This is a genomic window from Pedobacter sp. GR22-6, from assembly GCF_037402555.1.
GTDB lineage: Bacteria > Bacteroidota > Bacteroidia > Sphingobacteriales > Sphingobacteriaceae > Pedobacter.
The window spans coordinates 345444-403114 of the sequence record NZ_JBBEUC010000002.1 but is presented as its reverse complement, the minus strand read 5'-3'; the positions used below and the strand labels follow the sequence as shown (position 1 = coordinate 403114).

Here is a 57671-nt window from a genome sequence, read left to right as displayed (position 1 = left end):
AGAAAGTACCTTAGATTTAAAGGCCATCCAATTCCCAACATCCCTTAAAGCGCCTTTCAATTCATAGTGCTCATCGCGGCCCCAAGTGAAGGCCGGATAATATTTACTGCCCAACCCTGCACCAAAGACATTGCAACAGGTACCAATCACTGTCCCCGTATTGATGGCACTGTTGATCGCTATCCTCGAATGGTCGCCCATAATTAAGCCACATTTCAATCCGGCACTCACTTGTTCGCCCGTCGCCTCATCTCTCATCATTACAGCACTCGCAGTGTTCTTAATGTTGCTATTGGAAGCACCACCTCCAATATTACACCATTCACCAATTACTGAGTCGCCCAGGTAACCATCATGTGCCTTATTCGCATAGCCCTGTAGTATCACATTTTTAATCTCCCCCCCTGCGGTGCAGGAAGGGCCTATAGTGGTAGCTCCGTAAATCTTCGCTCCCATCTTGATCACAGCCTTTTCCGCAGCTGCAAATGGCCCACGGATAATTGCGCCATCCATAACCAAAGTTCCAGGACCGATATACACCGGCCCTTCTGAAGCGTTGATGATACAGTGCTCCAATACAGCCCCCTCTTCGATAAATACCTGTCCCGGATTGATCAACGTGCAGCCTTCGGGAGCTGGTTGAGATTGCTTTCCAGAAGTCACAAGCTCAAAATCAGACCTGATCAGCTCGGCATTCCATTGAAATAATTGCCATGGATACTTGATCACTTTCAATCCATCTGTAAAAGGTATGGCACTGAAAGCCGGCCAGTCAACTAAGTTACAAGTCAAAAAGCCATTCGCGGCAATGACTACACCTTCATACATCAATACCTCTTGCTGCTTTAAGCCTTTGATAGCTACAACCAAAGCAGGAGTCGGTATTACAGCCGCATTGATGCAAAGATGCTCGCCTTCTGTAAGTGGAGCATATAGGGGCTTCAAATAATCTACTGTGCTGACCAGCATTTCTTTGTCCAACAATAGTCCCCATCTCTCCTTGATCGTCAATAGACCCATGCGAAGATCCGCAATAGCTTTTAACTGATTTAAAGGATGTAAGCTTTCTCTGGAAGCTGGATCAAAAAGGATTGTAGACATCGGCTTGTTTTTCTGCAAAATAACAACATTGCCCATGATTTCAAATGAAGACCTTATAAATCTGAGAAAAAATCGCGTACTTTAATGAAACCATTTATCAATCAGGCATGCAAAAAACGCTTTCATTAGTCGGCATTCGCTTCATATTTCTGCTTTGCGTATTATTCATATTTTGCTTCAACAACGGCGGACTCCCCTTTCTTTACTACCTGACGAAATTTACCACCCCCTGGCTACAAAGCTTTGTGCCTTGGTTCGCAGATAAGTTCCTCAAACTCCCCTACACCATTACTGAATTTAGCAATGGCAGTGGAGATACCACTTATGATTATGTACTGCTTCTATTCGTTGTGCTTACATCCATAGCAGGCACGCTAATCTGGTCCATATTCGATAGAAAACGCAAAAGCCATGATCAACTTTTCTACTGGCTCACGGTAGTCATTCGCTTTTATGTGGGCTTTATGCTCATTCATTATGGCGTAGCCAAACTGAACGATGGGCAATTTCCAGCTCCGGGCATGGGACGCCTCACAGGAACTTATGGCGATTCATCACCTATGGGATTGGCATGGACATTCCTAGGATATTCCGAAGGTTATAAATGGTTTATGTTCTTTGCTGAGATGATGGGAGTACTGCTTTTATTTAGAAAGACAGCCACACTTGGAGCACTTTTGTGCCTCATGACCTCCGCGAACATTATGGCTGTCAATTATTGCTTTGATGTTCCCGTAAAGATTCTGAGCACGGCTTTGGTTACCCTGTGCATCATATTTTTGATCCCGAACTTTATCAGATTGTTTGATTTGTTCTTCAAAAACAAAGCGGTTTCATTTTACGAATGGAAAGCCCCTCATTTCCCAAAGAGATGGATGCGCATTACCAAGTTAGCTCTCAAATATGCCGCCATTGCACTTTATGCAGGTGTCCCCCTGGTAATGGCCCTCAATAAAGCATGGTTTCAAAAAAAAGAAAGCCCATCCCCTCTTTACGGCGCCTACGATATATCATGGCTCAGATGGGATCAGGAAATTGCGCCAACCGATGGAACATTCTATCATCAAAAATGGAAATTCATCGCCTTCGACGATTATGACTACGGTTTCATCAGTTACCACGACGGTGAAAAAGTCTGGTTCAGCTACAAAACCGATACAATAAAAAAAACCGTCAAGATCTCATTTGTGGAAGACAAGGAACGCCATTATCAACTAAGCTATCAGCTTTACTCAGATAAAGGTCTCAGACTAAAAGGTAAACTATTCGGTCGACCAGTGATGATCGAAACAGAGAAAAAAAGATTCGAACTGATGGATCGAGGCTTTAGATGGATCAATGAGCGACCGCATAATCAATAGTGCGGGTCAGCATGATTTTTACTACCTTTGATAGTATCATATGATACTATCATATGACCTACAACAAGCCTCCATACCAGCTAAATACTCAGATAATATCCTTACTAACAAATGTTTCCGAGCAAATTGGCGCAGTAAACACCCTGCATTTGAATGTTCCAAAAACAGAATTAAGAAAGGCCAATAGGATTAAAACGATACAATCTACGCTTTACCAGAAAAGATTATTTTCAACATTTCAAATCGTTATCTACCGCAACTGCAAGTAGAGATTTAAAAGTCGCGACGGATGTTGGAATACTTCAGAAATCTGGTAGTAAGAATGCCACAAAGTATTACTTTAGTACCTATAAATAACAAATCCTTAACTCCCTCCTAATAGGCTTGGGCTCCAAATGGCATTCTTTCGGACTGGAGCCTGAATTACGAAATACTTCAGCTATAATAGGCTTATATTTTCCTTATACTTGGATAAGCTAACAATAAGGCAACTATAACCCAGGTATAAACCAACTATAAGCCAACCCGGTCTGCAATCGTTAATATACGGGTTTCCAATGCGTCAATATTATAACGATGAGACAAACCTGTATACTATCGATACAGAAGCGTTTCTTTTAACATACAAATTTAAAATACAAGAAAATAAAAGCGGATCAAACAAACAAAGCTTACCATTGTTTTTTATTAAAAAAATTAAATAATGGGAAGAAGTAAAAACGGGCCTTTTGGCCCACACAACGGAAAAATAGGCAGGCTAGTCTATTATCAACTTAATGGTCAAGAGGTCAATCGCTCCATCGGTATTAACAACGCGGAACCGACAGTCCCGCAACTAAGGAACAGGCTCAGGATTAAATTGACCACTGCGCTGCTAAAAGATTTGCTGGAGTTTCTTCAAGTAGGCTTTAGTGTAGAATGTTTAGGGACGACCTCACATGCCTACAACATGGCCGTTAAAAACAATGGTAAGCAGGTCATAAGCGGTGATTTTCCAGATTTAAAGATCGACTACAAAAATGTATGTGTGAGCAAAGGCGAATCACTTCCCGCAGTAGAACCGAAAATCGAATTGCTGGAAACAGGTTTGAAGTTCAGCTGGAAGAGCGACCCAAAAATGGCATGGCCAGATGCGACAGATCAAGTGATGATGCTTGCTTATTTTCCGGAAACACAGGAAAGCATTTTTACACTGTATGGTCAATGTAGATCTGTTGGCTCAGACACTTTGGCAATCCCGGTAGAAATGCAATCGCAGTATATGGAAACATACATTAGCTTCATTGCCGCCGATCGCAAAAAAGTATCCAACAGCACTTACATGGGCAGTTTCAACCAATCAACTATCTAAATTATGGGAATTTTAAATTCAGGAATTAATGGGCCAATGCGCAACAAAGCAGGTGCAGTGGTCGGCAGAATGTCGCGAGGCCAAAATATTGTATCCGGCCTGCCAAGGACCAGTGACAAACCAGGTACGGAACCGCAGCTTCTTGCCCGTGAGCAACTTATACTATTATCGCAGTTTTTAAACAGCATTAGCAACTTGGTCAACCCCGGTTTCAAGCAATACCGCAAGAAAGGATCTGCCTTAAATGCAGCTTACGCTTACAATTTTGAACAAGCTTTTGTATTCGAAGAGGACAAGGTGATCCTAAATTACCCGGCAATTGTGTACAGTCGCGGACATGTAAAAGGGGCACTGGTGCCTTCGGTAACTTTGGAAGAGGGCATGGCGATATTTAAGTGGCAGGAGCAACAGGAGTCCAACTTTTGCAGGTTCAGTGACCAGGCTAGTTTTCTGTTAGTAGCGGCAGATACAGGCAAGGCAGCGATATTCCAGAATGTAACACGGCGTGATGCATGTGGTTTTACGGTAGCTTTGCCTGCTAAGCTAAAAAATACCGCCCTGCACGCGTACATGAACTTTTCCTCTGCAGATGGAAAACTAGTGGGCAACAGCAGATATGTAGGACCGTACTAAACGCTACAAAATGGTAAATCAGGAACATTTGCATCATGCATAGGAAAGAAAAAAAGGAAGCACCCAGGGATGCTTCCTTTAAATGCAATTCGCTGACTAGCTATTGGGGAATATACGCTCCAGTTCTTTCTCTACATCGGCATCCTGTCCGCTATAGACCAAAATCTTACCCTTTTTATCTAGCAATACATAGAACGGAATGAAACGGGTTTGATAGATCTCGCCTACTTTAGAAGGCTTGAATTTGTCAGGAAACTCATCACACACCTGTAGCCAGGGCATTTGCTCCTGGGCCATCGCTTTCTTCCAGGCTTCCTGATTCTGATCGCCAGACAAACTCAGGATCTCAAATCCTTTGTCTTTATACTTCGCATAAACTTCTTTCAAATGCGGAATGGCTTTGCGACACGGCACACACCAACTGGCCCAGAAGTCAATCAAAACATATTTACCTCGCAGATCTGAAAGCTTCAACGGCTTCCCATCAGGCTGCAATAAACTAAAGTCGGGGGCTACATTACCTGGCAATAGTTTTTTCTTACTGTCCAAATCTTTGGCCATTTGCAGGTACTCCTTTGTGGTTTTGGCTTTGCCGCTAAACTTTGTCATGATGGCATCTTGCTGAGCCATTGTGGTTTGATAATCAAATTTTAAGAATTCGCTCAAAAAATACGGTCCTGATGGCGAAGATGGATTTTTGGAAGCATATGTAGAGATCCATTCCAACCGATCTTTACGGTTCAATTTGCCTATGGAGTCGTTTAAAGCTTTGTCGGCGGGCTTGATCTGTGCGAAAGCCGAACCGCATAGGCTTAATAAGAAGATCATTACAAATAAATTATATTTCAGTTTCATAGCTGTTTAGTTTTTTGAATAACCTGGGTTTTGTTCGCCAAAAATAGGGTTGTATAAAAATTCGTCTTTAGGTATTGGCAGGATGTATTGCGCCTGGGTAGTGACATTAGGCTTTACAGATTTCACTGTATCAAACGGAAGCCTCAATAAAGCCAGCCACTCCATGCCGTCTTCAGCAATGAGACTTTTTACCGTTTCATTATAAATCTGGATCAATAAACTCGCAGGTGTAGCAGCAGCTTCTACTGCCAGGTAACTATTGTTATTTTGGGTTGCTGTAATGCCAGCTTTAGCCTGTATTTCATGTATCACCGCTTTTGCATCATTTAAACTGCCCCCGGAACGTACAATTGCTTCTGCTTTGAGCAGATACACCTCAGTAAGCCTTAAGGCATAATAGCTTTCGGTAAGCGCAGAAGAAGTGCCTCCCTCCTTCATATACTTTGTGAAATAGTAATAGCCTGCCTTAGGTCTGGCATTGCCAATGATCCATGCTTTGCGTGGGTCGTTGGCATACATCGTATTCAATGGTGCTTTTGCCACGTACAGGGAAGATGCTCCAGGAAAATATTGTGCACTTCTGCTGTAGGTTTCCTTTTCCTGATTGGCTTGAGGTTTTACACCCAAAATCACTTCCTTACTGGCCAATCCGTTTTTATGGAATACATCTTCTGCAACAGCTTCCAACTTATATGGGCTATTTTGGATCAATGCATTGGCCAATGAGATAATTTCAGGATAGTCGGTAGCTGCAGCTCTGCACATCAATACACGCATTTTCAAAGCCATTCCTGCCCACTTGGTTGCATAGTGTGCAGGTGCTGTGGCCGGGCCATTTGCAATCACTTCATCCAGCTCGGACAAAATATATGCATAGCTTTCCGCTACTGTACTTCTCTTCTTGGGAATATTACTCAGCGTAGAAAGTTCATCTCTTAATAAAACTCCCATCTCACTCTCTGGTTTGTACCACTCTGAGTAGTAGCTGAGCAATTTAAAATGTGCATAAGCGCGCAGAAATTTGGCCTCAGCTAGTATTTCATTTTTTCTATTGCCATTGAATTGAGCATTTGAGAGTGCATTTACTCCCCTAATCACACCATTTGTGGCATTTAGCAAAACATAGCCTTCCGTCCAGTAATTGATGTTGGCTCGGTCATTGCGATTTTCCTCTTCTGGCAGGATACTGGAATACATTCCAATATATCCGGCGAACATAGCAGGTTTCAGTTCATGCTCCTGCCAGGAGGTTTTGCTTACTGTAGCGTTGGCAAAACGATAATAAGCACCATTCAGTGCGATTTGTGCAGTACCTGCATCGAGTATGGTATTGGCATCTACTTTGGCATTTTTTGGTAATGCACCTAATTCTTCTTTGCAGGAATATAGTGTAGCTGCCAGCAGTACCAAGGCCACGTATTTATATACTGTTTTCATTTGTATCACAATTAAAATCCAAAACGGAAACCAAAACTAAACTGTCTGACGGTAGGGTAACCACCAGAATCACTGTAACCTCCAATCAGGCTATAAGGATCATTGCTCACCTCTGGATCTGCTCCAGGATAGTTCGTGATCGTAAATAGGTTGGTGGTAGATATGTATACTGAAGCGGTATTCATCTTCAGCTTCTTCATCATTGCAGGAGACAACTGATAGTTCAAGGTCAACGATTTCAATCTGATGAAAGATGCATCATAGACATTGTTGCTGGCAGCATATTGTTGATTGTTGCCCTCCCCCAAAATCAACCTTGGACGTTCTGTATTCTGATGTTCCGGTGTCCAGCGTTCCAAAATCCTTACACCTTTATTAGTCCTGGCCCCTGCATCGGCATTCTGGATATCGGCCAGGTAAAAGATATCGCCACCCGATGAGAAGGTAGCCAAGGCAGTCAAGCTGATGTTTTTGTAAGTGAAGGTATTCGTATAACCTCCATAATACTTCGGTTCTGCACGGCCTACGATATCCGCCTTATTGAATTGAGTGGCCGGATCTAAAACGTAGCGCGCATCACCTATACCGAGGTACGGATAAAAACCAAACTGCGCATATAGATTTTTGCTTTTGTAATCAGCTACTTCCTCAGCGGTACGCAAGAGACCGTCGAACTGATAGCCATAAAGTAAGCCTAGTGGCTGACCAACTTGCAATGCCGTATTGCCATAGCGGTAAACTTTCGGATTGGACGGATCGGAGAAGTCGTTGGACAGCGAAAGGACTTTCGACCTGTTGCCGGAGATATTTAAAGTACCTGACCACACGAATCCCTTGCCCCTTATAATATCCCCATGCAGCGAAAGCTCTAAACCCCGGTTCCTGATATCCGCTATGTTTGCCGTAACGCCTGTGAAACCCGAACTGCGTGCAACTGTAGCCGGGAACAGCACGCCTTTTGTCGATTTTTCATAGTAACCGAAACCTCCACTGAGCCTCGATTTAAAGAAGGCAAAGTCTATCCCTGCATCTTTTTGACGGGTAGATTCCCAGCGAATTTTATCATTGCCAAGCTGAGTAGGAGCCAATCCATTGAGGCCGGCATACGACACCGGCGAGTAAAGGGTATAAAATAGATTATCACCAATGTTCTGCGTTCCTGTAGAACCTGCACTTGCCCTTAGTTTAATTTCATCTATCCATTTCAGCTCTTTCAGAAAATTTTCCTGAGAGATGCGCCAGGCTACACCTCCCGACGGAAAAACGCCCACACGATTGTTTTCTGGAAATTTGGATGAGGCGTCTGAACGGCCGGTAAAGGTAAAGAGGTATTTATCGTACAAAGCATAATTGGCCCTCATATAAAAACTCAGGAGTGAGTTCTGCGCAGAGGTGCCGGTAGAAGGTAGGGTCAAGGCGGCAGAAGATAGGTTGTTCAGGTATACATCATCCGGAAAACCTTGTCCGGCCGCAGAAAACTGACTACTCCTCGTGAGCTGCCATGAAGTACCGGCCAGTACATTGATCCTGTGGTTTTCGTTAAATTCTTTGTCCCAAGTTAGTTGGTTCTCATAGAAAGTATTCACAGCTTGGGATTGTGCTTGTGTAGCTACACCATTTTTAGAACCTGTAGGATACCCTCCTGCACCGGAGACCTGTGCGGTACTGGGCACATAATTAGTTTGCCTATAGTTATTGAAGTTTACAGATACTGTAGACCTAAACTTCAAGCTTTTCAAGATGTCGTACTCGGCAGCCAAGGAGCCGATAAGACTCACGTTATTGGATTTATTCACTCCTTTGAGCAACATCAGGGGATTTTGAAATCCTTCAAATCCATAAGTACCATTGTTGCTTGGATCTATGATTTTTACACTGCCATCGGGGTTATATGCCTCTACTGTAGGTGGCGCAAAGATGGCCTGCGAATACATGCCATTGGTGATGTTATTGGTGCTGAAACCATAATCTAAATTCGTATTGATTCGAAATTTGCTATTGATCTCATTATCAAGGCTCACTTTACCGGCGATTCTATTGTAATCTGTTCCTCTTACCGTTCCATTGTTTTTATTGTAAGCCAATGAGGTATAGTATCTTGATCCGGTTCCCCCGCCCCTTACGGACAGGTCTGCATTCTGCGTAATACCTGTTCTCAGCACAAGGTCCAGCCAATCGGTATCTGCTGTTCCGAGGAAATTGGGATCATTCAAGATGCTCGTTGCCGTAGCATCCGGCGCTAATGCCGGACTAAGCGCTGCCCTGGCATTGTTGAGGTTCTGCGCAGCCTCTTTCATGATCATGATGTATTGATCCCTATCCAGCAATTTTTCTTTGATGGCCTTGCTGATGCCGCTGTAGTAATTGGCTTCAAAAACAGGCTTTTGATTACGTGTACCCTTTTTAGTGGTGATGATCACGACGCCATTTGCAGCTCTGGACCCATAGATCGCTGTTGCGGAGGCATCTTTCAGGATGTCTATGGTTTCGATATCATTGATGTTGAGTCCACCAAGACTATTCAAGCCCCTGGCAAATGACCCAGCGATGGTCTGACTGGCATTGTCGCCACCATAACTCTCTACCGGACTCACTATCTCCGCAGCGCTCTGCAGATACCTGTTTTGCACCTGCATCTGCACACCATCAATGATGTATAGGGGATCATTTCCGCCCAACAAAGAAGTTCCTCCCCTGATTCTGATCTTTGCCACGCCACCCGGTGAACCATCGGCCTGCACCACCTGCACACCGGCGGCTTTACCGCTCAGAGCCTGGTCTATAGTGGCAAAGGGCACGTCCTTCACTTCAGCGATATTGATGGAAGCTACGGAACCTGTCAGGTCTTTCCTCCGCGTACTTCCATAGCCCACCACCACAAGGTCATTGAGCTTGTTAACTTCAGGGTCCAACAAAATCACCATATTCTGACTCGCCATTATTTCCCTGCTCTGATAGCCCACATAAGTAATGATCAATACGGTTTTAAGCTCGGGTACTGAAATGTTGAACCGTCCGTCGACACCGGATTTTACGGTCGTATTCGTCCCTTTGATTTTGATATTAGCAGAACTGATTGGATTGCCCTGCTCGTCCAGCACACGACCATCGATCCGGATATCGGCAAAATAGTCCGTTACACGGTCCAGGAAGGAGCTCTCCTTCATAGATACCACTACAGATTTTTTTACGATGGTGTACTCCAGGGGCTGGCCTTCAAAGAGTTTTCCCAATACGTCATTCAGCTCCATTGCATTGACATTGATGGTCACTGGATTGGCGGTCTTCAGGATGCTGGTCGTGCATAGAAAATCATATCCGCTCTGCAGACGGATCTTGTCGAAGATCTTCTGGATCGGTGCATTTCTTTCCGCAAGTGTAATCTTCTGCGCAAAAGAACTGGCGGCAACGTGCAAGGTCGCGACAACCAATAGCAGGGTAGTCAACTTCATAATCAGCAGAAATTTAGCCATGCGGCCATAAAGCCGCATCACCTTGTTAAGGTAAAAATTGTACATTTGTTTAGCGTGGTTAATACGTCAGCCTTTACATTTTGCAGATGGGACAGGCTTTCGCGGTTCGTTGATAATTAATTGAAGATTATTGAGGCAATCCATGTCAGAGTTATCCCGGTTCCGAGGCCGGGGTAACTTCTTTTCAGGGATTACCGGATGGAGTAAAATTACTGCATAACGGTCACCCTCCTTCCTTCAACTTTAAAATGAACAGTCTTTGTTTTTTCGAGCATTTTCAGCACATCATTGATCGTGGTAAACCGGGAAATGGTTCCATTGAAACCCTCTGCCGTAAGCCCAGTTTCATAAATCACCTCTATATCATACCAGCGGGCCAGTCTTTGCATGACCTCTTTGATTTTCAAATCATTAAAACGGAAGTAGCCGTTTTTCCAGGCGATTGCTTCCTCTGTATCAGCGGGTGTAACGCGCATTCCTTTCGCATCTAAACTCGACTGCTGGCCCGGCCGAAGCAGCACCTCCTGCGCAGCAGCTGAAGTAATTTTTACTGAGCCTTCCAGCAGCGTAGTGGTCACGCCGGAATCTTCCGGGTAACCGCTCACGTTAAAATGTGTGCCCAATACGATCAGTTCCTGAGCTTCTGTCTTCAACAGGAAAGGATGCGCCTTATCTTTAGCCACTTCGAAATAAGCTTCTCCCTGTAGACTGACCCTCCGGGAGCTTCCTTTAAACACTGATGGAAAACTCAGAACTGTAGCAGCATTCATCCAGACCCGCGTTCCATCAGGCAAGGTAATGATATAGGTCTCTCCCTTGGCTGTAGTTGCGATAAGCTCGGTTCCTTCTGGCTTCGCTCCAATTTCGGAAACTGCAGTACCATCGTCGTAGCGCAGGGCCGCGGGGCCTACTACTACTCCGCTCTTTGCTCCGTTCAGCTCAATGACCTTTCCATTTGCCAGCTTTAATGTAGCGCCCTGATGCCCTGGCCTGACATCATTAACATACACCGAACGCGAAGCACCTTGATGTAAAAAGTAGGAAATTCCGATCCCCAGGATCAGAAAAAGCGCAATTGCAGCAGCATATTTCGGCCATAGGCTCCGGCGTACCGGCATGGCCTGCGCATGTACAGGCATCTGTTTCCAGGCTGCCGCCATCAGCATTTCCATACGTTCGGTATTTGCTTCCATGGCTTCCGGCTTCCACTGTAAATACCAGTTTTCAAGCCGGTTGAGTTCCTCCTCTGTACATGTACCCGCTTCGAACTTCTTTATTAAATCTTGTATATCTAATTCCTGCATTCCGATAAATTGCTATTGCCCTATACGATATAGACAAACAACCAAGGTGCAGGGGTGAGATGAAAATCAAATTAATTCATCAGACAGTATAAATAGATCAAAATACCCAGCTTGACCCGCAGGATCTTCAGGGCATTCTTGATTTGCGATTTTACGGTTTCCTCAGAAATCCCTAACCGTTCTGCGATTTCTTTATGGCTCAAACCTTCCTTCCTGCTGAGCTCAAACACCACGCGCATTTTTATCGGCAGCTCTGCAATCTCCTGTTCAATGATCTGTGCCAGCTGTCGTTCACGCGCAAGGTGGTCTGTCAGGCATTCTCCTTCATCCCAGAATTGTGGAAGAGAATCTATGTATTTGGAAGCCAGTTTCTGCCTTGCGATATAATTCAGGACACCGTTACGCGTAGCCGTGTAGAGATAATGCGAAAGATTGTTCCGGGGTTGCAGCGCATCTCTTCTGAGCCATAGACTAGCAAAGAGTTCCTGAACCACATCTCTGGCTTCATCTTCATCGCGTAGGCGGCGAAGCGCATGCAGGTACAATACCCTGAAAAAGCGGTTATAGATTTCCGTAAAGGCATTCCGGTCCCCGGACTGTAAAAAAGTCATGAGTTCCTGATCTGTATAGCCGCTGTAAGCAGTCATGATGCACTAATTAACTACACCCTGTTGTGATCCGGCAACCAGTTCTGTATGGCTTTCTTGATTTCATCCGGACTTAAGCCTTCTTTCAAAGCCCTTTGCAATAAAGCTGGGAGCTCCTCATCAGGCGCAAAACGCAATGCGGCAATCTGGCTAAAACTCAACCGCTCTTCCAACAGTTCCAGCCGCTCAGCAGTCAGCACATGGTACCTCAAACGCATCTCCAACACCACAATCCGGTTTTGCAGTGTCAGTGCATAGTGCTGGCGCAGCATATAAGACAACCATCCGACCAGGAAAAGGATCACTGCCATAAAAATCCAGAGGAAATGATTGGCCCGATCTACAAAAGACCAATACACCGCAAACGCGATCAGAATCAGCAATATCGGATAAAATATGAAATGATGTGGGGTGTAAAATCTGAGGTGGTTTTTATAGTTCTGCATGTGAAAGACTCTCCAGCGGTAAGATTACGGCAAATTTCTGAATATTGCCAATTTAAAGTAATCCAGATCAACAGGAAAATATTTTTCAAATAATTCTTGACAATACCAGATGTTGCCGTATATTTGTCCTCGAGAGCGTTAATTTAGAACGGGAGCAGCCAGCCTTGGTTGTTCCCGTTTTTCTTTTAACAGCCATTTCAAATCAGACAGGGCTAGCGCCTCTTCCAAATAAATCCATCCAAAACATAATGTGTACTTTGTGGCAAGGCAAGTAAAGGGATCAGCATCGTAAGTATATTTACATCATGCACTTGTGGCAGAGATGAAAAAAAGGAAAACACGCTGGCATGTTCTTTCCATACCAAACCATCCCAAAGTCCCTCTTCAAGATAGGCTAACAGCAGAATCACCAATATAAAAAACACAAGGCCATACTTTCCAAACGCAAGTCTGGACATCAGATTCCGGTGGCGGATCAGCTGCTGATGCTCGTTCCTCTCAAAAAACCAGATCAGTGCCATATATGGAATACCATGCGAAATCACGTTCAGCGTGGTAAAAGCCATATCACCATTGAAATAGATGATCCCAAAATACCAAGACAAAAAAGTACCAATGATCAGGAGGTTTCTGGGAATATTGATCTGCCGATTTTGGATTGCCAAATTCAATTCCTTCAGAACATACACAAAAATCACGATAAGATATAGATAGAGGGAAATTGTAGCCAAAGCTTTAGAAGGAAAATAAACAAAATCATCTGCCATAAACCAATTAAAGTTTCTGACCTCACCAAAATGCCAGTACAGCATTGGATATAATGTCGCGGTATAAATAGTGACAGCATCGATTAAACGGGATAGTTTTCCATTATTTTCCGTTCTCGAGTACAGACGCATAAAACCATACTGCTGTCTGATAAAATGGAAGACGGCAAGATAGGCAAGTACCCTCCAGAACAGAAAGCTGTCCAGATGATACAACAGAACTCCAAAAAAATAGCAGAATAATGGTACAGAGACCAACAAAGCATGTTGTTTTTGCAGTGTTTCCGCTTTGAAATATGTTCGGTAGAGTGTGGAATAGACATGTGCAACGTCAATAAAGACAACCAGCACTACCCAGTATTCAACCGGCATTGCCGAACTGACTTTAAACTGATCGGGAAAAAAGGAAACAAGCACCAACGAGAGAAAAGGCATCGATAAAATGAGCAGACCATCTGATAGTGCAGAGTTTAGCCAGGGCTGACCAGACCTTATCGTATGTGTTTTCATCGCTCAGCCTCCAATAAAGATTTTGCCGCACTTAGCCCCTGATGAAACCCTTCCTCGAACAAAGAGATCCCAGCCAGATCTGTGTGGGCGAAAAAGACCTTGCCTTCCGCCGCTGCCTGCGCTTTTTTCCTATCCGCGCCCCAGATATAACCTACAGAAGGTGTGATCATCCCGTGGCCCCAAACCCAAATGTCGATTTCGAGGATCGATGGGGTAATTCCCGGATGCATATACTCCAATTCCGGTATGATGATCTCCAACCATTGCGCATCATTTCTGGCATAAGCGGCCAGTCTGGAAATTCTGGGCTGCGCATCGCAGAGCGGCAGGTAAAATGTAATGACCTTGGATTGCTGATTGCCGCCAACATTCTGGTGGCCAGCGTAAACATATCCGACAGATGGTCTCCCATAAGGCACATTGTCCCAGGACAAAGTTTGTAAGCCGGGGATAGAGCTACCGTTTAAAGTAATATTTGCTACCAACCAGGGCGCATAACTGAGCCGGTCATAGTCCAATGAATTCCTTTTGATATTTTTCAGGATCTTCTTATTTACAAACTGCGGACAGGCCATAATTACTTTCTGCGCAACAATGGTATACGTTTCATTCCTGAGCAGATCCACAACGGTCACCTCGACGTTCTGCTTGTTGGCGACGACAGCGCTGACCATTGTTGAGGTCTTGATGTGCATTTTCAAATCGCTTTTCAGCTTTTTGACCAGGAAGCCGTTCCCTTCGGGCCAGGTCAGTACCGCGCCGGATTCTGCATTGGCCGCTTTGCCTTTATGACCAGCAAAATAATTTAAGCCCGCCCAGGCGGAAACACCTGAGAGTTCCTGTCCGTAATCATCCTTACAGCAATAGTTCAGATACCAAAGCAGATAAGCCGAACTGAAACCTTCCTTTGTCAGGTAATCTTTAAACGAAATGCTGTCGAGCCGCCTATAGCGTTCATCTTCAGAGGAAGAATCGAGAGGTATGTTAAAAGCATATTTGCCATCTCCACCTTTTGCATACTTGAGTTCATTACTGAGTTTAAAGAAACGTTCAATCTGTTCTTCGTCACTTTTTGAAATCCCGAACTTAGGGATTAAACCCTCCTGCCACTGACCACTGATCAAAAGGCGTTCTTCAGGATCAAAGCACAGGTAAAACTCATTATAAAAAGGAAGTCCATTTTCAAAATGTGTGATGACCCCACTTTCCTGCAGAAAATCAATCAACAACTGGTCTTCATTATTGGCTATGGTGATGTAGTGGGCCCCTAAAGGATAGGACGAAACCTGGTTTGTCTTGCTATGGGAGTTTCCTCCGGCATGCCCCTCAAGCTCCAGGATCTCAAAATCTTCTTTTCCGTGTTTCTTCAACCACCTGCCGGCGGAAAGCCCGGAGATTCCCGCACCAATAATCAGCGTATCCAGCGTTCTGACGTAGGCCGGTGCAGCAACCGGTATTTGATCCCTGAGCATGTGTCCCGCCTTTTCATCTGGACCGTTGAGGGAAACTTTAATGTGTTTGTATTTTTCACTTTTGCCTACCATTTTTCTGACACAGCCATTCAGAAAGATACCCCCCATTACCAGGACAGAACGCAGCAGAAAACTTTTTCTATTCAATTCCATATTACTGATAGGACACTGCTCCCCACTCCTCTTCGAAATACTTCACCAGGGCCTGATTGTTTAGCTTATTGATTTCGGTTTCTACCGTTTGCATGTCTTTAGGGAAATGGCGCATCTGCACCAGGCCTTCCCTGGTCAGGAACCTCAGATTTCCCGGAAAAGCCGCGGGTAGTTTATATCCTGGTTTTGCAGCTGCCATAATGTATCCCCAATCTCCGAACGAGGGTACGTAATTGTGGTAGGGAATGGTAAAAAAACCTACAGATTCCAATGTCTTGTTGACGCACCAGAAAGACTTCGGGGCCACATACGGGGAAGTAGACTGTACGACAATCAATCCGCCATCAGACAGGATCGACCTGACCAGCCTGTAAAAGGAATTGCTGTACAATTTACCAACTGAATAATTAGAAGGATCTGGAAAATCAATGACAATAAAATCATATTTCTCTTTCTGCTCCCTTATCCAGGTGAAAGCATCGGCATTGATGACTTTAACTTTTGGCGACAGTAAAGAAGATTTATTTAATTCCAGCAGCATCGGGTTAGACTTGAACAGATTGGTCATACCGGGATCAAGGTCAACGAGGCTGATTTGCGCTACACTTGGGTATTTTAATATTTCCCTTACCGCTAGCCCGTCGCCACCACCCATAACCAATACCTTTTTCGCCCCGGGTATAGCGGAAAGTCCCGGATGCACCAATGCTTCATGATACCGATACTCATCATCTGAGCTGAACTGAAGGTTGCCATTTAAGTAAAGGCGCAGCATTTTGCCTTTCTTCGTGAGTACAATACGCTGGTAATTGGTGCTCTTTGAATAGATAATGGTATCATTATAGCCCAAACTCTCCGAATAACTGGTGATTGCATTCGCGAAAACAAATCCGGTCAACAGCGCCATGAGGCAAACGATAGCCGCAACTTTGAGATAGGCCACACTTTTGATCTCCTTCTGGAAGTTCAAACAAACAACAAGTGCAATCCCGACGTTCAGGATGCCAAAAAGATAGGAAGTTTTGATCAGGCCCAAATATGGGATGAGTAAGAGGGGAAAAATAATTGAGGCCAGTAGTGCTCCAATATAATCAAAGGTAAACACCCTAGACACCAAATCTTTAAACTCATACCGGTCTTTCAATATCCGCATTAACAAGGGAATCTCGAGTCCGACGAGTGTACCTGTAATACCAACGAGGCCATATAAAATGATGCGAAAAGAAGCTGCACTTTCAAAAACCAGGTAAAGAATACTGGAGCTGGTGCCACCAACTAAACCAACCAGGATCTCAATCTGAATGAACCAGAACAGGATGTCTTTTTCAAAGTATTTCGATATCCATGAGCCGATACCCATAGAAAAAAGGTATAGACCAATGATCGTAGAGAATTGGGTGACGGAATCACCCAACAGGTAACTTGCAAGTGTTCCTGCAATCAGTTCGTAAATTAGTCCGCAGGTAGCTACAACAAATACAGAAGTTAATAACAGTACAGGTAGTTTTTTATGCATCACTACCCATGTATTGAGGAACTCACAATGATCGCTATAGCAATAATAAATGCGGCAAAAACTACTGCCAACGCCATATTTTGTTTCTCCAGTATCTCTTTCCAAAGATTCTCGGGCGTAATCTTTTCGATAATCCAAAAGGCCAAAAGAAGGATTAAAATGCCCAGTACAGAGTAGAGCACAGAGGCTACTACGTATTTTAAATTAATCAGTTCGCTTAAGTTCATATGTTTCAAATTATTTATGATTCAACCTGTTGCCGTAACCGCCATAAAATCGTTTACCGGTGTATTCCGTATTTTTTTGTACAGTAGTACTTTCCCAGAAGGCCTTACCGTGGTAAATCGAATAGCCAAAATAACCGGTAATTCCCAGGCTCAATGCCAGATAAAAAGTTTTAAAAATCGTATTCATAGCCACTAAAAAGGGGAATAATCACTGTTTGACCAGCGTTTTTTTTCAAAATTGCGCATCCACAAATAGCTGAAGATCGGATATATACTCAACATAAGGATACAGATCAGCAGGTTCCTCCATAAGGTCACATTGCTGACCACCTTGACGGCCAAAACATTCCTTGCCGAATCCCCCGATGCGGGATAAATATTCAGGTGGTATTTACCTCGCGGGATCTCGGAAAGCAATACTTCAGCACTTTGCTCACCTTCAGACCAGCTTTCTCCGCCTTCCACACCCTGATAATATTCGAATCCTTTAGTTACTTCCCATGTTTGATTGCTTGCTTCATTGACCAAAACAATGGTCGTCTCCAACCAATTGTTGACGACACCAGAACTGATGTCAATTTGCAGGGCGGAAGATTCATCTTCGAGCTTAAAGCCAGAGCTGACAAAGGGTTTAAACTCATTGACGCCCTTTTCCGGATCATAGGTTAAATTGTACACACTGTCTACCAGGGTATTCTCGGGCTTTACATACACCACAAATAGTTCAATCAGCAGTAAGGCTAAAATGAGATACAAGGTAGTATACAGTGACCACTTCCAATTTGCATAGGCTTTTGAAGGCTGATTGGAGATGGTTCCAATTTTGGTGGGGAACAAATTGATCTCGAGTTTAAAAGCTTCAGCAATGACCTCCGGCTCCTGGTATTCCCCAAGATAGTAGTCAACCGTCTTTTTTTTTGTTCCAATACTTGCTTCTCTGGATACAATATATGGAGCAGCGACAAATTCAGAGACCTTAACACGCTCTTTGACGATATCCCAGTCAAACTCACCAATTAAGGAACGTACCCGCGGCGAATAATGGTGAAACAACTTATAGGCATAACCTTCATATACCACCTGACTTGAAGTATATACGACCTTTTCCAGGTCCGGCAAATGCTTTTTATCAAAGATCAGGTTCCAGTGTCCATCGTATTCGCTTAATATCGCATAGCCTATTTCATAGTTATACAGTACATATTCTCTCCAACCCGGATATGTAGTATTCCCCTCATCCTTTTCTATATAAGCGATCAATTTAAAAGATATACCCTGTAAGATCCCCACTGTCCCCAATGGAATAAGGGGTTTTAAAGCTGCTGGGCCAAGTGTCTTTATTCTGACTGGAGTATCATCTACAAATTGAAAATAATCGTGGCAAAACCCACAGGCAAAGAATTCACTTCCTTCCGGATCGTATAACGTTATTTCTGAATTACATTTTGGACAGTTGATTTGTTCTGGTGACGGAAAGGAAGTTGCAGCAGTTGTAGCCATATCTTTATCTGACCAGTTCAGTTTTTTGACGCTCCTCACCTTCAAAGAAGGCCAGCACGTCAGCATAAATACCTTTCACTTTATCCTCATTTTTTCGCTGATAATTAGATAGAAATACATCAAATGTCGCCAGGCCAAATTCCGGCCAGGTATGGATCGACAAATGGGATTCAGTAAGGCAGATCACAGCGGTAAAACCACCGCCTTCAAAATCATGGTATACCTCACCAACTTTCGCCAGTTCATACTTGTCGATCAATTCATTAAACAAAACATTGCAGGCTTTACAGGAAAAAAGATAATCGCTCTTAACCGAATTAAATTCAGAGAGGATGTGAAGGCCAGGCTTATAGTGCATTGAAAACGAGCATTAAATAATTGTTCCTCCAAAAATAATAAAGTATTTTAATTTCCCGGCAAATCAGGCGGTATGATTTTATTTACCTGCGTACTGATGGATTTCAGAAATGCTTCCAAAGCTTGTTTTTCTTCTTCAGTAAGGTTCAGTTTCCTTAAAATCGCCGATCTTCCATATTTTTTAAGCGAATCCGGCACTACTGCAGCCCGCTGGATCGGACTTGGGTTGCCTAAGTTATAGTACTCGACAACATCTCTCAGTGTCGGAAAATTGCCATGGTGCATCCAGGGACCGGTGATGGTCACCTCCCGCAGGGAAGGTGTCCTGAACTGACCAACATCGCTCAGCTTTTTGGTATGATTGTACCTGCCCAGATCCTGCATTTTGGAACCCAGCAGTGTTTGTCCGTCATTGTGGAATTTATTGTCGCTGAACAGTGGTGTATTGTGACAGTTGATGCAGCGGGCTTTTGTACGGAACAGATGCAAACCCAATATCTCCTGATCCTTTAGTGCTTTTTTATTGCCCCGCATAAAGGCATCAAAACGGCTATTCCGGCTCAAAACACTCCGCTCAAAGGTCGCAATGGCATACTGGATGCGTTCCTGCGTGACCCTATCGCTTCCAAAGGCTTCTTTGAAAAGTGGCGCATAACCTTTGATCCGGGAAATATTCCTGACCATAGCCTTTAAGGCGGTGTTCATTTCCACCTGATCCTGTACCGGGAATACGGCTTGTTCTTCCAGACTTCCGGCGCGACCGTCCCAAAACAGGTGTTCATAATAAGCAGTATTCAGAATGGGCATCGCATTGCGTTTACCGGTTTGCCGGCTGTGTCCGTAGGAAACACGCTTGCCATCTCCCCAGGCTAGTTCGGGGTCATGACAAGAAGCACAGGCAATCTGTTTGCTCACAGACATCCTTGGATCAAAAAATAGCAGCTTACCCAGCTTTTGCTTCTCTTCCGAAAAAGGATTGTAGGCTGGGTAAGCCGGTTTATCGAGCTGACCAATATCCCTGAAACCTGTTTTAACTTCCTCGTCCAGCTCAGGAACAGGCCAGCCTTTTTGCGCTCCGCTATAAAGCTCCCGCAATTGGTCGATCGTATATTCCTTTTGGTACAGGAAAGCTGTAGACACCACAAAGGCCGACAGGAAAGCAAGAATGATCAGCAATCTTTTCATGTACTTTAGTTTAATGTAAGTGCCACGGTACTCATTTTGTAATCGATCGTTTTCTTACCGCCACCGATCTTGGCATCATCGAAAGTGACTTTTAAGTCGATCAGACCAGAGGTTTCATTATAAGTACCCTCACCGCTGATTCCGATCAGAAAAGTGGTACCGGCACTTCTTGTGATCACTACGTCCTGGGTTTTTACTTTCACAACTCCGGTTTTTGAACCTTCATAATCGGGAAAAAATTGTAGTGCCTGGTCTATATTGATGCTGGCAGTTTTGATATTCGTGCTACCGATTTCAGCAGTGTACAAACGCACCATGTCGAAAGCTGCCACACCACTATTTGCTACCGTGGTATTGGTAAAGCCAAGGAAACTGGGATCCGCAGCAGAGATACTGGAGAAATGGCTCCCGATACGTGTACCCCAACGCTGTGTTGCAGGATCATAACGGTAAACAAACAATTGAAAATTCGCTGTTGGCTGATGGAAAATAGCCAGGGCAGTAGATGATGGCCTATCCAGTGGCACTGTCGGGTACAAATCTTCCTTTACAGCTGGCTCCTCTTTTTTACAGGAAAGGCAAAAAGAGGTACTGCAAAAAATCAGGACCATTAAAAAATTAAAATATCGTTTCATATGTATTAGTATCCTAAGTTCTGAATCATGTGAATGTTTACGTCCGTTGTTGCTTTAGGAATTGGCATGATCATGCGGTGATCGTCTGCATCAAGGCTCATGGTAGTTGCTGTTCCATCCGTCCGGCTGATTCCTTTTTTTCTGCGCACAAGGTCGAAGAGCAGATTGCCTTCAAAAGCCAGTTCCTTTCTGCGCTCCAGCAGGATGGCATCTATCAGTTGCGCTTTATCAGTGATGTTACTCAACGCAAGCGCGGGGTTAGCCCTTCGCGCGATGGCACTCAGGTCTGCATTGGCCTGAACAAAATCAGGAATTGCTTTTTCCAGCGCTGCTTCTGCACGTATCAGGTACAATTCAGACAGGCGCAGGACTTTAATTGGCATTTGTAGTGTACCACCATCTGCGTATTTCTTTGTGAACCTGTAAGTACTGGTTGTCAATAAATTAAACATGGTCGCAGAGCCCCTCACATCAGTACTGGAATATAAGCCTAGAAGATCATTGCTCACCGCATACATGCGGTAAGTATTGTCATTCAGACTATAGTACGAGGACAATGTTGTGCCACTGACAATCTGTTCAAAAGGCAATTCGAAAATAGATTCCGTAGCTGGTGTTTTCGTTGCCCAACTTGCTACATAATTCGCATTGGCGGTTAGCGAATAACCGCCGTTTTTGATGAGTTCATCAGCTGTACTGAACGCAGCATCCCAATTTTGTTGATACAGATAAACCTTGGCCAATAAGGCCTTGGCTGAGCTTTTCGTAAAATAGTTCTGTTTGTTTCCTGAAGGCAGGATGCCTGCATTGGCATCGTCAAATACGGATATCGCCTCTGTAAGGTCTTTTACAATGGCAGAATAGCTCTCTCCGAGCGTGGCACGCACCGGAGAAGGGTCTGCGTACAATTGGGGTTTCAGGTTTAGCGCAATGCCCATCCCCTGGTTCAATACATCTGTCGCATTTGTTCTGGTAAATATGCGAAGCAGATCAAAATGCAGCAAGGCACGGATGCATTTGGCTTCCGCAATGAGTTTGGTCCGTTCAGCATCTGTACCTGAAGCCGAAGGCACATAATAAATGATGTTGTTCACATTATTGAGCTGACTGTACAGGTCCCGGTAAGTATCGTTCATAGCCGATTCATCAGGTATACAGTTAAACTGGTAGACATCGTCCAGGCGCGTATTGGTAGTTTTGCTAAACTTCAGATTTCCAGCCATCAGATCAGGGTAAATCATCATCTTCATTCCGTAATATTCGGACGACATCAATCCTTTATAAGCACCTGCCAGCGCGCTTTTGGAACCCGGCATGTCACTAAACAGCTCCTCAATAGACAACTGGTCAGTAGGTTCTTTATTCAGTAGCTTTTCGCAAGCACTTAAAACCAATAAAACCGGAAACAGTATATATAGATAATTTTTCATTTCGTTCTTTTTTTTAAAATCCTATTCTCACACCTGCGGTCAGGCTCATCGTCTCGGGATAAACAAAACGATTTTCTGCCACACCGTTCCTGCCCTTGGTTCCTGCATCCTTGTATACATAAAAGAGATTAGTGGCATTTGCAAAAACACTGGTATTGGATAAGCGCAGGGCTTTTGTCAACTGCACCGGCAGGCGGTAATTCAGGGAAACATTCGACAGCTTCAGATAACTGAGGTCGTAAAGGTACCTTGTAGAATTGCGCACTGCAGAAGTGTTGGTGATCAGGAGCCTTGGGATATTTGTCACATCATTTGGACGCTGCCAGCGGTCCAGTAAATTCACACTTTGGTTCCGGTGCTGCAGGTTCAGTCCATCCGACTCATTGGCATAACCAAGCAGCTGACTCGCACCATAACTGTACAGGATATTGAAAGAGAAATCAAATCCATAAATCCGGAACTGGTTGATCAAACCTCCCTGAAAATCAGGAAGACGGTCGCCAATGACCGTAGTATTTACCAATGGCATTCTGTTGATCTCTGCACCACTCAGCAGATTACCACCATAACTGTACTGTGACGCACCGCTCTCCGGATTCACACCTGCCCAGTGATAACCATAGATAGCAGATGCACTCTCCCCGATCACAATTCCCGAAGCCAGCGTATTCACAGAATACAAACCAGCATAGCCATTATTAAATTCGATCATTCTGTTTTTGTTCCAGCCCAGGTTATAAGACAAATTCCATCCGAAATTTCTTTTGTCCATCAATGGCGCGTTGATGCTCAATTCAAATCCTGTATTCCGCATTTTTCCCGTGTTGGCCGAGATGGTGTTAAATCCACTTTCCAGTGGTACATATACCGAGGAAATCAGGTCATGGATCGTATTGCGGTAATACTCTGCCGTAAGGTTCACTTTATTGAAAAGGCTTATATCCACCGCAAAATTGAGTTTGTTGTTTCGCTCCCAACCCAGTTCAGGGTTAGGCGCAGCAGAAGATTCCGGTGTAGAGATCACATTGCCATTATAGGTGCTCCCGCTGGCAGTCCCAAAGGTATACAGTCCCCTGGCAGCATAACTTCCGATCCTGGAATTGCCTGTAGAGCCATAGGTTGCACGCAGTTTCAGCATATTGATCACCTTACTGTCTTTCAGAAAATCCTCTTTACTAAGCAGCCAGGCCAATCCGGCAGAGCCGTTAGATGCCAATTGCTTATCGCCACCAAACATAGACGACTTATCTATCCTCGCATTAAAATTCGCGAAGTACTTTTTGTTCAGGTCATAGCTCAACTGACTATAATAAGAAACGGTGGCATCGGAACTCTTGGCCGAAGCACTTCCCATGTTGCTTGCAGCACTCAATGTACGTAATCGCTCAAACGTGAAACCTGTACCATTTCCCCTCAACAATTCCGTATCCTTGTCTTCTACCTGTGTACCAATCAGGAAATTTATAGTATGTGAACCAAAAGTTTTATCGTACGCTCCCTGCAAAAATCCAATGTATCCGATGTAGTTCCTGTCGTAAATGGCCAGACTTCCGTTCAGATTCCTGCCAGTGGCGTTTTGGGCCGACAGGTATTTGGTTTGCTTGTTCTGGTAAGCATCTGCACCTAGAGTCCCGGAGATGGTGATCTCGTTGTTGACTCGGTAACTGGCATTTGCGTTGGCCATCACCTGAAGCCCCTTATTGCTATTTTCATTTTGATTGAGCACAGCCAATGGATTGGGTACCCCCTGAAGATCAGCATAAGTGCCATCAGCATTATAGGGGGATAAATTTGGCGGAAGGGTTACGCTACCGAACACGGACAAAGCATTGCTCCGGCTCAAAGTTGGGGAAATATTGAACCCTACTTTAAATTTATCGGAGAATTCATGGTTCAGATTCAAACGCATATAAACCTTGCTCAGGTCATTTCCAAGGGAGCTCGACTGTTGATTCCGGTAGCCGGCGGAGAACCTAAAATTGGTAGGTCCGCTTCCACCAGATACATTCATACCTGCATTGTGGTATACTGCATTTCTGTTAGTCAGGTCAAACCAATCGGTATTGATCGTGGGGCTTCCAGCCGCCAATGAAGCTGCCGCTACAGACATGCCCCCGTTCACATAAGTTTCCCGGAGCAAACTATAATACTGGGGGCCGCTCAACCATTTGAATTCATTGATGAAACTGGAAACGCCAGTGTCGTAGTTTACATTCACCGAAGTTTTTCCGGACTGTCCTTTTTTCGTGGTGATGATGATTACACCATTAGCTGCATTTGCTCCATACAAAGCAGAGGCCGTCGCATCTTTAAGTATTGAAACGCTGCTGATATCGTCTGGATTGATATTGGCCAGTGGATTCTGATAGTCCTCCCCATTGAATACACTCGATTCCGTGCCACGCTGTTGCTCATAGGATGGAATCCCGTCAATCACAAATAGCGGCTGCGAAGAAGTGGTTCGCGAGGTTCCAAATTGAGGCAATGAGCCCTGGCCACGGATGTTAATTTTCACCGGAGTGTTGAGTTCTGTGTTCGTTTCTACATATACACCGGCAACCAAGCCTTCCAGCATCTTATCGAAACTTTCAATCGGCCGCTGTACCTGTAGCTGTCCGGGGTTCAGCTGCGCGATACTTCCTACAACCTCCTCGCGTCTCTTTTCCTTCGTATAGGAACTCGTGACCACCACCTCATCCATCCCCATCACATCATCCTCCAGTGCAATGCGGAAGAAAGATTGGTTGCCTACCCGCTCCGTACGGGTCTTCATGCCGATGTATTTAAATTCCAGCAATATATTCTCCAGATCGGCACCGTTGAGTTTAAAGGTAAACTCTCCCTCTACATTGGTTACAGCGCCCTGTACAGTTCCTTTTTTATAGATGTTCACACCAGGAATAGGCAATCCCGTGCGGGCTTCCGTCAGGAGTCCGGAGATCATCCGGCTGCTTTGTTTTTCCCGTAGCAAAGCTTTACGGATAGCTATGGTATTGCCTGTAATCTGAAATCCCAGATCGCTATTGCCGGAGATGGCCAACAAAGTTTGTCTCAGAGAAGCACGGAGCCGGATCGAGATTTTCTGGTTCAGGTCTACTTCATTTTCATCGTAATTGAACACATAGCCGGTCTGTTTTTCTATATCTTTTATAATTGCCCTGATACTTAAATTGGTGGCGTCAACCTTCACCATTGCACGTTCCGGACTAAAGGTTTGGCTATAACCGGCAGTTCCCGTCATCAACAGGAAAAGTAGTAAAAGGTAAACACAGCTGTTGTAGCTTTTTGTCATGTTATTGAATAAATGTGATCGTTTTGTTGTCTTGGGTATAGTTAATTCGTTTCGCAAAGCAGATGCTCTGCACAATACTCAGGTAGTCGGTTTTCCTGAACCGTCCTGTATAGTTCCAGTGCTGATCTTTGGTCTTATTGACCAATTCTACGCCGTACAGGTTCCTGATTTTCTGAGCGATGGTTTCAAATGAGGCATTTTTGAACAGCAGCAAGCCATCCTTCCAGGAGCATACCGCAGCCACATCGAAAGTGTCCACTTTTATTTTCTTACTAATTGGATCAAAAACCGCACGCTGGGATGGTTTAAGTTTCCATTCAGCGCCCTCTGAAAACGCCTGTACCGCTACCCTTCCTTCCACCAGGGATACACTGACCGGCGCCTTGTCGAAAGCCTCCACGTTGAAACTGGTCCCATGAACTGTAGTTTTCAGTCCGTTGGCATGCACAATAAAGGGATGCAACTTGTCCTTACTCACCTCAAAATAGGCTTCCCCTGTCAGCTTCAGCTCTCGTTGCTCGCCATCGAAAGCCTTCGGATAGGTTAAGGTACTGTTGCTGTTCAGGGATACCCTGGAACCATCGGCAAGGGTTATCATAGTCAACTGACCATAGCCACTATGCCGGGTCAGCAAGACTGCCTCTGCCTGCCTTTGCTGATAAAAAAGGAGTCCCCCCACCAGGATCAGGACTGCTGCAGCAGCCATACCGATCCATGACTTCAAACTCCCGGATCTTCTTTCCGCAACTACCAAACTTTGGGGAGATGGATTGGCTTCCAAAAAACTTTCAAACCCGGCAAATGCCTGCTCATACTGTTCTTCGTCCAGCCTGAGGTAAAGGGAACTGAGCAATTGCTCGGCATTGAGTACCTCATCCAGCTTTTCCGGATGCTCACTGATCCATCTGGACCAAAAAGCTACCGCTTCCTCATCTGTCTGTAGAAAATAGGCCACAAAGCGCTCATCTGCGGCAAAATCTTCAGCTTGGTATAAATTGTAGTTCATCAACTCGGTTTTAGGAATGAATTCTAATGATCATTATCCTAATGAGTAACCACTCAGCGATTTTTACCAGAAAAAAATGAAATATTTTTTATCGCTATGAATTACCGCTTGAAATTGTTCCTCAAAATGACCAGGGCAGCATGCAGGTGATTGTAAACAGTCCTCAGGGTGATGTCCAGCAGCAAAGAAATTTCCTGGTAACTCAGTTCTTCAAAAAACTTCATCCGGATGATCTCCCGCTGGCTATTGGTCAGGGAATCCAGGGCATGGTGCAGCCTTTGTTTTTGCAGAAGGGAATGCTGACTCTCAATCAGCAGCTGCTCATAAGAATGCGTCATTAAATCTGGGTTCTCCAGATCGGCATCAAGCAATATGGTATTTTTATCGGCCGCAATCACCTTCAGCAGCTTATTGCGTACACAAATTTTGAGGTAGGCTATTACATTAAGCACCTGTGTATTTTGATTGCGGTTTATCCAGAGTTCACAGAACAGCTCCTGAAGACAGTCCTTCACCTTATCCTGATCAGCGAGCATGCGAAATCCATAGACATACAAATGCTGGTAGCTTTCCTGGTAGAGGGTTTTCATAGCATGCGCATCCCCTTCGCCTATCCTGCGCCAAAGTTCAGTAGATATCAAGACAGGACTTTTCAAGACCAAATCAGTTATTTAGAATTATTACAAATAATGCGCAATGATAGGATTTTGGATTCAGCTATCGGTTCATGGAGCCCCCTAATTACAAAACCATGACAATATGATGATAGATTCGTATCTTGTCTGCACCATGACTACAAATACCATTTCTTTCCTTAGCCTGTCTATTATTTTTGTCCTTTGCTGTGCTTTTGCCCGTTCGGAAAAAGGCCAGTTGAATATTGTCTTCATCGGAGACAGCATCACCCAGGCAAACGGGATCGGAGAAAATAACCGTCCGCCTACAGCGGCTGCCAGTTACCTCATGACGGCCTTAGGCTGGAAAAACGTACAGTTCAACAATCAGGGACGGAGTGGCTTTACGACCGTTGATTTCCTGCCTGCGACAAAAAAGGCATTTCCTGATGTGCTGAAAGCGGCCGACAGTTTCAGCAACAAACCTGGCTCCCTGGTATTCAGCATCATGCTGGGCACCAACGACAGCGCCATAAAAGGCCCAAATGGTTCCCCGGTTTCCAAAGAAAATTACCGCGCCAACCTGAAGGCAATCGGCGACAGTCTATTGCTGCGTTATCCAGATTCCAGAATTGTTTTCCAGGGGCCACTTTGGTATAGCGACAGCACCCGCAATAGTTCGAGTTACCTGGTAGAAGGTCGGGAACGGCTGCAGAGCTACCTTCCCCAAATCTTATCATTGGTAAAAGCATACAAGAAAACACATCCCGAACGTGTTTTCTTTGGTGACAGGAGCGGCTACGGCTATTTCAAGAAAAACCATCTGACTGATATGAAGACTGAAACCGGCCCAAACGGCAGGTTCTATCTTCATCCGAATGATAAGGGGGCCGAAGCCCTTGGGATATTATGGGCCAAAGCGATTGCAAAGGTGATTCGTCAGGGCAATTAAAACTAAGGTAATAAAGACATCCGCTGTCACTAACCACTCTGCTTAAATCTATAATTTGAACAGCATCCTCAGGTTACTAAAAATAGATGAATGCCGGGATTTAATAGACAAAGCCGGGGTCAAACAGGCTTGGTCTAATTATGCTTAAGCCTGGTCTATTTTCATTTTTTTGAGTCCGTTTGCAGCCTTAGATTTGGCGTATCCTCCAACAAATGCAAACCAATCGGAAATGACAAATACATCAAAATATTTCATTATAGCACTGCTAGCCTCCTTAGCAGCTTGCAAAAAGAATGACCAGTCAGTAAAACCTGAAGCGACCAGTACAGCCATACCAGGACAAGTCACCTTACTTTATCCAGAGCACAATTCTGTTCACCCAAATCCACAAGCCCTGAATGGCAAATCCAGGGTGAATTTCCGCTGGACACCATCCCCGGGGACGGATTATTATGAATTGAAAATCCAATCTTCCTATAACGGCAATATCATGCATACTGCAACAGATCAAACTTCCCTAAGCGTTGATTTGACTATTAACGATTCATATACTTGGTTCGTGGTATCCAAATCAGCGGGTTCAGCTAAGCAAACTGAAAGCTACACTTACAGATTCTATAACTCAGGCCTTAATTCCACATACCATTCACCTTTTCCTGCGCAATTGCAAAGTCCAGCAGATGGAGCCCAGATCACCAATGAGGCAATTAATTTATGTTGGGAGGGAATGGATGTGGATGAGGACATTAAAAGTTACGATCTCTTTTTTGGCACCGATGCAACCCCTCTCCTTTATCAAAGGCAACTCACTGAAAGGAATATCTTATTGAACGAACTCAAATCTGGTCAAACCTATTACTGGAGAATTAAGACCATTGACAGCCAAGGCTTTGAATCTTTATCGGAATGCTATCAATTTACAACATTGTAATCCCCGGAGATTGGTTGCTTTTAATAGCGGCCTCCAAATGCGTAAATCCGATTTGAATTGGGCTAAGCAACCGAAACTGAGTGATAGTAATAAAAGGGATTGCAGAATTTCAATTGCATTCGAATTGAAATTTCTCTTAAATTCGAATTTGTAAACCAAATATCATCCCATGAGACAACTGGTCATATTCTTTTTGTTCCTTGCCAATACCTCTTCACTTAAAGCACAGGATTCCGGCATTCGTTTTTTCCAGGGCGGTTGGAAGGAACTTCTCGCTGCATCTAAAGAAAGCGGCAAACCGATCTTCGTCGACGTCTATACGGATTGGTGTATCCCTTGCAAGAAGATGGAAAAAGAAGTATTTGTCCTTCCTGAAGTGGCAAAATTTTACAACGATAATTTCATTACTTATCGTCTAAATGCAGAGAAAAACGAAGGTCCCCAACTGGCTACCCGCTATCAGGTCAAAGCTTACCCGACCTGGCTTTTCCTCAATGCCGACGAAACCCTGCGCAGCCGCAGTACAGATTACCTGCCCGCAGAACAATTTATCACGATTGGTAAAATCGCCCTGGGCAGCGGCTCCGTAGCAGATAGCCTTGCCCTATTGAAAAGCCGTTTCGACAAAGGTGAACGAAATACTGAATTCCTATCGACCTATCTCATAAGCCTGAAAAAAGCCCAACTGGATAACAGGGAGGTAATGGATGCTTTCGTCTCTGCGTTTGGTAAGAATAAACAAGTCACTGCAGAAAATATCCAGTTCCTGATTCAACATAGTGGCCGCACCTGGTCTTCGGCAATTCCCTTGATCACGAATCATTTAGGCCTTTTGCAGCCGCCCAAGGGCGGACAGGCCGCGGCGGATTTTTTCGGGAATACGCTTTATTTTGTCTGGGGCAATGCGGCGAAAGCTGGAGATGCGAAACTTGCCCAGCAGTCCAAAATATCAGCAGATAAAATATTGCCATTATTGAGTGAACAGCAGCAGCGTTCTTACGACCAGCTTGCACTGTTCCATTACAAAACCTTTAGAGATCTGACTGGCTTAAAAAAGCTAGCCTACCGCATGGCGCAGCAGTCGATGGCTGTGGATACGGCCTTTGCCGCAGCTCAGGACCGCATCTTATTCGAAAAAGTGAAAGTTGCCTTCGCAACTGCTCCAAAGGATAGCGCGGACAGGGAGGCCATGGAAGCTGAAAAGAAATTGGCACTCCACCAATACTCCGGCCAACTGGCCAGCCTGCTTTACCAGTTGGCCGAAGCTTGTGCTGAGCTTTTAGATAAAAATGATCCTGCGAGGCGGGACGCTCTGTACTGGGCGGAACGTGCATATGTACTCATTCCGAACCCCAATACAAAGGCCTTGCTGGAAAGGCTCAAATGAGCGCCACCCAGAGTGATCAGGTAGACTTCCGCAGTCGTTCCAGGTTTTATCCCAGTTTTTTTCTATTTATAATCTAATGAATTTGAAGCCGCAACCTTCAATGCAGGGAGGTGTCAGGGTAAGCCGGTGTGAGTCAACTTTATATCCTACTTCTATCGGTTTCGTTTTGTCATCTATATACAATGCAACCCGCTGCCCGTCTAAAATCTTAAACCTGACATAGCTGGGTATGGCATCGCCGCTGACCACACCTTCCCTCGTGAAGGTCAGGTACTTTGCATCACCCTTAGCAAGTTCATATTTTCCACTGCCATCACCTGGATCCTGATAAACTTCCCTGAGCTGCCACTTTCCATACAACTCTCCTGAACTCATCCTGTCCTTTCGACAAGCTAAACTGAACACCAATAAGCTGTTCAATATTAAAATTGTATATAGTTTTTTCATACCGATAAAACGAGGTGGGCTTGAAAAATGCTACACACGGCCTGAGATTTTTTTGCGCGGAATTAAGTAAAAATTTCCTCTGCCAAGGGGTAACAAAATCCAATCTTGATTGATATCAAGTAAATAACCAGAAAATATTACTTAAAAATCAAGATCATGAAATCAATACTACCAGCTTTTATCCTGTCACTGATCAGTGCAGCCGCTATCGCCCAATCTCCAGCTCAAAAACAAGATCAAGCGCCTGCGCAAATTAAAAACCAGGCAGTGGATCCTGCGCAAACTGTATCTTCCTTAGGTGCACTCAAGGGCGGATCAGGGGCAGCCGCTGCCTCCTATGCTGCCACAGGCAGGATAATTGCGCCTGACAGCAAGCCCGCAGACAGTACTAAAACTATCGCAGAAAGGAGAAGGGTTGAAGTACTAAAGAGCAACAAGACAGGTGATCCCAATGCCATTGCGGTTAACCCGCTTTATAGTGCACCCGGTAATACCGGCGAAAACCCACTATACAATCCGGCATCAAGGGCGATTAACGAATCAGGTGTATCCGTCAAACCAAAATCGAAAAACAAATAGCGCTTAACCGACTGAAGGTTCAATACTGTACTGACACTATAGGGTATTGGTTCGGCGAAACTGGCTTCCGTCGAACCAATACTAATTTAATTTTTAACGAACTGCAATTGCCTCAAGTTAAAACCACCCGCATCAATCAATATTCTTACCTGATGCTTACCTTTTTGCAACTTAAAACCATTGGTTTTTATCGTCTGGAAATTCCCAAAACCTCCTGTATCAGGAATCTTCAGCCCTTTCGCGATCAGGGTTCCATCAATGCTAAAGCCCAGTTCTCCAATGCGCTCTTTAGCCGCAACATCCAATGTTAACACATAGTTACCGCTTGCTGCAACATCGATCGTATATTGCAACCACTCTCCGGATTCGGTATTGCTCACCACATAACCGTCTCCCGACCATTCAATATCTACCCCATCATTCCTGTACGCTCCCCCTTTGTTACCTGGTGTGTGTTTACCTGTAGACACATGGTAATCTGCGGTATCTTTATCGAAATAAGCCAGGCCATTCCTGCCCAGATCATAATCTACCGCCTTAACCAGCAAACTTTTGCCAAGCATATGTTTTTTAAAAGGCTTACTTTCTGCCGAGCGGGGCTGGCGCATCATGGCATCGATCACGTCTCTATGAATGACTGTATTTTCCACTTTAAGGTCTTCAGCCAGTTTCATCAATCCGGCATAGGTCTGTTCCGCAGAGGGCTTGTCCCCTCTTCCGGCGGTATAGCGCAAAAGCGCGTCGTAACCAGGGTTGGATTTGATTTCCATTGGGTTATTGATCCCGATCTTTTTTAGCGGCCACCAGGCCCAGCCAATGTTATGCTTTTCAAATAACCTAATGGCTTCCGTAAACCAAACGTTAGAATTTTCACCGGTCTCCCCAATCCAGACAGGGATATTGTACTGTTCACGCATTTTCAGGATATGATCGGCGGAGGACGGATCATTGTAACTCCAGTATTTATGAAAACTCAACACCATATTTTTATCCCATGGCGGCAGAATACCGTTGTAATTGTTGCCCCAGCCATTCCCTTCTATAATTACGATGTGTTTCTGATCCACTTCCCTGATCGCTGCAGTAATTTCCTGCATCAGTTTCTTCAAAGGGCCATTGCCTTTTTCTTTGGTTCCATTTTTATCGCCGGCCGGATCCTGAAAGCCCCAATTGGGTTCATTCAGGATATCATATGCGCCAATCCAGGGTTCAGTGGCATAGCGTTCTGCCAATTTTTTCCAAAGGGCAATGGTCTTTTGCTGGTTGGCCTCGCTCTCCCATAACGAAGGCTTGGAAGGATCACGGTCAGAGATGTTCAGGTCGTTTCCTTGCCCACCCGGTGCAGCATGCAGGTCCAGGATCAGGTACATCTGGTTAGCCTTGCACCAGTTCAGCAAGCTGTCTGTCATGGCGAAGCCTTCCTCCAGCCAGGTCTGCTGTCCCGCAGCCGGTTCCTGATCTACAGGCAGCGTATACAAGTTGAAATGCATGGGGAGTCTGACGGAATTGAAGCCCCAGGCTTTCAGCGAATCAATATCAGCCTTTCGTGTATGATTGGCTAGCCAGGCTTTGTAAAAATTATCGCTCTGCGTTTTACCTACAATTTCAGCAATCCTTTCACGGATGCGGTACTGCTGTCCTTCTTTTCCGAATTTCAGCATGTAGCCTTCCTGTAGCATCCAACCCCCGAGGCCGATGCCCCTAAGCAATACGTTTTCATTCTTCTCATTCAGGATATTATGGCCATCGGCCCTCAGGAAGCCTTGTGCTTTCGTTGGACTGGTCCAAATTTGTGCAAGCATAAATGTGATGCAGGCTATTTTAGATAGGTTTAAAATCATGTTTTTATGGTTGAATGATAAAAGTAGAAATTGAATGTGGCAGACTCTGTACCTCTGCAGCTTTACCTGCCATCCACAGGTAATAAGGAATTTTGTCCGCGCTTCTGTTCATGACGACCACTGCCACATTTCCGTCTGTATTCAGAAAAGCGGTAGTCAGCAGCTTGTCCCGGTTGGATGAACTGGCCACACGAAAGGCTCCCGGACGTACGAATTTAGAAAAATGTCCGAGGTAATAATAGGAATTGGTGTAAATCAGTTTTCCGGTTTTGCTGTCGGCATGCAGGGGGGCAAAACAAAAGTTGCCCACATGATTGGGACCGCCCCTATCGTCCAGCAGCATGTTCCAGTCTGTCCAGGCGGTCACACCACTATTAAAATCATTGATCAGTGAATAGCCGTAACGCTCGCCGAGGTCCCAGCGGGAAACACTATCAAGGTTGAATTTTTCCACACAGCCCTCGGTCAGCATCAATTGCTTATCCGGGAATGCCTCATGAACCAGTTTGACATTGTCAAAAAGCATATCGCTGCCAGTCCATGTCTCGTACCAATGGTAACCGATACCCCATACATATTTTGCGGCTTCAGGATCCTTAAGAATCGTGCTTGCCCTTTGGTAAACCTGGTCGCGATTATGGTCCCAGGCAATCAGCCTTTTATCTGAGAGGCCATTCTTTTGTAAGGTAGGGCCGAGATGCATCTTAATGAAATCCCGCTCTTCCTCTGCTGTGAAGATACAGGACTCCCAGCGTTGGGTAGCCATGGGTTCATTCTGAACAGTAAGCCCCCAGATAGGAATGCCCATCTTTTCGTAAGTCTGAATGAATTTCACATAATATTTAGCCCAGGCTGCCCGATAGTCCGGGAGCAGCTTACCGCCCTTCAACATGTTCTTATTGTCTTTCATAAAAGCTGGCGGGCTCCATGGGCTCACAAAGAGCGGCAACTTGCCACCGGCTGCTTGTATGGCCTGGCGGATCAGTGGGATTCTGTACTTTTCGTCATGTGACACACTGAATGTTTTAAGTGCTGCATCATTTTCCTGAATGTACGTATAGCTGCCACTTGAAAAATCGCTGCTGTGTATCGTCGTGCGGGCAAGGGAGTAACCGATGCCGCTTTCTTTATCGTAATAGGCTTTCAGAAATTCCCTTCGGCTGGCTTCAGGTAAGGTAGCATAGGTTTCTGCTGTGGCATCGGTAATGGTTCCTCCAATCCCTGTTACAGACTGAAACTTCCGCTCAGGGTCTACGAAAATGCAGATTTGCGTTTCCAGGGGTTGCTTCATTTCTTTAAATACCAATTTACCGGAATTGCTCAGGCGTAACGCTGTATTGGCTGCGGTGGTAAAAACAGTCGCATTTTGCGCACGGCTCATGCCTGCTGTAAAGGCGAGTCCCAGCATCAAAAGCACTTTGGACAATTGGACTGGGTAAGTAGGTTGTTGCATGGTTATTCTATTTTTTTTGACTTCTTAAAAGCGATTCCAGGTAATAATAATCTGCATAATTGATGGGCACATCAATTTCCGAATGAGCAGGTCTGTGTCCGGTGCTGTGCTCCAGCAGGAAACCTTTATTTGTTCCTGTTTTCGCCTTATAGTTTTTGTTAAGGGAATACAGCAGTTGATCTGCAGATTTCCGATAGCCCCTGGTTGCATCGTATCCATCCAACTCATAAAGTGCAGCAGCGGTAATGGCAGCTGCAGAGGCATCTCTGGAGGTATTTGGGATGGCTGGATCATCATAATCCCAGTAAGGAACACCATCTGCGGGCCGCGCCTTGTGTTTGAGGATAAAATTGGCAATACCCCTGGCCTGGTTCAGATAGGCCGGGTTACGGGTTTCCCTATAGCACATGGTGAATCCGTAGAGTGCCCATGCCTGTCCCCTTGCCCATGCCGACTCGTCACTGTAACCTTGTGCGGTTAGCCTTTGCAGGACCTTACCGGTCTTCACATCGTAATCGAGTACGTGCCAGGAACTGAAATCTGGTCTGAAGTGATGTTTAAGTGTTTGATCGGCATGACTGACAGCGATCTTATAAAAGCTGGAATCTCCGGTCAGCCTGGTTACTTCAAACAACAGTTCGAGGTTCATCATGTTGTCGATGATCACAGGATATTTCCATTTGGTTCCGTTATGGTCCCAGGATTTGATCACACCAGCCACAGGATTAAAGCGCTTAACCAGGGATTTGGCCGACTGCACGATCACATTCCGGTAGGCTGTATCGCCAGTCAGCCGATAAGCATTACCAAAGCTGCAGTACATCATGAAACCCAAATCGTGGGTTCCTGTATTGAACTGCTCTTTTTTTATTTTTTGCGTATAAATTTCGGCAAGCTCTTTCCATTTGGCCAATTTGCTCTGTTCATAGAGGTACCAGAGTTCACCAGGGAAAAAGCCACTGGTCCAGTCTCCCGAGCGGACCATAACGAGTTTCCCATGTTCTGCTGTCCGCGGTGAGACCTGCTTTTTTGCTGCGGCCATGGTATCTTTTTGAATTTCCTGCAGCAGTATTTCCGTTTGTTCCTGCGCATCGGAAAAGGCCTGCGCTACGTTAACTTTCTGTGCCTTAAGGCTTCCCATCGCAAGGAAACTGCCTACAATCAGCATTGATTTCATTTGATTGGTGTTCATATGGTGTTTGGTTTATAGGTGCATGTTCAGATTGATTTAAAGCCAGATTAATGGATGACGGATAGGCAGGTTTCTGATTACCTCTTCTACCTGGGGGTCATGCTCCAGCCCTTTCCATGTCGAAAACCAGGCAAGGTCATTGAATGCCTGCGCACCGAACAACAAAAAAGGCTGGGCTACAGGCCAGTTGTCCCAATACATGACATCAGGTTTCAATGGCCATTTACCCTTGTCGGCTACGAAAGGCCATAGGTACCGGATTCCTTTGGAAATTGACTGCCCACCTTCTGCTTCAAAGGACCATAGGTTATCCTTTTCGGTGGATAAAATCTGACAGAGCATCACCATCGCATCCAGGTTAAAAATGGAATAACCGTAAGGCTTGGTACGCGCCAGTTCCAGCGGAAAACTACCATCAGCTGCCATCTGCAGCGGCAAGAGCACCGTTTTATACCTGGTTCGCATGGAGTCCAGCATCGCCTCATCGCCGCAAAATTTTGCAAAGGAGGCTACCTGCATCGCCCAGCAGGTAGAATGATTGTTGCGGATCCCTTTTTCCTGCAAGCCTGGCTTACTGGTGTTTAACCATTGAATGTATTGGGCAAACCAGTCTTTGATGCCCCTTGCTGTGTCTTTAGAAAAAGCATTTGATTTTTCCATCAGCATGGCGGCCTGAGCTACTTCCATCAGGTGAATGGTGTCTATGATGCCATAGTTTCGCCCGGTATGTTTACCCTTTACGGCCTGGGCATACAGCAGGTTCGGGTTCATCAGCGTTTTTGGGTCCAAAAACCAGGCTTTTAAATGCAGCAGGGCATGCTGTACATATTTTTCATCAGCCGTCAACTGGTAAGCAGAAGCCAATGCGCCCATGATTTTACTGAAACGGATCATTGCTTTCCGGTGTGCTACAAAATTATCAGGATTGGTCAATCCGTCACGCTCGATGTAAGCCCCGTCAGGATGTTTGGGATCTGGCCAGAAGTAGTCGGCTTCGGAGAAAAAATCATGGATACCTCCGGCACTCCGGGGCGATGAACTTGCAGTTACGGTAACAGGCTGCTCCGTCATGGCCCAGGCAGCTTCCTTCATCACCTGCGTTTTGAGCAGGGCTGTAGCAGCTTTCAAAACTACAGGGCTCTGACGCGTCAAAACATGCTGACCCTTTGTGGTCAGCATGTTCAGAAAGAATAGTATTGCTAATAAAACATACTTCTTCATCTATTCGGGAAGTTTATCCAGTGCGGGTACGTTTTTTTCAAAGCCACTGTATCCTTTGTTCTGATTGATCACACCGCCAGTATTGAAGCGCTGTGCGGCAACCGGGATCGGCCACAAAACGTGGTAGGCAGCGATCCTGAAATTCACTCCCTGCAATGTGGGCACGTTGTTTTTGTAAAAATCATTCTTCTCCATAATGCGGTCATAGAAAAAATTATTCTCCGAGAAATTGGCCAGGGTGTAGCTTTTTCCATTGTAAGCCGTCTTTCCTGTTTGCGCAAAGATGTAAGCGATACGGGTCAGTTCGGTCTTGCGGGGTTCTTCCCAGAATAGCTCACGGGCACGTTCATCCAAGATGGTCCCTATGGTAATCTTGCTCGCATCTGTCAATGGCTGTGCATTGGCACGGGAGCGTACCGCATTCAGATCCTGCATAGCAAGCGCCAGTTCTCCTTTCCAATAATACGCTTCTGCCCTGAGGAGATAGGTTTCCGCTACACGGAATACATACCAGTCGGTATTCGTACCGCGTGGTGGGTTCCAGTTCGGATCTGTAGCCAAAGCATTTGTAGAATTGATGAAGACTTTATAGTGCGGCCAGCCGAACCAGTGACGGATGGTATCCAAGGCACCATTCTGAAAACGCTGTGCCACATTACTTGCATCATAAGGCACGAGAGGCTGACCATACAAAGCCTTGTCTGCCGCATTTGAAGAGTTTTTTAATGCTGGATTATTGTAGACCAGATCGGTCATGTCCATCCACATACCTTTTGCATGCCGGTAATCGGTATTGTCGGTCCAAATGTATTTCGTGCTGTAAGGCGTTCCTCTGTACCTTCCGATCCCACGTCCGTACATTCGGGTCAACGGAATTTCCGCAGCAGCATTATCCGTCAGGGCGGTTGCGCCTGAAGGTGTTTTTACATTTGCAAAATGCCAGGCAGGAACAGTATTCCGCATCAATTGCGAACCCAGACTCGTTGCGCCCTGCAGGGTCTCCCGGTCTATTACGAGAAACAAAGACTCCCGGTTTCCGGGGATCGCTTTGTTGTCCATGCGGTGCAGGTCCCAGACTACATTCTTGCTTGCGTCACTTGCTGTACTTCCAAAACGGGCAGTCATCAATCCGTATTTGGCGCCATTGAGCACATTGCTTGAGGAAGCAATGGCATCATCAAACTTTCCTAAGGCCAGGTTTACTTTGGTCAGCAAATGGCTGACCGCCCCCTTGGTCACTTCTCCCCGGTTCACATTGTCGTTCACCCAGGTCTGGGCAAACTCCAGATCACTTTTCATCTTTTCCAGGATGACCGCTCTTTTGGTGGAGTAGAAATCAGAACGCGGTGCATCCAGGTCCTTCAGCAAAAGTGGCACATCACCAAACTGGTGCGTCAGGCGGTAATAATAGTAGGCGCGGTAGAAATACGCTGAGCCTAGCACCGCATTACGGTCAGCTTCGGAAGCATATTTCGGCACATCAATATTGCTGATGATCGTATTGGCATAGCGGACCCCCAGGAATTCATTGTCCCAGTACCAGCCAATTTTATTGAAGTCATCGCCATTCAGGTTGGCATCCGGGGTAATCCGGCTGACCAGATCCTGTGCAGGCGTACTTTTATCGGTAGTGCCTTCAACGGCAACATCAGAGAAGATGGATTCGGTCAGCATAGGCGCCGAGTCGCCAAAGAACTCCCGGCGTACATTGGCACCAATGCCGTTTAAAGCCGCTTTCATGGCCTCCAGGTTATTTAAGCTGGAAGGGCTATACGCGGACAACAAATCTGAATCCAGAAAACTTTTTTTACATCCGTTTGCTGCCAGCAATGCTGCTGCAGCAAATAGAACAGCGATTTTTGTATTGAGCTTATTCATAACTTATCTTATAAAGAAACATTAAGGCCTAGGGTATAATATCTTGGTGTAGGACCGTTATTTTCCGGATCCCAGTACACCCATTCGCGGGCATATACCGCAGCATTGTTCACATTTGCGTAGACCTTCAGGCCTTTCGCACCAATCTTCGCGATGATATGCTGCGGAAGCGTGTAAGCGACAGCCACTGTATTTAACCGGATAAATGAGTTATCTCGGAAAACACTGAAGCTGGTTCCGCTGGTTCCTGAATTCAACCTTGCGTAATCGTTGATCGGATTGGAAGGTGTCCAATAAGGCTGAACGTAGGAGCTCATCCTTGAAAAGCCGACACTGCCCGGTTGGTTTTTAGCCTGATTGTATTCCTTCTTTTGTCCCCAACTGGAAAGCAGCTGAAAGGATACGTCAAAATGTTTAAAGAGGTTGAATTCATTGCGTAGGGCAAAGAAGAACCTGGGTGTTTTGTAGCCCAGAAATTGTTTATCCTGATCGGTATATACATAATCTCCGTCTACATCCTGTAGCTTAAAATCTCCCGCTTTGATACTGGCCTTGGTATACTTTGCCGCCTCTTCCATTTCGTTTTCCTGCCATACCCCGAGGATTTTATAATCCCAGATCACATCGATGTCCTTTCCGATGAACCATCCATTTGCAGGATCGTTAGTAGGTAAGGCCAAGGCCTTGATCTCGTTCCTGTTAAATGAAAAATTAAAATTGGAATTCCAGGTCACTTTTCCTGCAGTGATGTTTTTGGAGGTCAGGCTGATTTCCATGCCCTTGTTGTTGATCTGGGCCAGGTTAGAAAACACATGATTGTATCCGGTTACAGAAGACAGCGATTGTTTCACCAATAAATCCCTGGTCTTTTTAGCAAAAACATCGATCGAGCCGCTCAACCTGTTGTTCAGCACCGCGAAATCGAGTCCGGCGTTGAATGCTGCTGTTTCTTCCCATTTCAGGTTCTGGTTGGCCATACGTCCCCCCAGGGCAACGGTATTGACTTCTGCCGCTGTGCCGCTTCCGTTTACTGTCTGGTACTTCGCTGCGGCCAATGTAGCCAGGGCTGCATAAGGCTCCACGGTTCCATTATCCGGGTTACGCAGGTCTCGGTTGCCGTTGATACCATAGGAGAAACGTAGTTTACCATAATTCAGCCATTTGAGTGGTTTTACAAATTCTTCTTCGGTAACGATCCAGGCAGCTGCAACAGCTGGAAAAGTGGCGCTCTTGAAGTTCAGTCCAAATACTGAGTAGCCATCGCGACGCACAGAAAGGGTGAGGTTATAGCGCTGCATCAGGCTGTAGTTCAACCGGGCCATCAGAGCATCACCGGTGTAAACCTTGTCCTCACTGTTTACACTTGGCTTTATACCGCTGGAGATGTTGTGGTAGCCCAAGATGTCGCTTGGTATAAAACCCTCATTTCCAGCCTGTGTCCACCAGGTAGAATACCGTTCGGCATTGGCCAGTAAAGTCACATCAAAATTATGGATCTGTGCAAAGGTCCTGTTCCATTTCAGTAAATGATCTACCTGCCAGTTGTACCTAGTCTCCTGTGCCCGCGTTACCGATCCACCGAGGATGGTCACATTGGGGTTCAGGGAAGAATTGTGCTGAAAGGTACGGTACATGTCTATTCCCGGACTAAAATTCAGCTGATATGTGATACCAAAGGGCAAAGTCGCCTTTGCAAATAAGCTGGCGAAGAGCGTATTCTGCCGGTTCATGCGGTGGTTGTAAGTCATGTTGAGGAAAGGGTTTCTGGCATTCAATCCTTCATCATCTGTTGGGATCCGCCTCAGCGTACCATCCGCCTTGTACATATCTCCATAAGGAGAAAGGTTCACCAGCTGGCTCCAGTCCGCCTCGAGCGCACCATCTCCGGTCCTGGCCTCGTCCCGGTCTGCGTACTGCACGTTCATGCCCAGCGTCAGAAATTTGGCCGCTTGTCCCTCCAGGTTCAGACGACCTCTTACAGTGCTGAACTGTCCGCCCTCTATCAGGTTTTCGTTTTTCTGGTAACCCAGGGACATATAATAATTGATCTCATTTTTACGGCCGCCCATGCTTAGCGTATGGTCCTGCCGCAGGCCGGTCCTAAAAATCTCGTCATACCAATTGACCGTCTTCCCGGCAAGGTAATTCGCTTTCTCATTGGCAACAAGGCCCAGCCTGTTTAGCCAAAGGTCTACCGGATCACCGGTTTGATTATTCAGCCATTGGGTCAGGCTAACTCCCTCAGGCAGGTTACGCGGATCATTATATAGATAAGGGGGCGTAACAGCGCCACTTCTCATGACGTCGGCACGCCAGTCCAGGAAGCCCTGTCCCTGGTAAACTTCCATGTTTTTGGAAAGATCAACCAGTCCGATATTGGTGTTCAGCGTAATGCTGGGCTGATCACCACGTCCTTTCTTTGTGGTGATGGCCACCACACCCGTTGCCGCTTTCGCTCCATAGACGGCGAGGGAACTTGCGTCTTTAAGTACATCTACCGTTTCTATATCGTTCGGATTGATGTCTGACAGCTGACCATTATAAATGATCCCGTCAAGCACAATTAGGGGCGCGGTCCCTGCAGTCAGGGTCGATTTCCCCCTCACTAACATGTCGCCTCCGCCTTTGGCACTGGTATTTAGGCTGATGCCTAATCCCGGAATGTTTCCTTTCAAAAGGTCGGCCACGCTTTGTGGATTTTCATTTTCCAGTTGCGCCGCTTTTACACTGGAAATCGCTCCGGTTGCATCTTTACGGCTTATAGTACCGTAACCGATGACCACAACTTCAGAAAGTCCTTTCGATTCCTCCTGGAGACTGATATCGATCTGGTTCCGGCCATTCACAGCTGTTTCCTGCGTGGCATAGCCTAAAGCTGAATAGACCAGAATGGCCTTGTCAGGCACAGAAATGCTGTAAGCACCTTCAGCCGATGTAGATGTTCCTGTTTTAGAATTTTTTACCTGGACGGATGCACCAGGGACAGGCGATCCTGATTTGTCTCTCACTACACCTTTTACGTTACGGTCCTGAGCAAAGGACAGCGCGCAAGTTGCAAGAAAGCACATCATGAGTAGAGTAACTCTTTTTTTCATTTTTACTTGGTTAGAATGATAAATACTGTGGTAAAACTATTTGAATTTTAGCACACCAACAAGTTAAAAAACACATAACATTCTGTAAAACAATAAGATATACACAAAAACAATACGCTTCAATCGCAAGCGGTTAAGAAGCTTTTAGTTGATTATGACTGCATTAGCAACTATGGGATTTTGGTCTTTGATACGCTAAAAAAACATCGAAAAAAAATTAAAAAATTCTGGCATCATATTTATCTCTTCAGTAAATACCATGAAAAGATATTTATTCCTATTGCTGGCATTTGCCACACAGTCTGCGTTTGCGCAGGATCAAACCACCATCCAAAAGGATTTCCAGAGCATTGTACAAAAGACCAGTCAGAACAAGATCTCTGAAGTACTGGACATGACCTACCCAAGATTGTTTGAAGTAATGCCGAAAGCTCAGATGCAAGCAATGGCCAGCGCTACTATGGGGGGCATGGGTATGAAATCCATTTATGAGCCTGTGCCGCTCAATTTAAAAATGAGTAAAATAGAAAAAGTCGGAGCTGCACAAATCTGCCTTGGCGCATATGACCAAAGCATGCGGATAGAATTTTCTCAGCCTGCTATGATGGACATCATGTTAAAAACACCAATGCAAGGCAAAGTGGTGGCCAAAGTAAACGATAAAACCATCAGTATCAAAGGGAGGGATTATTTATTGGCCATTAAAGACGCCTACACAAAAGGTACCTGGAAGTACCTCCGTTACGATGCCGAAAGTGAGGCACTCAATAGCAAAGTACTGAGTAAAGCGATCATTGCAAAGGCCGATCAATTGAAGGTGAACCTGAAATAACCTAGATGCCTAAATTGCGTTTGCTCAGCTGAATAGCTCTTTCTATTCGCGGACGGTTGTATCGCTGAAGAAAAATCGGGTAAAGGTTCAGCAAGACATTCAACAGGAGTAACCACAAAGATTTGGCAAGTCCGAATTTGAATGCCACGAAAACATTAAATCCGAATACGATCACTAAGATAATGAGGTGATCCAGTTCGGATTTTTTCGTTTGATAACTCAAACTGGTCAGGGCCTTGGTGGATTTATCAAATGGGTAAGATTTCCTGATCACTTTTTCCCAACCGATCAAAACCAATAATTTTCTAAAAATATTGATTCCAAAATTTTCGTAGATTTTACCCCGGTTTTCCCAAGCCTTTTTATCAAAGTAAGCAGCACTAAGCGGGCTTTTTAGTGTTCCGGTAAAAAAAACAACGAAGAACATCAATAGGAAGTTCAGAACCCATGAAAATGCAAAACCGTCCATTTTTATGTAAGTGACCAGGCCCCAAATGGAGCGGATGGTGAGGATTGCAATTAAAATTAAAGTAGCTGTTTTTTTCATTGATCAATGCGTTATTAAAACAATTCAAAGGCTAGCGGCCTTCGGAAAACCGATCATAGGCTGCCTTAGCCAGTTCTGCTATTATCCTGTCATTCACTGCTTCCTCTTCCCTGGACATAGACACAAATACCGAAATGACCATATGATTTCCATTCGGCAGCGTCACGATACCAATGTCATTGGTAGCATAGGTAAGTCCACTGTCATCAGTGCCTGAATACCCCGTTTTATGCGCAACCGCCGTACCGGAAGGCAATAGACCTTTTAGTTTCTTAGGTCCAGAAGGGGAATTCTGCATGATGTCCCTCAAGTATTCCATAGAGGAAGCTTGTAACACTTTTCCTTCTGTAAATTTAAGGAGTAACGCCGTGGCCGATTGAGGCGTACTGTAATTTCTAAACTGAACCCTATGGTCCTTATGCATTTCCTCTTCTGTAGCAACTATCGCTACCTCCTTTATACCAAGATTTTTAATATACCGATTCACATATTTTGGTCCGCCAACCAGTCTGAATAAAATATCACATCCATTGTTATCACTTTGCCCTGCAGTATAACGCAACAATTCGTCAATGGATATGGACACGTTTCCATTGGGATACTTGTCCCTCAGCGGGCTATGCGTATCCGGAAGTAAATCTCCTTTTTTAAGAAATAGCTTTTGATGAAGCCTGAGCTTACCTTTATCTACGAGATCAAGCACTGCAAGCGCAAGATGAAATTTATATACGCTTTGCATTGGAAATCTCCGATTTCCATCTAGAGAGACCGTATCTCCCGTTTCCACTACAGCTAAAGAAATTCCGACGGTGGCAGATTTACCATCGGTAATCCTTTGGAGCTGCTGACGGATTTCTTGTTGCTGCGCCATAGCGGGAATTACCCACAAGAAACAGCCAAATAATAGGGATAAGATTGATTTCATCACTGGTTTAACTCAAGTTGGGCTTTCGATTCAGCCCATCAGGCTAAAGTTAAACAAAAAAGCTTTCAGATTTGCTCAGGAGAAAACACAATCAGTGTTGCTGAAAAACATTTCGTATCATTTTTGATTTATTGAAACCATGTGGAAGAGATATTGTTATGCATCAAGTAACCAGATTTTCAATTGGTTGCAAGCTGTTCCACCATCAATCAGCAATATGAAAAAAAACACAACCCAACTAACACCAGAAGAACAAAAACTGTTCGGAGACCTGATGCCGGAAGAATTGGAAGAGGTACTTCATTCGGGATTCAACAGACGGCATTTCTTAAAACTCATGGGTCTGGCAACAGCCGGACTTCTGGCCAGTCACCTCGCCGGAGCTGAACAGCTTTTTGCGCGGGCAGTAGACATCGAAGAAATTCCGGATTTATTACCAGAAGCCATTGAAAATGGCGTTAACGTCAGCTTCAAGGTAAATTCAAGCAACAGAAAGGTGCTTGTGGATTCGAGGATGACTTTATTGGATACCCTGCGTGAGCGGATAGGCCTCACGGGTTCTAAAAAAGGCTGTGACCATGGTCAGTGCGGTGCCTGTACAGTAATTGTAGATGGAAACCGGGTACTGTCCTGCCTTACCCTTGCAGCAAGCTGCGAAGGCAAATCTGTGATCACCATTGAGGGACTTGCAAAGGGTAACGAACTTAATCCGATGCAAACTGCATTTTTGAAACACGATGGTTTTCAATGCGGCTTTTGCACACCCGGACAAATCTGTTCAGCAGTAGCATTAATGAAAGAAGCTAAGGAAGGCCAGGCGAGTTTTGTGACGACGGCCATTCGGGATGCTAAAACTGAGCTGCAATTGACTGATGAAGAAATTTCAGAAAGAATGTCCGGAAACATCTGCCGTTGTGGTGCCTACCCAAATATTGTAGCCGCAATTAAGGAAGCCCAAAGTGGTAAAAGCATTGAACAAAACTGGCTTTATGCCGGTTAAATTTTTAACAAAAGGCCATGAACCCATTTAAATTTTCAATTGCTCAGCAACCTTCCGAGGCCATTGCAATGCTGGCAAAAAATAACAGCGCCGCATTGCTCGGCGGCGGCACCAACCTTCTGGATTTGATGAAAGAGCATGTAGCCAACCCAAGTGAAATCGTGGACATCGGGCGACTGGATTTAAAAACCATAAAGCAAAGCCCGATGGGTGTCAGCTTAGGTGCGCTTGCTAAAAACACCGAAACAGCTCAACATCCCCTGATCAGAAAAGAATACCCCATGCTGAGCCGGGCCATCCTTGCAGGAGCCTCGGCCCAGATCAGGAATATGGCAACCAATGGAGGAAATTTATTACAGAGAACTCGCTGCAGCTACTTCTACGACATTTCCATGCCCTGCAACAAACGCTCGCCTGGAAGCGGCTGTGCTGCCATGGAAGGTTTCAACAGGATGCATGCCATTTTTGGCTGGTCGGAAAAATGTGTGGCGGTATACCCTTCAGACATGGCTATAGCCTTATCTGCATTGCATGCCTCTGTAACAGTACTTCAGTCAAATGGAACTGAACGGCGCATAAAATTCGACGATTTCCATACCCTGCCTGGCGAATATCCTGAAAAGGACAACAGTTTAAAGCAGGGCGAACTGATTACCTCAATTGAAATCCCAAAAAACAACTTTGCCCAACATTCTGCCTATGTTAAAGTCAGGGACCGCAATTCCTATGCTTTTGCCCTGGTTTCGGTAGCTGCTGGCCTTGAACTTGATGGCAATATGATCCAGGCTGCCCATATTTCAATGGGTGGCGTGGCTCATAAACCATGGAGGGCACTAAAAGCCGAAGCGTATTTAAAAGGTAAACCGGCAACACAGCTGAATTTCATAAAAGCTGCAGAGGAAGAAATGAATGCAGCAAAACCGCTTTTCCACAACAAATTCAAAGTGGAAATGGGAAAGCATACCCTGGCAAATGCACTCGAAATGGCACTTAAAGGTTAATTTTTCAAAGCACTATGGAAGAAAAAAATAAAACTATCGGCAAGGGAATCGACCGGATAGATGGGATCCTGAAGATCACGGGAAAGGCGACGTATGCAACAGATTACCCCGCAAAAAACATGGCTTATGCCGTGCTCTTTAAAAGCACCATTGCCGCTGGAAAAATCATAAAGATAGATAGTGAAGCTGCTAAACACGCAGCAGGTGTTTTGGCTGTAATTACCCATGAAAATGCCCCCAAGTTAAATGTAAAAGGTGGTCTGAGAGGCGGTGCCTTGTTGCAGGGGCCTGAAATTACTTTTCATGGTCAGCACATCGGCCTGGTTGTCGCAGAAACCTTTGAACAAGCCACAAATGCGGCTCATCTGGTTAAAGTGGTGTATGAGCAGAGTAAGCATGAAAAAATTGATTTTGAACGGGAAGCTCAAAACCCCCAGATGCCTAAAGGGAAAGAACTTCAGGATTTCGTCAGAGGTGATGGAAAATCCGCTGCAGGAACAGCAGAGGTAAGCATCGAAGCGCAGTATGAAACCCCTATAGAGCACCACCACCCATTGGAACCCCATTCCACCATTGCCGTATGGGAAGCTGATTTACTCACACTTTACAATGGCTCACAAATTATAAACGGCGCACAGGCTTCCGCAGCGGCCACACTTAACCTGAAGCCGGAGCAGGTTAGGATCGTCTCACCCTATATAGGCGGAGGTTTTGGATCCAAAGGTGGGCAATGGGCTAATCTGGTGCTCACAGCAGTTGCTGCTAAGATGGTGAACAGACCTGTAAAACTTGCGCTGACCCGGCAACAAATGTTCAATTCAGTGGGCTTACGTCAGCGGAATATTCAAAAAATAATCCTTGGTGCGAGTAAAGACGGCAAACTCAGCAGCCTTGTGCATGAAACGGTTACGCATACCGCAATTAACGACGAATACATTGAACCCTGCGGCGATTGTTCGAAGATCATGTATGAGGTACCAAACGCTTTAATCTCTTATCGTGCAGTCCCAATGCACCTGATCCTGCCGACCTATACCCGCGGTCCCGGGAAGTCAACAGGAAGCTTTGCTTTGGAGTCTGCAATGGATGAACTTGCCCACAAGCTTGGCATCGATCCGATTGAGCTGAGAATCAAAAACGAGCCCAAAACCGATCCTTCCAATGGCAAACCCTGGAGTTCCAGAACAACTGTTCAATGCCTTAAGGAAGGTGCCAAAGCCTTCGGCTGGGACAAGCGAAAAGCTGAACCTGGAACCCATAAAATCGGGAATGACCTCATTGGATACGGCGTGGCTTGTGGAACCTATCCGGCAAGGCAACGCGACAGTTCTGCCCTCATCAAGCTCAGCCTTAAAAATGGGAAAGTTTTCGCCACCGTAGAAATTGCAGCTTCAGATCTTGGAACCGGCACCAATACCATTCTTGCACAAACGGCTGCTGACGGCCTGGGTCTCCCTGTTGCGCAGATCACCATAACCATCGGCGATTCTTCCCTACCTCCTGCTGCCGGATCGGTAGGTTCCGTGGGCGCCTCCAGTTTTGCAAACGCAGTGAATGATGCCTGCACAAAGATTACTGACGAACTGCTTTTAAAGTCCGGCAAGCAATTTTTTGTGCGCCCAACAGCTGCCGAGTTGATGCTTTCAGAAAAAACAACATCCTTTCAGACCCGGTCAGATTCCAAAGCCCCTGCTGAAGCTGAAAAGTATTCCTGCCATAGCTTCAATGCGAATTTTGCGGAGGTGAGGATCAACAGTATTACAGGCATGGTTAAAGTGACGCGCTTTTTGGCGGTTACGGGTGCCGGAAAGATTTTAAACCCTAAAACTGCCCGGTCACAAATCATCGGTGGAAATGTTTGGGGCATAGGAATGGCTTTGACCGAAGAATCAATTATTGACCCACGCTATGGAAGTTTCGCTACCAGGTCTTTTGCGGATTACCATGTGCCCTCGAACCTTGATGTAGGAAAGCTGGACGCCATGTTCATTAACGAAATAGATTTGGTACCCAATAAAATGGGCATTAAGGGCATTGGCGAGGTTGGAATTGTCGGTGTCGCAGCTGCGATTGCTAATGCAGTTTTTAATGCAACAGGCAAAAGAATCAGGGCGCTGCCAATTACTCCCGACAAACTGCTTTCCTGATCAGAACTTAATCGGCTTTCTTCATGATGGCCTTAGCCCGATCAAAAAAGCTTTTCTCCTGTAATTGCTGCTCGACTTCATTAATGGCTTTCATCAGGTTGTTTTGCGTATCGGTCAGTTCGGTAATCGCTGCGATGATGGTCCCCCAGACAGGCTGCATTTGTTCAACCAGTTCTTTCCCCTTATCGGACAATTGCAGTAAGCGTTTGCGCTCATCATGTTTGTCCTTTTTAGATCGGATCAGCTTTTCCTTTTCCAGTTCCTTTAACAAAGTGATGGTGGATGGGTGTGTATAGCCAATTTCCGCAGCCAGTTCAACCACGCTTAACACCGGTTTGAGGTGCAGTGTATAGATGACAGGAAACCATTTTGGCTCAAAGGTAATCCCATTCGCCTTGTAAACCAGGAAACCATCTTTCCTGATCTGTTCGCTCAAGCGCTGCAGGCGGGTGGAAATTGCCAGTATACCCGATTCATCAATTACATTCATTGGATTTTGTTTAAACATTTAAATGTAAGTGATAAAATTTATTGTCGGCCATCATCCTGGGAAAATAGGAAGGAAGGTCTGCTACTGCTATCGGGTTAAAATTGTTTTTCTCATAAAAACGGTGTGCCGCTTTTAGCATATCTACGGTACCAAGGTAGATGTCCCTGATGTCTTTTTTACGACAGTCGGCGATCAACGTTTCCAGCAGTTGTTGTGCGATACCATATTCCCTGCCCCTAAACTCTTTTTTCACGAACATTTTTCGCAGGGCAGCCGCATGGTGACCGGTATTCATCAGGGCAATGGTGCCGACCAGTTCGCCCTCTATTTTCGCAGCCCAAAAATTGCCGCCCTCCCGGTGGTAATTGGTTTCAATATCCAATAGATCGGGTTGGCCTTCAATGGTGATCGGGACATTAAACTCAATTTGTTGAATGGGTAATATCAAATCTATAACCGATTTGCAATCGTCATTGAATATGGGGGCAATGGTCAAATTAATAGTGTTCATAGCATTCAAATTTTATTTATGTTCAAATATACGTAGTTGACTACATAAATAAAAATAAAAAGGATTGAGCTGGAAACTCTTCAAAAAAGATTACAATTTCCGTTCTTTCATTTTCTTCAATTCCAGCGTAAGTCCTGCTAATTTAGCTTTTGATTCCAGTTGAAGTTTACTAAGCTTAAGGGCTTTCTGTTGGTTCAGCACAGCTTCATCATGGAATCCCAGCCTGTATAAAATATGAGCCAATGTATCATAATATTTTGGATCGGGATTTATCTCAATAGCTCTTTTGCTCCAAAGCATGGCTTTGCTAAGCTGCGCATCATTTTTGGCACCAAATTCATAAAACTGCCCTGCGGCACTGTTCAATCGATCTGCAGTATGTGCAGTCTCATTGAATTTCCCGGTACTGTCAGACTTTCGCTTTGCATTTTTCACCGAGTCAAGGCCGATCTTCATGTAGAATGTGTCGTAATAACGGCCTGCTGTGGAGAAAAAGTTAGCCGTATCTTTAACTCCTTTATAATACTGCATCATATTCCAGGTATACAGCTTGTCTCCTGCGTTATAGTTATTTGCGTGTGTATTTCTTGCGAAAGAAGCAGACCGCATGGCAGCAGACAAATTCTTCGTAGCGATTGCGTCATACAATGTATTGTTACCTATTCTTTCATTTATAGTGATGCCTTCCGACAATGGGAGTGACAACAAGATGCTGTTTGCCAATTTTTCATTGTGGTAAAGCAGTTTATAGGCATTTCCCGTTAAGAGCGGACCCGCTTTGAAGATAAATAACAACTCGCCAGGCTCATCAAATTCTGCGATGGTGAGGTAGGTAATATATTTTTCGATCAACTGCCCATTATTAGTCGTTCCAGTTTTGATCCGCAGGTTGATATAATCTTTCAGGAATTTTCTGCTGATCTCACCACTTGCGTACTTTTCGTCGAAATTGACCAAAGCAATTCTGCTTTCCAATCTGTCCAGTGCTTCTTTTCCGAGATCAATAAAAAATTTATCACCTGCCTTTACACCGTTCGTTTTACAGATCAGCTTTTCATCACTACTGATAAAGATGCAACCAGGATAAACCCTTACATTATGTAAGGATGCCAGCCGAATGGCGTCCCGCTCAACTGATGTCAATTTTAGGTTAACAAAATTAGTATTGTAAAACTGGCTTGTTTCTGTCTCATTCAATCCTCCTTTATTGGTAAGTCCGGTACTGTCCTTTGGAACCAGGAAGATGAAAACTGGCTTTTTAACCGCCTGGGATTTCTTTAACGCAGCGCTATAGTTTTGTTCGTAGACGATTTGCGCGTATGCTGCAGAACTAGACCACACCAGTGCCAGCAAAAAGGAAATTAAGAGTTTATTCATTATAGAGCGCGGATACATCATTTAATTCAACATTCGCTTAAGATACTTATCAAATTGTCTTGGCGTCATTGCGGCTGACCCTCTGACAGCATACAAAATTTTATGGTTGGGATCGGTAAGTAACATCACAAGATCATTTTCAGTTCCATATGCTTTCGTCAAATCCTGGGCATCCAGGATGTGCTGTGTATTTATGATGGGATTTCTAAGTAAAGCCTGAGCTGCCCTTCCGGCGGGATGATGCGTGATGGCGAGGATTTCAATTTTTCCGGGAATTTTATACTCGTTGAGCACGTTGTTAAGTTTTTCATTTACATCTATTGCTGTCTTAGCATAATATGCATCGGACCAAAATATCAATGCGATGATTTTACCTTCAAGGCGCTTCTTGTCTACATAACTATAAAGGGGTTTAGTATCAAGGATGGTTCCTGTTTTTAGTTTCGCACTAGTTGGCTGTAATGTAAAGCTATAAATCGAATCCATCTCTGCCTGAATCTTCTTATCCACTTTAGATATTACATGTTTATAGTCTGGAAACTGTTTCAGCTTTCTAATTGAAGGCTCATAATCGAAACTCATGAGCCTGGCCTTCACATCCGCAGGATCCAGGATATTGCCTTCAACGTCATAATAATTTTTATCAGTCACCTTCATGTCACCAAGGATCCTGTTGAGTTCACTACCCTTCATGATCGTAGTGGTACTTTTAGTTGTTGTTTCTCCTGGATTTTGCCCGAAAGCGAGTGCAGAAGACAACGAGATAATCAGGAGCAATTGATATTTCATGAGTTTACGTTAAGCAACTAAGGTAATAAAATTAACCAGATTTCCACCTATTATTGAGTTTCTATTAAGTAAGCTGATCAATCGACATGGACTACACCTAATAACCAAAAAAGCCCCAGATTTCTCCGAGGCTTTCAGTGCACATGGGGGGACTACAGTCGAACAACTCATACCTCTTTTAAATTTCTTTGAAAGGATCAGCTCCAAGATAAAATAGTACTTTTAGGCCACGCAAGGGGCCTTCCCTTATCATATGGACGCTGTTGATGAAGATCATATATTTCTAGTAGTGCGATGAGAAGAGCAAGATGACTCCTCGCATCATATGCCGATCCTGATACAATTTTCCAATATCCGAAAGTTGGAAGGATTTTCAACGAACCCCATTGAAACAGCTATAAAGGCACTTTTACTTAAACGCGACCAACTGAGGATGTATTGAACCAACTCCTCAAACCAAGTTGCCAATCTGACTCCGGTGAGTGATCAGGAAGCAGCAGGATAGCGTTAGTATTTAACTTAATTTAGGTAAACCGAGTGATGTAGCGATAATAAATATAAAATGAATAGCGAAACTAAATAGTGATAAGAGTAACCTTTAGATTTTATTGATCGCTCAAAGTGTTTTAAATTTCAGCCGTAAAGAGTACTTTGGGGGATATGCTTCCGACAAAATTACATTTTCAAACCTTGCCTCTAGAATTAATCTTACAACTTGTATTTTATTCTGATCACTTGTCTTGATTGTACTTATAATTAAATTAGCAAGATTAACATAGCAGGCGATGAACACTTAATTTTACTTTACAAGAGACTCTTTAACCGTTTCAAGGTGTTTTAAGGATGAATTAGATATGCTCTCAGGAATCTTGTAATTATGATATCTGGCAGTCATGCATGTTTGGTATAGAAATTTATAACTTTTTCCGCACTCCGGTAGATTATCGCGTACTAGGTCAACTGTAACCAAATGTCGATTAGGCTTCTTACCTATAAATCGATGTCCATTATAATAGCTTTCAAAGTTTGGGTATTCCCTGTATCCATCATTATGAGGGAATATTTCATGCTGTACATAATGCAAGGCGGAATAAAACGCCGTTGTTACAACCCAGTCATTACAACCGTCAAGCTTAGATAAAATTTCGCATACCTTTTCATTATGCTGAGCGTGTAATTTTTTAGACATTAACTATTCTCCTGACCTTTTTAGAGTGTGGCTTTTGTGATAACCATCACCTTTTAAAATGGTTTCATCGATACTTCCATCATCAAATGTAAAGTTTATCCTAACATTATAGTTTTCAGACCTACTATCTCTCTCTATTTTATCAGTTACAGTATAAATTTCTACAAATTCATCCATAAGATACTTTTCTATCGGTATAGTCAGAAGTGCAGTCTGAGAAACAAATGAATCTATTTTAATAAAGACGGCGTTTGCAGTAGAACCTATTTTAATTAATTCTTTTAGAACTTCATCTACATAGGTTAGAGTGAGAACTAAATTAGCTTTGATTCTATCTTGAATTTTTTGCTTGTCGTCCTCCCCTCTGGCGTCCCAACCTTCGTTGAAATAACCAACCATATCTTTGATATAATCATCAGACTCGTTAATACGATCTATCCAATTTTGAGAGTTAACTGGTGTGTTAGCCGATGTCATTTTATTTAGTTATTTACAGTCTCCATAAGGGGCCGCAAAAGTAGGAATTTTTTTTTAACAAAACTAGATGTATAAAAAAATATGCATAACCTAATGCATATCCTCCTTCGCGATCACTTTATTAACGGCTAATGTATACATTTGGTTTGTATAAAAAAAAATATTATTGTAATTACTTTATAATATAAGTAAAGTTAAATACTACAATGTACACACTACCCAAATATATCCTCAGCAGTAGCGTCCTGCATATTTAACCTAAACGTTCATTACGAGCTTTGACCATATCGAATACGTTTATTCCTAATGAGTTCGCATAATCTGATAGCAAAGAGTCAGAAGTTATCAAAGCATCAAATTCGGGAGCCAAATGTAAAATTAAGGAGTCAGTTAGTCCAAGTAATGGCAAATAAAAACTGTTTTCTACTGTTCGTGACGAAAGAGTTTTTTCCGTTGTTTCAGTCAAAATCTTTCTGAATGTGAGATTATAAAGTTCTCTATATCGGCCATTGAAGCTGTTCAATAAATTATCAAGCTCCGTCAAGGTGCTTGGCAAAACAAGTATTTTATTTAAATCGTAATCTATTAGACTCATGATGGTTTCATAATCCTCTATTTCATAAATTGAAGTAGTCTTATGCGTGTTTATAATGGAAGGATCCATCATCCCAAGTACAATTACAACTAATGCATTAGTATCAACGAGAACCATCCTTGAACATTTTCATATTTTTAAAAGTTCCCTCTTCGGAAATCAATAGAGTTTTATACACCCTATCATATGGCAACATACTTGATAGTCCAGGCATACCGATAATGTTTTTTACATGGGGAATATTGATATTGTCCATTAAAAACGAAACACTTATTTCCCAATCTAAATTGTCGCTAGCTTTTTCAATCTGCTCAACTCTAAAATCTCTGATGTTTTTACCAAATAAAATTTCAATAGAGTCTTTTGCCGCTTTTTTTAGTTCACTTAAATTCATATTAAATATATTGATTTCGAATCTATGTATAACTATCGAATATACCAACCCCCATAGCAACCCATTACCAATATAGAGTGCGTCCCGCGATCCCCAGACACACAGACCAAACTTGCTTCAGCTCAACAATATATTCGTCTACATCAGCGACACATCCTTTTGCACAAATTATTTTTTTATTATTGTTAAATATTATCGTTCTGAATGGAAAATTTCGAAGAATTTTTAAAAGATTTAAAAAATAGGCTATCTAATCCTTTATTGCTTTCTTTTTTTATTTCGTGGTGTGTTTGGAACTGGCCGATCGTCGTGGCCCTAGTATTCTATTCGCATGATGAAGTAATAAGAGATGGCTACAAATCATTTTTTGACATTATCAATCAAAGACAAAATACATGCAAAATGATAGTATGGCCTGCTCTCTCCAGTTTGGTCTATACTTTTGCATTCCCGTACCTAGTTTCATTTATAAAACTTCAAAATGCCAGAATATCATCGAAAAATGATGATGACATCCTAAAAGCTACCAAAGATGACTGGATGCCGGTAAAGAAATACATGAAATTGATGGAGCGGACCAGAGAGACATCTAGCCAACTTAAACAATTAATAGAAAATGAAGAACCATTGAATACTGAGAATGTAAACTTACGCGCTGAAATATCCTTACTCAAAGAAAACGTTAGTAAAGAATCTCAAGGTAAAGTCAAAGCAATCGATGATTTATCAAAAATTATAAAGGACTTGGGACAACTTTCAGTAAACGGAGAGTGGATCGAACCCGCCGTTCAATCTAACTTTATTGTGAACTCGACCCCCTACAAATTCAAAATAAGCGACGCCGATATTATCATAAATGATGTTCCATATAAAATTGATGAAGTCATAAGCAACCCAATGGAGAAAAAGTCTTACGTGCGAATTTCAAGATCAAAGGAAATTGAACAATTTATTTTGTCATTGAAGTCAGACGGCAGCTTATTAGTTACAAATTCCGAAAAGAAATATCACAAAACACTATTCAAAATTAGGGATTAACAAATTGTACTCTCTCTCTTACAGCACGGAATAAATAAAATATTGAGGAATATAAAATTCGACATTATCTAAACAAAAACGGGGACTGATCTGGCGACCCTTCCCCGTTTTAAATTAACGCTCTCGGGGGCTAATATAGGTAACCAAACGTATATGGTCAAATAAGATTTGCCTTTGCATCTTGAATATGATCCGACCAATCAGTGGGGGTTTTGGCAATAGTATGTCTTGCCATTGATATTTCAAGTGCTTTAGACATTAATTTTAAGTGACCAGTTACAGTTGATTATCTTACATTAATAATTTCCCTCTTTAATGAGGCTATTTGCCGAATCGATCAGATTATCGTAATGGAAGAGATGAGTTTTCCCTTGTTCTCGATGCTGGCGCTGGATACGCCGGGTTTTGTCGTTAAAGTCTGAACGCCTGCCTGCTACTACTGCGTAGTGGATCCTAGTTTTATCCAGTTTTCGGAACTCGTCCCGTAAAATGACCCCTGGCATTTTCGCTTTTTCAAAAACCAGGTTTATTGTAGAAAAATTAGCTTCAATATAGGTATCCCAATCATCAATTTGAGCCAGTCCGGCTCTGAAGCACGTACCCAGGTCTCCGTCACCTTTGGTAATCTGACCATAAATACTTTCCAATTCCACAAAGACAAATTCGTAACCACCGGAATTTTTACCGACGATGACATAATCTGCCTTGAAATGCGGTGGTAATTCAAATTCCTTAAACAAGTAAGCTTCATGGTGCCCGAACCAGAAACCAGTTTTCAGCATGGAGGCGATGATAAAATAAGATTCCTCATTTTTAATATAATTCAATGCATCACGTTCTCTCGATTTGGGATCGCTGATCACTTTTTCATATCCGGCCAGCTTTGCTTCATACAACGGAACGTCTTCCAGTGCTTCTGTGGAAAGAAAGTTATTGGGAAACAACGATTCATAGTAATAGCCAGCAGCTGGCATCATTTCATGAAAGTCGAACAGATCATCTGTACTGAAATCAGGAATTTTGTTTGCCATCGCCTGGGCCTGGTCATAAGAGGCCTGTTCTTCTGCTGTTAATATTCTGTAGTCTCTTTGGTAAAGCATATTTTAGAGGTATGGAAAAGCTGTTCTAAATCGTTAATAGCTGTAAACTTTTTCATTTACACTTTTTGTCTAATGGAGTAGTTTGGATAAACTACAAAGGCATCGGCAGGTTTTTGATAGCACATAATAAATCTGCATACCGGCTATCGAAAACCCCATCATCCCGAAAATCTAAGTGAATATATTGATGCATGAAATCGGGTATACTTACCTCTTGATTGCCACTTCTCAGCAATGGGATAATTTTGTCATTGCCGACCTGATTCTTGTAAAGGTCCGCGTTGAGAATAGAGTATTCATAACCCGCGCCACCAGATCGGTTATCAGCTTTCAACTTGTAGGTTGGCGTAAAAATTACAAGGACTTTGTCTGACTTAGCAATTGATTGTTCTGCAAAATGAGGCACACTTTTTCCCGGCCTAAGGACGTGACGATCGAGGATCACATTGATGTCGTCATTACACAGTTTACGGGCCAGCTTCAACACCCACATTTTATGGTCTTCATTATCCCAGGTATACGAAACAAACACTGTTGGATTTTCATTTGTTTTGAGCGAACCGGCTGAATCAGCCTTTTCCTGGCCATATAGCAACACTTCCAGTTCCTTGACCCTTATAATATCAAAGGGCTTGACCCGCTCTAAAATTTTGTTGATAGTATCCATTCTTGCTCGAATTGGCAAATTCTCCAGTATCTCCCTGTAGTAAGTTTTTCGCGTTTCACTTTTCCCTAACCGTTTTCTTTCCATCATATACTGCTCGTAGTCGGGATGGTAAGGAGAAAACAACTGAACAACATTGAGAAATTGAGGGCCGGAATAATAGGTGTCCGGATCCTTGAGAATATTGATGAGCTCAAATAATCTATTGAAAATTTCGATCCATTTTTCCGGAAGCGGATCATTTCCAGGCACAAAATAACTTTTTAGGGTTTCGCTAAGCTGGGAATTATTGCTTTTTGAGCTTGCATTCTTTCTACTGCCGTAGTTAGTTGGCCTTCGCAGGGCAA

The 57671-nt window shown here is 44.2% G+C and carries 50 protein-coding genes (2 of these 50 cut by a window edge); 12 read left to right on the top strand and 38 right to left on the bottom strand.

Annotated elements, in window-relative coordinates; genetic code table 11:
• On the bottom strand, positions 1–1101 hold the 5' portion of the coding sequence (locus WAE59_RS09410) for a putative sugar nucleotidyl transferase (RefSeq protein WP_337855696.1). 48 nt of this gene lie to the left of the window's left edge; 1101 of the gene's 1149 nt are visible here — the first part of the coding sequence; it begins with the start codon at positions 1099–1101; the stop codon falls past the left edge of the window.
• Between the two features lie 107 nt (positions 1102–1208).
• Here WAE59_RS09410 and WAE59_RS09405 point away from each other — a divergent pair, with 107 nt between their 5' ends.
• The 3 genes from WAE59_RS09405 to WAE59_RS09395 all read left to right on the top strand — a co-directional run bounded on the left by WAE59_RS09405 (position 1209) and on the right by WAE59_RS09395 (position 4446).
• Positions 1209–2462: a hypothetical protein gene (locus WAE59_RS09405; protein WP_337855695.1), complete on the top strand. Its 1254-nt coding sequence runs from the start codon at positions 1209–1211 to the stop codon at positions 2460–2462.
• Positions 2463–3165: 703 nt separating this feature from the next.
• Complete coding sequence (locus WAE59_RS09400) at positions 3166–3813, top strand: DUF6266 family protein (RefSeq protein ID WP_337855694.1); 648 nt, start codon at positions 3166–3168, stop codon at positions 3811–3813.
• Between the two features lie 3 nt (positions 3814–3816).
• The gene (locus WAE59_RS09395; protein WP_337855693.1) at positions 3817–4446 is read left to right on the top strand and encodes a DUF6266 family protein; all 630 of its coding nucleotides are present in this window, start codon (positions 3817–3819) and stop codon (positions 4444–4446) included.
• Between the two features lie 96 nt (positions 4447–4542).
• Here the strand turns inward: WAE59_RS09395 and WAE59_RS09390 are convergent, their stop codons facing one another.
• The 19 genes from WAE59_RS09390 to WAE59_RS09300 form a co-directional block, all read right to left on the bottom strand.
• Entirely contained in the window at positions 4543–5301 is a 759-nt protein-coding gene (locus WAE59_RS09390; RefSeq protein WP_337855692.1) for a TlpA family protein disulfide reductase, read from the bottom strand.
• Positions 5302–5307: 6 nt separating this feature from the next.
• Entirely contained in the window at positions 5308–6738 is a 1431-nt protein-coding gene (locus WAE59_RS09385; protein WP_337855691.1) for a RagB/SusD family nutrient uptake outer membrane protein, read from the bottom strand.
• Between the two features lie 11 nt (positions 6739–6749).
• Positions 6750–10256 (bottom strand): SusC/RagA family TonB-linked outer membrane protein, encoded by a 3507-nt coding sequence (locus WAE59_RS09380; protein WP_337855690.1) that lies wholly within the window; start codon positions 10254–10256, stop codon positions 6750–6752.
• A 164-nt stretch (positions 10257–10420) separates the two neighbouring features.
• Positions 10421–11515: a FecR family protein gene (locus tag WAE59_RS09375; protein WP_337855689.1), complete on the bottom strand. Its 1095-nt coding sequence runs from the start codon at positions 11513–11515 to the stop codon at positions 10421–10423.
• Between the two features lie 71 nt (positions 11516–11586).
• A complete protein-coding gene (locus WAE59_RS09370; protein WP_337855688.1) occupies positions 11587–12162 on the bottom strand; it encodes an RNA polymerase sigma factor in 576 nt (191 codons plus the stop codon).
• A gap of 14 nt (positions 12163–12176) precedes the next feature.
• On the bottom strand, positions 12177–12608 hold the full coding sequence (locus tag WAE59_RS09365; protein WP_337855687.1) for a DUF6526 family protein: 432 nt from the start codon (positions 12606–12608) through the stop codon (positions 12177–12179).
• Between the two features lie 212 nt (positions 12609–12820).
• The gene (locus WAE59_RS09360) at positions 12821–13885 is read right to left on the bottom strand and encodes a hypothetical protein (RefSeq protein ID WP_337855686.1); all 1065 of its coding nucleotides are present in this window, start codon (positions 13883–13885) and stop codon (positions 12821–12823) included.
• Complete coding sequence (locus WAE59_RS09355; protein WP_337855685.1) at positions 13882–15510, bottom strand: NAD(P)-binding protein; 1629 nt, start codon at positions 15508–15510, stop codon at positions 13882–13884. Before WAE59_RS09355 ends, WAE59_RS09360 begins: the two co-directional genes overlap by 4 nt.
• A 1-nt stretch (position 15511) precedes the next feature.
• The gene (locus WAE59_RS09350) at positions 15512–17026 is read right to left on the bottom strand and encodes a polyamine aminopropyltransferase (RefSeq protein ID WP_337855684.1); all 1515 of its coding nucleotides are present in this window, start codon (positions 17024–17026) and stop codon (positions 15512–15514) included.
• Between the two features lie 2 nt (positions 17027–17028).
• Complete coding sequence (locus tag WAE59_RS09345) at positions 17029–17253, bottom strand: DUF350 domain-containing protein (protein WP_337855683.1); 225 nt, start codon at positions 17251–17253, stop codon at positions 17029–17031.
• 10 nt (positions 17254–17263) lie between these two features.
• Entirely contained in the window at positions 17264–17440 is a 177-nt protein-coding gene (locus WAE59_RS09340) for a hypothetical protein (RefSeq protein WP_337855682.1), read from the bottom strand.
• Between the two features lie 5 nt (positions 17441–17445).
• Positions 17446–18753, bottom strand: coding sequence for a hypothetical protein (locus WAE59_RS09335; protein WP_337855681.1), 1308 nt, complete (start codon positions 18751–18753; stop codon positions 17446–17448).
• Positions 18754–18757: 4 nt separating this feature from the next.
• Positions 18758–19111, bottom strand: a complete 354-nt coding sequence (locus WAE59_RS09330) for an S-adenosylmethionine decarboxylase family protein (protein WP_337855680.1) — start codon at positions 19109–19111, stop codon at positions 18758–18760.
• Between the two features lie 47 nt (positions 19112–19158).
• The gene (locus WAE59_RS09325; RefSeq protein ID WP_337855679.1) at positions 19159–20295 is read right to left on the bottom strand and encodes a cytochrome-c peroxidase; all 1137 of its coding nucleotides are present in this window, start codon (positions 20293–20295) and stop codon (positions 19159–19161) included.
• A gap of 5 nt (positions 20296–20300) precedes the next feature.
• Positions 20301–20930, bottom strand: a complete 630-nt coding sequence (locus tag WAE59_RS09320; protein WP_337855678.1) for a hypothetical protein — start codon at positions 20928–20930, stop codon at positions 20301–20303.
• 5 nt (positions 20931–20935) lie between these two features.
• A complete protein-coding gene (locus WAE59_RS09315) occupies positions 20936–22360 on the bottom strand; it encodes a RagB/SusD family nutrient uptake outer membrane protein (RefSeq protein WP_337855677.1) in 1425 nt (474 codons plus the stop codon).
• A gap of 13 nt (positions 22361–22373) precedes the next feature.
• The gene (locus WAE59_RS09310; protein WP_337855676.1) at positions 22374–25652 is read right to left on the bottom strand and encodes a SusC/RagA family TonB-linked outer membrane protein; all 3279 of its coding nucleotides are present in this window, start codon (positions 25650–25652) and stop codon (positions 22374–22376) included.
• Between the two features lies 1 nt (position 25653).
• Positions 25654–26658 (bottom strand): FecR family protein, encoded by a 1005-nt coding sequence (locus WAE59_RS09305; protein ID WP_337855675.1) that lies wholly within the window; start codon positions 26656–26658, stop codon positions 25654–25656.
• Positions 26659–26759: 101 nt separating this feature from the next.
• The gene (locus WAE59_RS09300) at positions 26760–27314 is read right to left on the bottom strand and encodes an RNA polymerase sigma factor (protein ID WP_337855674.1); all 555 of its coding nucleotides are present in this window, start codon (positions 27312–27314) and stop codon (positions 26760–26762) included.
• A gap of 103 nt (positions 27315–27417) precedes the next feature.
• Between WAE59_RS09300 and WAE59_RS09295 the strand changes: the two genes are divergently transcribed.
• The 3 genes from WAE59_RS09295 (at position 27418) to WAE59_RS09285 (ending at position 30542) form a co-directional block, all read left to right on the top strand.
• Positions 27418–28224 carry a GDSL-type esterase/lipase family protein gene (locus WAE59_RS09295; protein ID WP_337855673.1) on the top strand — a complete coding sequence of 269 codons (807 nt, stop codon included), beginning with the start codon at positions 27418–27420 and terminating at the stop codon, positions 28222–28224.
• A 229-nt stretch (positions 28225–28453) separates the two neighbouring features.
• Complete coding sequence (locus WAE59_RS09290; protein ID WP_337855672.1) at positions 28454–29155, top strand: hypothetical protein; 702 nt, start codon at positions 28454–28456, stop codon at positions 29153–29155.
• 169 nt (positions 29156–29324) lie between these two features.
• The gene (locus tag WAE59_RS09285) at positions 29325–30542 is read left to right on the top strand and encodes a thioredoxin family protein (RefSeq protein ID WP_337855671.1); all 1218 of its coding nucleotides are present in this window, start codon (positions 29325–29327) and stop codon (positions 30540–30542) included.
• A gap of 66 nt (positions 30543–30608) precedes the next feature.
• Here WAE59_RS09285 and WAE59_RS09280 read toward each other — a convergent pair whose 3' ends face one another.
• On the bottom strand, positions 30609–30989 hold the full coding sequence (locus WAE59_RS09280) for a hypothetical protein (protein WP_337855670.1): 381 nt from the start codon (positions 30987–30989) through the stop codon (positions 30609–30611).
• A 156-nt stretch (positions 30990–31145) separates the two neighbouring features.
• Between WAE59_RS09280 and WAE59_RS09275 the strand changes: the two genes are divergently transcribed.
• Positions 31146–31568: a hypothetical protein gene (locus WAE59_RS09275; RefSeq protein WP_337855669.1), complete on the top strand. Its 423-nt coding sequence runs from the start codon at positions 31146–31148 to the stop codon at positions 31566–31568.
• Positions 31569–31654: 86 nt separating this feature from the next.
• Here the strand turns inward: WAE59_RS09275 and WAE59_RS09270 are convergent, their stop codons facing one another.
• Genes WAE59_RS09270 through WAE59_RS09245 form a run of 6 tightly spaced genes read right to left on the bottom strand, consistent with a single transcriptional unit; the run spans position 31655 to position 42248 of the window.
• Positions 31655–33409, bottom strand: coding sequence for a cellulase family glycosylhydrolase (locus WAE59_RS09270; protein WP_337855668.1), 1755 nt, complete (start codon positions 33407–33409; stop codon positions 31655–31657).
• A 4-nt stretch (positions 33410–33413) separates the two neighbouring features.
• On the bottom strand, positions 33414–34862 hold the full coding sequence (locus WAE59_RS09265; protein WP_337855667.1) for a glycoside hydrolase family 30 protein: 1449 nt from the start codon (positions 34860–34862) through the stop codon (positions 33414–33416).
• Between the two features lie 7 nt (positions 34863–34869).
• On the bottom strand, positions 34870–36054 hold the full coding sequence (locus tag WAE59_RS09260) for a glycoside hydrolase family 88 protein (RefSeq protein ID WP_337855666.1): 1185 nt from the start codon (positions 36052–36054) through the stop codon (positions 34870–34872).
• A 36-nt stretch (positions 36055–36090) separates the two neighbouring features.
• Positions 36091–37275: an alginate lyase family protein gene (locus WAE59_RS09255; protein ID WP_337855665.1), complete on the bottom strand. Its 1185-nt coding sequence runs from the start codon at positions 37273–37275 to the stop codon at positions 36091–36093.
• The gene (locus tag WAE59_RS09250; protein WP_337855664.1) at positions 37276–39153 is read right to left on the bottom strand and encodes a RagB/SusD family nutrient uptake outer membrane protein; all 1878 of its coding nucleotides are present in this window, start codon (positions 39151–39153) and stop codon (positions 37276–37278) included.
• A gap of 8 nt (positions 39154–39161) precedes the next feature.
• Complete coding sequence (locus WAE59_RS09245) at positions 39162–42248, bottom strand: SusC/RagA family TonB-linked outer membrane protein (protein WP_337855663.1); 3087 nt, start codon at positions 42246–42248, stop codon at positions 39162–39164.
• Positions 42249–42507: 259 nt separating this feature from the next.
• Here WAE59_RS09245 and WAE59_RS09240 point away from each other — a divergent pair, with 259 nt between their 5' ends.
• Positions 42508–43080, top strand: a complete 573-nt coding sequence (locus WAE59_RS09240; protein ID WP_337855662.1) for a hypothetical protein — start codon at positions 42508–42510, stop codon at positions 43078–43080.
• 1 nt (position 43081) lies between these two features.
• Here the strand turns inward: WAE59_RS09240 and WAE59_RS09235 are convergent, their stop codons facing one another.
• Positions 43082–43627 (bottom strand): hypothetical protein, encoded by a 546-nt coding sequence (locus WAE59_RS09235; protein ID WP_337855661.1) that lies wholly within the window; start codon positions 43625–43627, stop codon positions 43082–43084.
• Positions 43628–43658: 31 nt separating this feature from the next.
• The gene (bla, locus tag WAE59_RS09230; protein ID WP_337855660.1) at positions 43659–44552 is read right to left on the bottom strand and encodes a class A beta-lactamase, subclass A2; all 894 of its coding nucleotides are present in this window, start codon (positions 44550–44552) and stop codon (positions 43659–43661) included.
• Positions 44553–44769: 217 nt separating this feature from the next.
• Between bla and WAE59_RS09225 the strand changes: the two genes are divergently transcribed.
• From WAE59_RS09225 to WAE59_RS09215, 3 genes are read left to right on the top strand one after another with little or no spacing between them, the layout of a single operon-like run.
• The gene (locus WAE59_RS09225; RefSeq protein WP_337855659.1) at positions 44770–45552 is read left to right on the top strand and encodes a 2Fe-2S iron-sulfur cluster-binding protein; all 783 of its coding nucleotides are present in this window, start codon (positions 44770–44772) and stop codon (positions 45550–45552) included.
• 17 nt (positions 45553–45569) lie between these two features.
• Positions 45570–46553, top strand: coding sequence for an FAD binding domain-containing protein (locus WAE59_RS09220; RefSeq protein WP_337855658.1), 984 nt, complete (start codon positions 45570–45572; stop codon positions 46551–46553).
• Positions 46554–46567: 14 nt separating this feature from the next.
• Entirely contained in the window at positions 46568–48700 is a 2133-nt protein-coding gene (locus WAE59_RS09215) for a xanthine dehydrogenase family protein molybdopterin-binding subunit (protein ID WP_337855657.1), read from the top strand.
• Between the two features lie 7 nt (positions 48701–48707).
• On the opposite strand, the gene WAE59_RS09210 is transcribed toward WAE59_RS09215, so the two are convergent.
• From WAE59_RS09210 to WAE59_RS09180, 7 genes are all read right to left on the bottom strand, one after another.
• Positions 48708–49190, bottom strand: coding sequence for a MarR family winged helix-turn-helix transcriptional regulator (locus WAE59_RS09210; RefSeq protein ID WP_337855656.1), 483 nt, complete (start codon positions 49188–49190; stop codon positions 48708–48710).
• A 10-nt stretch (positions 49191–49200) separates the two neighbouring features.
• Entirely contained in the window at positions 49201–49701 is a 501-nt protein-coding gene (locus WAE59_RS09205; protein WP_337855655.1) for a GNAT family N-acetyltransferase, read from the bottom strand.
• A gap of 90 nt (positions 49702–49791) precedes the next feature.
• Complete coding sequence (locus WAE59_RS09200; protein ID WP_337855654.1) at positions 49792–51078, bottom strand: hypothetical protein; 1287 nt, start codon at positions 51076–51078, stop codon at positions 49792–49794.
• 21 nt (positions 51079–51099) lie between these two features.
• Positions 51100–51867 carry a hypothetical protein gene (locus WAE59_RS09195; protein ID WP_337855653.1) on the bottom strand — a complete coding sequence of 256 codons (768 nt, stop codon included), beginning with the start codon at positions 51865–51867 and terminating at the stop codon, positions 51100–51102.
• A 1192-nt stretch (positions 51868–53059) separates the two neighbouring features.
• Positions 53060–53533 (bottom strand): hypothetical protein, encoded by a 474-nt coding sequence (locus WAE59_RS09190; RefSeq protein ID WP_337855652.1) that lies wholly within the window; start codon positions 53531–53533, stop codon positions 53060–53062.
• Positions 53534–53786: 253 nt separating this feature from the next.
• Complete coding sequence (locus WAE59_RS09185; protein ID WP_337855651.1) at positions 53787–54245, bottom strand: hypothetical protein; 459 nt, start codon at positions 54243–54245, stop codon at positions 53787–53789.
• Complete coding sequence (locus tag WAE59_RS09180) at positions 54232–54522, bottom strand: hypothetical protein (protein ID WP_337855650.1); 291 nt, start codon at positions 54520–54522, stop codon at positions 54232–54234. The genes WAE59_RS09185 and WAE59_RS09180 overlap by 14 nt, the downstream gene beginning before the upstream one ends.
• A gap of 204 nt (positions 54523–54726) precedes the next feature.
• Between WAE59_RS09180 and WAE59_RS09175 the strand changes: the two genes are divergently transcribed.
• Positions 54727–55560, top strand: coding sequence for a hypothetical protein (locus WAE59_RS09175; protein WP_337855649.1), 834 nt, complete (start codon positions 54727–54729; stop codon positions 55558–55560).
• A 296-nt stretch (positions 55561–55856) separates the two neighbouring features.
• On the opposite strand, the gene WAE59_RS09170 is transcribed toward WAE59_RS09175, so the two are convergent.
• A complete protein-coding gene (locus tag WAE59_RS09170; RefSeq protein WP_337855648.1) occupies positions 55857–56660 on the bottom strand; it encodes a Shedu anti-phage system protein SduA domain-containing protein in 804 nt (267 codons plus the stop codon).
• A gap of 91 nt (positions 56661–56751) precedes the next feature.
• Positions 56752–57671, bottom strand: the 3' portion of a protein-coding gene (locus tag WAE59_RS09165) for a toll/interleukin-1 receptor domain-containing protein (protein ID WP_337855647.1). It continues 298 nt past the right edge of the window; the window shows 920 of its 1218 coding nt (coding positions 299–1218); its start codon lies beyond the right edge, outside the window; it ends in the stop codon at positions 56752–56754.

Bases quoted from the DNA above. Each gene is read 5' to 3' on its own strand.
- WAE59_RS09355 (WP_337855685.1), bottom strand. From the start codon at position 15,510: ATGGAATTGAATAGAAAAAGTTTTCTGCTGCGTTCTGTCCTGGTAATG.
- WAE59_RS09400 (WP_337855694.1), top strand. From the start codon at position 3,166: ATGGGAAGAAGTAAAAACGGGCCTTTTGGCCCACACAACGGAAAAATA.
- WAE59_RS09200 (WP_337855654.1), bottom strand. From the start codon at position 51,078: ATGAATAAACTCTTAATTTCCTTTTTGCTGGCACTGGTGTGGTCTAGT.
- WAE59_RS09405 (WP_337855695.1), top strand. From the start codon at position 1,209: ATGCAAAAAACGCTTTCATTAGTCGGCATTCGCTTCATATTTCTGCTT.
- WAE59_RS09235 (WP_337855661.1), bottom strand. From the start codon at position 43,627: ATGAAAAAAACAGCTACTTTAATTTTAATTGCAATCCTCACCATCCGC.
- WAE59_RS09365 (WP_337855687.1), bottom strand. From the start codon at position 12,608: ATGCAGAACTATAAAAACCACCTCAGATTTTACACCCCACATCATTTC.
- WAE59_RS09385 (WP_337855691.1), bottom strand. From the start codon at position 6,738: ATGAAAACAGTATATAAATACGTGGCCTTGGTACTGCTGGCAGCTACA.
- WAE59_RS09170 (WP_337855648.1), bottom strand. From the start codon at position 56,660: ATGCTTTACCAAAGAGACTACAGAATATTAACAGCAGAAGAACAGGCC.
- WAE59_RS09305 (WP_337855675.1), bottom strand. From the start codon at position 26,658: ATGAACTACAATTTATACCAAGCTGAAGATTTTGCCGCAGATGAGCGC.
- WAE59_RS09195 (WP_337855653.1), bottom strand. From the start codon at position 51,867: ATGAAATATCAATTGCTCCTGATTATCTCGTTGTCTTCTGCACTCGCT.
- WAE59_RS09240 (WP_337855662.1), top strand. From the start codon at position 42,508: ATGAAAAGATATTTATTCCTATTGCTGGCATTTGCCACACAGTCTGCG.
- WAE59_RS09335 (WP_337855681.1), bottom strand. From the start codon at position 18,753: ATGGCTACAACTGCTGCAACTTCCTTTCCGTCACCAGAACAAATCAAC.
- WAE59_RS09175 (WP_337855649.1), top strand. From the start codon at position 54,727: ATGGAAAATTTCGAAGAATTTTTAAAAGATTTAAAAAATAGGCTATCT.
- WAE59_RS09295 (WP_337855673.1), top strand. From the start codon at position 27,418: ATGATGATAGATTCGTATCTTGTCTGCACCATGACTACAAATACCATT.
- WAE59_RS09190 (WP_337855652.1), bottom strand. From the start codon at position 53,533: ATGACATCGGCTAACACACCAGTTAACTCTCAAAATTGGATAGATCGT.
- WAE59_RS09220 (WP_337855658.1), top strand. From the start codon at position 45,570: ATGAACCCATTTAAATTTTCAATTGCTCAGCAACCTTCCGAGGCCATT.
- WAE59_RS09310 (WP_337855676.1), bottom strand. From the start codon at position 25,652: ATGACAAAAAGCTACAACAGCTGTGTTTACCTTTTACTACTTTTCCTG.
- WAE59_RS09270 (WP_337855668.1), bottom strand. From the start codon at position 33,409: ATGATTTTAAACCTATCTAAAATAGCCTGCATCACATTTATGCTTGCA.
- WAE59_RS09265 (WP_337855667.1), bottom strand. From the start codon at position 34,862: ATGCAACAACCTACTTACCCAGTCCAATTGTCCAAAGTGCTTTTGATG.
- WAE59_RS09280 (WP_337855670.1), bottom strand. From the start codon at position 30,989: ATGAAAAAACTATATACAATTTTAATATTGAACAGCTTATTGGTGTTC.
- WAE59_RS09290 (WP_337855672.1), top strand. From the start codon at position 28,454: ATGACAAATACATCAAAATATTTCATTATAGCACTGCTAGCCTCCTTA.
- WAE59_RS09245 (WP_337855663.1), bottom strand. From the start codon at position 42,248: ATGAAAAAAAGAGTTACTCTACTCATGATGTGCTTTCTTGCAACTTGC.
- WAE59_RS09395 (WP_337855693.1), top strand. From the start codon at position 3,817: ATGGGAATTTTAAATTCAGGAATTAATGGGCCAATGCGCAACAAAGCA.
- WAE59_RS09340 (WP_337855682.1), bottom strand. From the start codon at position 17,440: ATGAATACGATTTTTAAAACTTTTTATCTGGCATTGAGCCTGGGAATT.
- WAE59_RS09375 (WP_337855689.1), bottom strand. From the start codon at position 11,515: ATGCAGGAATTAGATATACAAGATTTAATAAAGAAGTTCGAAGCGGGT.
- WAE59_RS09370 (WP_337855688.1), bottom strand. From the start codon at position 12,162: ATGACTGCTTACAGCGGCTATACAGATCAGGAACTCATGACTTTTTTA.
- WAE59_RS09380 (WP_337855690.1), bottom strand. From the start codon at position 10,256: ATGTACAATTTTTACCTTAACAAGGTGATGCGGCTTTATGGCCGCATG.
- WAE59_RS09210 (WP_337855656.1), bottom strand. From the start codon at position 49,190: ATGAATGTAATTGATGAATCGGGTATACTGGCAATTTCCACCCGCCTG.
- WAE59_RS09285 (WP_337855671.1), top strand. From the start codon at position 29,325: ATGAGACAACTGGTCATATTCTTTTTGTTCCTTGCCAATACCTCTTCA.
- WAE59_RS09185 (WP_337855651.1), bottom strand. From the start codon at position 54,245: ATGGTTCTCGTTGATACTAATGCATTAGTTGTAATTGTACTTGGGATG.
- WAE59_RS09330 (WP_337855680.1), bottom strand. From the start codon at position 19,111: ATGCACTATAAGCCTGGCCTTCACATCCTCTCTGAATTTAATTCGGTT.
- WAE59_RS09320 (WP_337855678.1), bottom strand. From the start codon at position 20,930: ATGAAACGATATTTTAATTTTTTAATGGTCCTGATTTTTTGCAGTACC.
- WAE59_RS09180 (WP_337855650.1), bottom strand. From the start codon at position 54,522: ATGAATTTAAGTGAACTAAAAAAAGCGGCAAAAGACTCTATTGAAATT.
- WAE59_RS09315 (WP_337855677.1), bottom strand. From the start codon at position 22,360: ATGAAAAATTATCTATATATACTGTTTCCGGTTTTATTGGTTTTAAGT.
- WAE59_RS09390 (WP_337855692.1), bottom strand. From the start codon at position 5,301: ATGAAACTGAAATATAATTTATTTGTAATGATCTTCTTATTAAGCCTA.
- WAE59_RS09205 (WP_337855655.1), bottom strand. From the start codon at position 49,701: ATGAACACTATTAATTTGACCATTGCCCCCATATTCAATGACGATTGC.
- WAE59_RS09215 (WP_337855657.1), top strand. From the start codon at position 46,568: ATGGAAGAAAAAAATAAAACTATCGGCAAGGGAATCGACCGGATAGAT.
- WAE59_RS09275 (WP_337855669.1), top strand. From the start codon at position 31,146: ATGAAATCAATACTACCAGCTTTTATCCTGTCACTGATCAGTGCAGCC.
- WAE59_RS09255 (WP_337855665.1), bottom strand. From the start codon at position 37,275: ATGAAGAAGTATGTTTTATTAGCAATACTATTCTTTCTGAACATGCTG.
- WAE59_RS09225 (WP_337855659.1), top strand. From the start codon at position 44,770: ATGAAAAAAAACACAACCCAACTAACACCAGAAGAACAAAAACTGTTC.
- WAE59_RS09350 (WP_337855684.1), bottom strand. From the start codon at position 17,026: ATGCATAAAAAACTACCTGTACTGTTATTAACTTCTGTATTTGTTGTA.
- WAE59_RS09325 (WP_337855679.1), bottom strand. From the start codon at position 20,295: ATGAAAAGATTGCTGATCATTCTTGCTTTCCTGTCGGCCTTTGTGGTG.
- bla (WP_337855660.1), bottom strand. From the start codon at position 44,552: ATGAAATCAATCTTATCCCTATTATTTGGCTGTTTCTTGTGGGTAATT.
- WAE59_RS09360 (WP_337855686.1), bottom strand. From the start codon at position 13,885: ATGAAAACACATACGATAAGGTCTGGTCAGCCCTGGCTAAACTCTGCA.
- WAE59_RS09260 (WP_337855666.1), bottom strand. From the start codon at position 36,054: ATGAACACCAATCAAATGAAATCAATGCTGATTGTAGGCAGTTTCCTT.
- WAE59_RS09250 (WP_337855664.1), bottom strand. From the start codon at position 39,153: ATGAATAAGCTCAATACAAAAATCGCTGTTCTATTTGCTGCAGCAGCA.
- WAE59_RS09345 (WP_337855683.1), bottom strand. From the start codon at position 17,253: ATGAACTTAAGCGAACTGATTAATTTAAAATACGTAGTAGCCTCTGTG.